55 protein-coding genes and 1 pseudogene (1 of these 56 running past the window's edge) are annotated in these 56,126 nt (G+C 70.6%); 36 read left to right on the top strand and 20 right to left on the bottom strand.

Translation table 11 applies throughout. The features are described from left to right. Positions 1-330: 330 nt before the first annotated feature. Positions 331-1,530: a PucR family transcriptional regulator gene (locus ACWD3H_RS10080; protein ID WP_451954685.1), complete on the top strand. Its 1,200-nt coding sequence runs from the start codon at positions 331-333 to the stop codon at positions 1,528-1,530. 342 nt (positions 1,531-1,872) lie between these two features. Then, entirely contained in the window at positions 1,873-3,018 is a 1,146-nt protein-coding gene (locus ACWD3H_RS10085) for an AI-2E family transporter (protein WP_451954686.1), read from the top strand. A 32-nt stretch (positions 3,019-3,050) separates the two neighbouring features. Here the strand turns inward: ACWD3H_RS10085 and ACWD3H_RS10090 are convergent, their stop codons facing one another. After that, on the bottom strand, positions 3,051-3,197 hold the full coding sequence (locus ACWD3H_RS10090; protein WP_451954687.1) for a hypothetical protein: 147 nt from the start codon (positions 3,195-3,197) through the stop codon (positions 3,051-3,053). Between the two features lie 87 nt (positions 3,198-3,284). Continuing rightward, entirely contained in the window at positions 3,285-4,073 is a 789-nt protein-coding gene (locus tag ACWD3H_RS10095) for a TetR/AcrR family transcriptional regulator (RefSeq protein WP_350915044.1), read from the bottom strand. A 132-nt stretch (positions 4,074-4,205) separates the two neighbouring features. Between ACWD3H_RS10095 and ACWD3H_RS10100 the strand changes: the two genes are divergently transcribed. The 4 genes from ACWD3H_RS10100 to ACWD3H_RS10115 all read left to right on the top strand — a co-directional run bounded on the left by ACWD3H_RS10100 (position 4,206) and on the right by ACWD3H_RS10115 (position 7,689). After that, the gene (locus ACWD3H_RS10100) at positions 4,206-5,192 is read left to right on the top strand and encodes an ATP-binding cassette domain-containing protein (protein ID WP_451954688.1); all 987 of its coding nucleotides are present in this window, start codon (positions 4,206-4,208) and stop codon (positions 5,190-5,192) included. A gap of 151 nt (positions 5,193-5,343) precedes the next feature. Continuing rightward, on the top strand, positions 5,344-6,174 hold the full coding sequence (locus ACWD3H_RS10105; protein ID WP_451954689.1) for an ABC transporter permease: 831 nt from the start codon (positions 5,344-5,346) through the stop codon (positions 6,172-6,174). 178 nt (positions 6,175-6,352) lie between these two features. After that, positions 6,353-6,625 (top strand): hypothetical protein, encoded by a 273-nt coding sequence (locus ACWD3H_RS10110; RefSeq protein WP_355555407.1) that lies wholly within the window; start codon positions 6,353-6,355, stop codon positions 6,623-6,625. Positions 6,626-6,741: 116 nt separating this feature from the next. Next, the gene (locus tag ACWD3H_RS10115; RefSeq protein WP_355555405.1) at positions 6,742-7,689 is read left to right on the top strand and encodes a TolB-like translocation protein; all 948 of its coding nucleotides are present in this window, start codon (positions 6,742-6,744) and stop codon (positions 7,687-7,689) included. Between the two features lie 142 nt (positions 7,690-7,831). Here the strand turns inward: ACWD3H_RS10115 and ACWD3H_RS10120 are convergent, their stop codons facing one another. Then, on the bottom strand, positions 7,832-8,152 hold the full coding sequence (locus ACWD3H_RS10120) for a GroES family chaperonin (protein ID WP_343964067.1): 321 nt from the start codon (positions 8,150-8,152) through the stop codon (positions 7,832-7,834). 119 nt (positions 8,153-8,271) lie between these two features. On the opposite strand from ACWD3H_RS10120, the gene ACWD3H_RS10125 reads away from it, so the two are divergent. Beyond that, on the top strand, positions 8,272-9,897 hold the full coding sequence (locus tag ACWD3H_RS10125; RefSeq protein WP_451954690.1) for a DUF885 domain-containing protein: 1,626 nt from the start codon (positions 8,272-8,274) through the stop codon (positions 9,895-9,897). Between the two features lie 81 nt (positions 9,898-9,978). Here the strand turns inward: ACWD3H_RS10125 and ACWD3H_RS10130 are convergent, their stop codons facing one another. Further along, on the bottom strand, positions 9,979-10,332 hold the full coding sequence (locus tag ACWD3H_RS10130) for an FCD domain-containing protein (RefSeq protein WP_451954859.1): 354 nt from the start codon (positions 10,330-10,332) through the stop codon (positions 9,979-9,981). A gap of 12 nt (positions 10,333-10,344) precedes the next feature. After that, positions 10,345-10,593: pseudogene (locus tag ACWD3H_RS10135) on the bottom strand (zinc ribbon domain-containing protein); the annotation flags it as partial. On the opposite strand from ACWD3H_RS10135, the gene ACWD3H_RS10140 reads away from it, so the two are divergent. After that, complete coding sequence (locus ACWD3H_RS10140; protein WP_451954691.1) at positions 10,516-10,767, top strand: hypothetical protein; 252 nt, start codon at positions 10,516-10,518, stop codon at positions 10,765-10,767. The pseudogene ACWD3H_RS10135 and the gene ACWD3H_RS10140 sit on opposite strands and share 78 nt — an antisense overlap. A 10-nt stretch (positions 10,768-10,777) precedes the next feature. Here the strand turns inward: ACWD3H_RS10140 and ACWD3H_RS10145 are convergent, their stop codons facing one another. The 3 genes from ACWD3H_RS10145 to ACWD3H_RS10155 all read right to left on the bottom strand — a co-directional run bounded on the left by ACWD3H_RS10145 (position 10,778) and on the right by ACWD3H_RS10155 (position 13,828). Beyond that, positions 10,778-11,581 carry an ABC transporter ATP-binding protein gene (locus tag ACWD3H_RS10145; protein WP_355616301.1) on the bottom strand — a complete coding sequence of 268 codons (804 nt, stop codon included), beginning with the start codon at positions 11,579-11,581 and terminating at the stop codon, positions 10,778-10,780. Then, positions 11,578-12,645: a FecCD family ABC transporter permease gene (locus tag ACWD3H_RS10150; protein ID WP_451954692.1), complete on the bottom strand. Its 1,068-nt coding sequence runs from the start codon at positions 12,643-12,645 to the stop codon at positions 11,578-11,580. The genes ACWD3H_RS10145 and ACWD3H_RS10150 overlap by 4 nt, the downstream gene beginning before the upstream one ends. Positions 12,646-12,751: 106 nt before the next feature. After that, complete coding sequence (locus tag ACWD3H_RS10155) at positions 12,752-13,828, bottom strand: FecCD family ABC transporter permease (protein ID WP_451954693.1); 1,077 nt, start codon at positions 13,826-13,828, stop codon at positions 12,752-12,754. A gap of 117 nt (positions 13,829-13,945) precedes the next feature. Between ACWD3H_RS10155 and ACWD3H_RS10160 the strand changes: the two genes are divergently transcribed. Continuing rightward, a complete protein-coding gene (locus tag ACWD3H_RS10160; RefSeq protein WP_451954694.1) occupies positions 13,946-14,926 on the top strand; it encodes an ABC transporter substrate-binding protein in 981 nt (326 codons plus the stop codon). A 176-nt stretch (positions 14,927-15,102) separates the two neighbouring features. Here the strand turns inward: ACWD3H_RS10160 and ACWD3H_RS10165 are convergent, their stop codons facing one another. Together ACWD3H_RS10165 and ACWD3H_RS10170 are read right to left on the bottom strand one after the other, a co-directional pair. Then, the gene (locus ACWD3H_RS10165) at positions 15,103-17,499 is read right to left on the bottom strand and encodes a helicase-associated domain-containing protein (RefSeq protein WP_451954695.1); all 2,397 of its coding nucleotides are present in this window, start codon (positions 17,497-17,499) and stop codon (positions 15,103-15,105) included. A gap of 282 nt (positions 17,500-17,781) precedes the next feature. Next, complete coding sequence (locus tag ACWD3H_RS10170; RefSeq protein WP_350915019.1) at positions 17,782-18,213, bottom strand: ATP-binding protein; 432 nt, start codon at positions 18,211-18,213, stop codon at positions 17,782-17,784. Positions 18,214-18,529: 316 nt separating this feature from the next. On the opposite strand from ACWD3H_RS10170, the gene ACWD3H_RS10175 reads away from it, so the two are divergent. The 4 genes from ACWD3H_RS10175 to ACWD3H_RS10190 all read left to right on the top strand — a co-directional run bounded on the left by ACWD3H_RS10175 (position 18,530) and on the right by ACWD3H_RS10190 (position 20,864). Continuing rightward, positions 18,530-19,390 (top strand): Scr1 family TA system antitoxin-like transcriptional regulator, encoded by an 861-nt coding sequence (locus ACWD3H_RS10175; protein ID WP_433381878.1) that lies wholly within the window; start codon positions 18,530-18,532, stop codon positions 19,388-19,390. Next, positions 19,391-19,627: a DUF397 domain-containing protein gene (locus ACWD3H_RS10180; RefSeq protein WP_355555381.1), complete on the top strand. Its 237-nt coding sequence runs from the start codon at positions 19,391-19,393 to the stop codon at positions 19,625-19,627. It begins immediately after the preceding gene. A 123-nt stretch (positions 19,628-19,750) separates the two neighbouring features. Further along, entirely contained in the window at positions 19,751-20,008 is a 258-nt protein-coding gene (locus ACWD3H_RS10185; protein WP_245651823.1) for a hypothetical protein, read from the top strand. Between the two features lie 82 nt (positions 20,009-20,090). Continuing rightward, positions 20,091-20,864, top strand: a complete 774-nt coding sequence (locus ACWD3H_RS10190; RefSeq protein ID WP_451954696.1) for a hypothetical protein — start codon at positions 20,091-20,093, stop codon at positions 20,862-20,864. A 63-nt stretch (positions 20,865-20,927) separates the two neighbouring features. Here ACWD3H_RS10190 and ACWD3H_RS10195 read toward each other — a convergent pair whose 3' ends face one another. After that, positions 20,928-21,509 carry a histidine phosphatase family protein gene (locus ACWD3H_RS10195; RefSeq protein WP_451954697.1) on the bottom strand — a complete coding sequence of 194 codons (582 nt, stop codon included), beginning with the start codon at positions 21,507-21,509 and terminating at the stop codon, positions 20,928-20,930. Positions 21,510-21,579: 70 nt separating this feature from the next. Further along, on the bottom strand, positions 21,580-22,494 hold the full coding sequence (locus ACWD3H_RS10200; protein WP_451954698.1) for a TIGR03621 family F420-dependent LLM class oxidoreductase: 915 nt from the start codon (positions 22,492-22,494) through the stop codon (positions 21,580-21,582). A 119-nt stretch (positions 22,495-22,613) separates the two neighbouring features. Between ACWD3H_RS10200 and ACWD3H_RS10205 the strand changes: the two genes are divergently transcribed. The 10 genes from ACWD3H_RS10205 to ACWD3H_RS10250 all read left to right on the top strand — a co-directional run bounded on the left by ACWD3H_RS10205 (position 22,614) and on the right by ACWD3H_RS10250 (position 32,331). Then, positions 22,614-23,393: a phytanoyl-CoA dioxygenase family protein gene (locus ACWD3H_RS10205; protein WP_355555374.1), complete on the top strand. Its 780-nt coding sequence runs from the start codon at positions 22,614-22,616 to the stop codon at positions 23,391-23,393. 35 nt (positions 23,394-23,428) lie between these two features. Further along, complete coding sequence (locus tag ACWD3H_RS10210) at positions 23,429-24,445, top strand: phosphotriesterase family protein (protein ID WP_451954699.1); 1,017 nt, start codon at positions 23,429-23,431, stop codon at positions 24,443-24,445. Continuing rightward, the gene (locus ACWD3H_RS10215) at positions 24,432-25,634 is read left to right on the top strand and encodes a cytochrome P450 (protein ID WP_451954700.1); all 1,203 of its coding nucleotides are present in this window, start codon (positions 24,432-24,434) and stop codon (positions 25,632-25,634) included. The genes ACWD3H_RS10210 and ACWD3H_RS10215 overlap by 14 nt, the downstream gene beginning before the upstream one ends. Next, positions 25,628-26,440 carry an SDR family NAD(P)-dependent oxidoreductase gene (locus tag ACWD3H_RS10220; protein ID WP_451954701.1) on the top strand — a complete coding sequence of 271 codons (813 nt, stop codon included), beginning with the start codon at positions 25,628-25,630 and terminating at the stop codon, positions 26,438-26,440. Before ACWD3H_RS10215 ends, ACWD3H_RS10220 begins: the two co-directional genes overlap by 7 nt. Next, positions 26,437-27,291, top strand: a complete 855-nt coding sequence (locus ACWD3H_RS10225) for a Gfo/Idh/MocA family protein (RefSeq protein ID WP_451954702.1) — start codon at positions 26,437-26,439, stop codon at positions 27,289-27,291. The genes ACWD3H_RS10220 and ACWD3H_RS10225 overlap by 4 nt, the downstream gene beginning before the upstream one ends. A 442-nt stretch (positions 27,292-27,733) precedes the next feature. Beyond that, positions 27,734-28,687 carry an ABC transporter substrate-binding protein gene (locus tag ACWD3H_RS10230; RefSeq protein ID WP_451954703.1) on the top strand — a complete coding sequence of 318 codons (954 nt, stop codon included), beginning with the start codon at positions 27,734-27,736 and terminating at the stop codon, positions 28,685-28,687. A 186-nt stretch (positions 28,688-28,873) separates the two neighbouring features. Further along, positions 28,874-30,043 carry a FecCD family ABC transporter permease gene (locus ACWD3H_RS10235; RefSeq protein WP_451954860.1) on the top strand — a complete coding sequence of 390 codons (1,170 nt, stop codon included), beginning with the start codon at positions 28,874-28,876 and terminating at the stop codon, positions 30,041-30,043. Between the two features lie 100 nt (positions 30,044-30,143). Further along, a complete protein-coding gene (locus ACWD3H_RS10240; RefSeq protein ID WP_451954704.1) occupies positions 30,144-30,917 on the top strand; it encodes an ABC transporter ATP-binding protein in 774 nt (257 codons plus the stop codon). Between the two features lie 113 nt (positions 30,918-31,030). Then, positions 31,031-31,678, top strand: coding sequence for an adenosylcobinamide amidohydrolase (locus tag ACWD3H_RS10245; protein WP_350958270.1), 648 nt, complete (start codon positions 31,031-31,033; stop codon positions 31,676-31,678). A 68-nt stretch (positions 31,679-31,746) separates the two neighbouring features. Further along, positions 31,747-32,331 carry a Uma2 family endonuclease gene (locus tag ACWD3H_RS10250; RefSeq protein ID WP_451954705.1) on the top strand — a complete coding sequence of 195 codons (585 nt, stop codon included), beginning with the start codon at positions 31,747-31,749 and terminating at the stop codon, positions 32,329-32,331. 67 nt (positions 32,332-32,398) lie between these two features. Here ACWD3H_RS10250 and ACWD3H_RS10255 read toward each other — a convergent pair whose 3' ends face one another. Further along, positions 32,399-34,099, bottom strand: a complete 1,701-nt coding sequence (locus ACWD3H_RS10255) for a hydantoinase B/oxoprolinase family protein (protein ID WP_451954706.1) — start codon at positions 34,097-34,099, stop codon at positions 32,399-32,401. Between the two features lie 77 nt (positions 34,100-34,176). Next, on the bottom strand, positions 34,177-36,255 hold the full coding sequence (locus ACWD3H_RS10260) for a hydantoinase/oxoprolinase family protein (RefSeq protein WP_451954707.1): 2,079 nt from the start codon (positions 36,253-36,255) through the stop codon (positions 34,177-34,179). Between the two features lie 641 nt (positions 36,256-36,896). Between ACWD3H_RS10260 and ACWD3H_RS10265 the strand changes: the two genes are divergently transcribed. The 4 genes from ACWD3H_RS10265 (at position 36,897) to ACWD3H_RS10280 (ending at position 42,007) form a co-directional block, all read left to right on the top strand. Next, on the top strand, positions 36,897-38,471 hold the full coding sequence (locus ACWD3H_RS10265; RefSeq protein WP_451954708.1) for a hypothetical protein: 1,575 nt from the start codon (positions 36,897-36,899) through the stop codon (positions 38,469-38,471). Continuing rightward, entirely contained in the window at positions 38,471-40,021 is a 1,551-nt protein-coding gene (locus ACWD3H_RS10270) for a serine/threonine-protein kinase (RefSeq protein ID WP_451954709.1), read from the top strand. Before ACWD3H_RS10265 ends, ACWD3H_RS10270 begins: the two co-directional genes overlap by 1 nt. An 87-nt stretch (positions 40,022-40,108) precedes the next feature. Then, a complete protein-coding gene (locus ACWD3H_RS10275) occupies positions 40,109-41,284 on the top strand; it encodes a sensor histidine kinase (protein ID WP_451954710.1) in 1,176 nt (391 codons plus the stop codon). Between the two features lie 60 nt (positions 41,285-41,344). Then, positions 41,345-42,007: a response regulator transcription factor gene (locus ACWD3H_RS10280; RefSeq protein ID WP_355555350.1), complete on the top strand. Its 663-nt coding sequence runs from the start codon at positions 41,345-41,347 to the stop codon at positions 42,005-42,007. On the opposite strand, the gene ACWD3H_RS10285 is transcribed toward ACWD3H_RS10280, so the two are convergent. Continuing rightward, a complete protein-coding gene (locus tag ACWD3H_RS10285) occupies positions 41,947-42,651 on the bottom strand; it encodes a hypothetical protein (protein ID WP_451954711.1) in 705 nt (234 codons plus the stop codon). The genes ACWD3H_RS10280 and ACWD3H_RS10285 overlap by 61 nt on opposite strands. Positions 42,652-42,857: 206 nt before the next feature. Here ACWD3H_RS10285 and gdhA point away from each other — a divergent pair, with 206 nt between their 5' ends. After that, positions 42,858-44,201 (top strand): NADP-specific glutamate dehydrogenase, encoded by a 1,344-nt coding sequence (gdhA, locus tag ACWD3H_RS10290; RefSeq protein ID WP_355555346.1) that lies wholly within the window; start codon positions 42,858-42,860, stop codon positions 44,199-44,201. Between the two features lie 172 nt (positions 44,202-44,373). On the opposite strand, the gene ACWD3H_RS10295 is transcribed toward gdhA, so the two are convergent. From ACWD3H_RS10295 to ACWD3H_RS10310, 4 genes are all read right to left on the bottom strand, one after another. Then, positions 44,374-45,267, bottom strand: a complete 894-nt coding sequence (locus ACWD3H_RS10295; RefSeq protein WP_451954712.1) for a phosphotransferase family protein — start codon at positions 45,265-45,267, stop codon at positions 44,374-44,376. 110 nt (positions 45,268-45,377) lie between these two features. Continuing rightward, positions 45,378-45,995, bottom strand: coding sequence for a hypothetical protein (locus ACWD3H_RS10300; RefSeq protein WP_451954713.1), 618 nt, complete (start codon positions 45,993-45,995; stop codon positions 45,378-45,380). 176 nt (positions 45,996-46,171) lie between these two features. Continuing rightward, positions 46,172-46,345: a hypothetical protein gene (locus ACWD3H_RS10305; protein WP_451954714.1), complete on the bottom strand. Its 174-nt coding sequence runs from the start codon at positions 46,343-46,345 to the stop codon at positions 46,172-46,174. 271 nt (positions 46,346-46,616) lie between these two features. Further along, a complete protein-coding gene (locus tag ACWD3H_RS10310; protein ID WP_451954715.1) occupies positions 46,617-46,862 on the bottom strand; it encodes a hypothetical protein in 246 nt (81 codons plus the stop codon). A gap of 330 nt (positions 46,863-47,192) precedes the next feature. On the opposite strand from ACWD3H_RS10310, the gene ACWD3H_RS10315 reads away from it, so the two are divergent. After that, a complete protein-coding gene (locus tag ACWD3H_RS10315) occupies positions 47,193-47,387 on the top strand; it encodes a DUF5999 family protein (RefSeq protein ID WP_451954716.1) in 195 nt (64 codons plus the stop codon). 212 nt (positions 47,388-47,599) lie between these two features. Here the strand turns inward: ACWD3H_RS10315 and ACWD3H_RS10320 are convergent, their stop codons facing one another. Next, positions 47,600-48,280: a hemerythrin domain-containing protein gene (locus ACWD3H_RS10320; protein WP_451954717.1), complete on the bottom strand. Its 681-nt coding sequence runs from the start codon at positions 48,278-48,280 to the stop codon at positions 47,600-47,602. Between the two features lie 111 nt (positions 48,281-48,391). On the opposite strand from ACWD3H_RS10320, the gene ACWD3H_RS10325 reads away from it, so the two are divergent. The 7 genes from ACWD3H_RS10325 to trpS form a co-directional block, all read left to right on the top strand. Then, entirely contained in the window at positions 48,392-49,486 is a 1,095-nt protein-coding gene (locus ACWD3H_RS10325; RefSeq protein ID WP_451954718.1) for a helix-turn-helix transcriptional regulator, read from the top strand. Positions 49,487-49,514: 28 nt separating this feature from the next. After that, entirely contained in the window at positions 49,515-49,718 is a 204-nt protein-coding gene (locus ACWD3H_RS10330) for a DUF397 domain-containing protein (protein ID WP_451954719.1), read from the top strand. A gap of 395 nt (positions 49,719-50,113) precedes the next feature. Next, positions 50,114-51,040, top strand: coding sequence for a hypothetical protein (locus ACWD3H_RS10335; protein WP_451954720.1), 927 nt, complete (start codon positions 50,114-50,116; stop codon positions 51,038-51,040). A gap of 116 nt (positions 51,041-51,156) precedes the next feature. Further along, positions 51,157-53,229 (top strand): DUF6421 family protein, encoded by a 2,073-nt coding sequence (locus ACWD3H_RS10340; RefSeq protein ID WP_451954721.1) that lies wholly within the window; start codon positions 51,157-51,159, stop codon positions 53,227-53,229. Further along, positions 53,226-53,867: an SDR family NAD(P)-dependent oxidoreductase gene (locus ACWD3H_RS10345; RefSeq protein ID WP_451954722.1), complete on the top strand. Its 642-nt coding sequence runs from the start codon at positions 53,226-53,228 to the stop codon at positions 53,865-53,867. Before ACWD3H_RS10340 ends, ACWD3H_RS10345 begins: the two co-directional genes overlap by 4 nt. Positions 53,868-53,929: 62 nt before the next feature. Beyond that, a complete protein-coding gene (locus ACWD3H_RS10350; RefSeq protein WP_451954723.1) occupies positions 53,930-54,991 on the top strand; it encodes a threonine aldolase family protein in 1,062 nt (353 codons plus the stop codon). 199 nt (positions 54,992-55,190) lie between these two features. Further along, positions 55,191-56,126 carry the 5' portion of a tryptophan--tRNA ligase gene (gene trpS, locus ACWD3H_RS10355; protein ID WP_355564598.1) on the top strand. The gene runs 30 nt beyond the window's last position, so the window shows 936 of its 966 coding nt (coding positions 1-936); it begins with the start codon at positions 55,191-55,193; its stop codon lies off the right edge, out of view.

Below are 56,126 nucleotides of genomic sequence, written 5' to 3' on the forward strand. Positions count from 1 at the left end.
TTATCCGGCTCCTTCCCTCGTCGAGCGGGGCCGCTCGTTCCTCGCGACCCCGCTCTCCTCAGTCCAGTCGCCGGCGCGGCCTCACGGGTAGTCCCTCTAGGCAGAGAGCGTGGAACACGTCCCCAGGGCGGTTCTTGGGGCGGCTCGTCGGCTTGGTTCGAGGGGATGTGGCCAGGTGCTGGGGGGATGTGGGGGCAGCCTCACGGGAGGCGGTCGCGGGGGGTGATTTCTTGTTACGGGGGTGAGTGGGGGCGCCGGGGAAAATGTGCGCTCCGGTCAGAAGACGGTTTCCTGACATCGGAGTAGCGTCCGAGACCAGGAGGAGCCCCCGTGAGCCTTGCCCGTGTCGTCGAACAGCCGCAGGCGGACATCCCCCGGGAGTTCGCCGAGGCCCTCCGCCCCTATCTGGACGTCCTGGCCGAGGAGATGATCGGCGAGATCCGGGCCAGCGTGCCGGAGTACTCCCGGCAGAGCGGCGCCTACGCCCGTATCGTCAGGCACGCCGTCGAGGAGGCACTCGCCGGATTCGTGAACCGGGTCGGTGACCGGGGGGCGAGCCGGTCCCGGCTGCTGGAGGTCTTCCGCGCCGTCGGTAGCGGGGAGGCCGCGGAGGGGCGCCCCCTCGACTCACTCCAGTCCGCGCTGCGGATCTGCGCCAGGGTGGCGTGGCGACGGCTGGCCGAGGAGTCCGAGCGGCTCGACCTGTCCCGGCAGCGCATGTGCGACATCGGGGAGGCGATCCTGGTCTACCTCGACGAGATCGCCGCCGCGGCGGCCGACGGCTACTCCGAGGCCCAGGTCCGGGTGGCGGGCGAGCTCGAACTTCGGCGCCGCAGGCTGCTCGACCTGCTCGTCGCCCACCCGGCCGCCGACTCCCGCGCGGTGGCCGATCTGGCCAGGTCGGTGCGCTGGACCATGCCGCGCACCCTGGCCTGCGTCGCCCTGGCCGCCCGCGCCCAGGGCGATCTGCCCAGGCCGGGTCTCCCGCCCGACGTGCTCGTCGACCTCGACCGCTCCGACCCCTGCATGGTCGTGCCCGACCCCGAAGGCCCGGGGCGGCACGGCCTGCTGAACGCCATGGCGGCCGACTGGACCGTGGCCATCGGCCCCGCGGTCGCGGTGGGGGAGGCCGGTCTCTCGCTCAGGCTCGCCAGGGACGCGCTGGCCCTGGCCAGGCGCGGGGTGCTGGACGGCCGCCGGATCATCCGGGTGTCCGACCACCTCGCCACCCTGATGATCTTCCAGGACGAGTCGCTGATCCAGATCATGGGCCGGGCACGGCTGGAACCCCTGCTCGCCCTGCGCCCCGCCCAGCGCGACCGGCTGGCCGAGACCCTGCTGGCCTGGTTGCAGAGCGGCAACGCCACCGAGGTCGCGGCCAGGCTGCACATCCACCCGCAGACCGTCCGCTACCGCCTCCGCCAGGCCACCGAACTCTTCGCCGACCAGCTCGGCACCTCCGGCGACCGCTTCGAACTGGAGGTGGTCCTCCGCGCCCGCGCCGCCGGTCTCACCCCCGCGTCGAGCTGACCCGGCTTCACACTCACCCGGCACCCGGGGCGGATGCCCCGTCCTTCAGGACTTCGCCGCCCGATTCGGCGTCTCTCCTTACGATGATCGTTCTCAGCTGCAGGGTGCCTGGGATGAGGAGGGTGTGATGTCGGCGCGGTCGCGTCCGTGGCCTGAGATCCCGGAGAATGACGGCGTGGATGCCCCCTCTGCCGGACTTCCGTGAGAAACGGACATATAACTCCTTTTACTATGAAGCAGGGCGCCGCTTCAACAGGGCAGCACAGCGCCAAACCAACATGAATTAGCCCGAATCCTGCGCGTCGACGCGGGCCCGATCATGAGGATGCATAAGGTGATCACATGCCTGCCACGCTGAGTGCCACGAAGACCCGGGCCGCGCTGCGCTCCTCGGCGCGCATCTCCGCGGAGATGCTGCTGGTCCTGCTGATGAGCGCGGTGACCCTGTGGGTCGTGGGCCAAATGTGGTCCGTGGTCTGGCCGCTCATGGTCGCCCTGCTGCTCACCACGCTGACCTGGCCGGTAACCCGTCTCCTGCGCCGGTACGGCTGGCCTCCCGCTCTGGCCGCGTCGGCCGTGACCCTGCTGTTCCTCCTGGTCGCCGCGGGCATCGTGGTCCTGATCGTCGTGCCCGTCGTGTCACAGTCCGGAGAGCTGGCCACCGGCGTGGTCAACGGCATCAAGCAGGTGCGCGAATGGGCCGCCGGGCCGCCGCTGAACATCGGCAACGACCAGGTCACCAGCGTGCTCGACACCGCGATCGCCCGTATCCAGGACAGCGTCGGCGGCATCGTCACCGCCACCGTGACCGGGGTGGGCACCGTCGTCAACGGCCTGGTCACCACCGTCCTCGCGCTCTTCCTGATGTTCTTCTTCCTCAAGGACGGCCCGCGCTTCCTGCCGTGGCTGACCCGTCAGCTCCCCGGCCGCCTCGCCGTGGACGTGCCGGCCGTGGCCGAACGCGGCTGGGACACCCTCGGCGCGTTCGTCCGCTCCCAGGCGTTCGTCGGCCTGCTCGATGCCGTCTTCATCGGCCTCGGCCTGTGGATCGTGGGCGTGCCGCTGGTGCTCCCACTGGCGGTCCTGACCTTCGTGACGGCGTTCATCCCCATCGTCGGCGCCCTGTTCGCCGGCCTCGTCGCCGTGCTCATCACGCTGGTGTCGAACGGCCCGACGGACGCGCTGATCGTGCTGGCCATCATCGTCGCGGTCCAGCAGTTGGAGGGCAACGTGCTCCAGCCGATGGTGCAGAGCCACGGCCTGGGCCTGCACGCGGCGGTGGTCCTGCTCGCGGTGACGCTGGGCGGCAGCCTGGCCGGCATCGTGGGCAGCCTGCTCGCCGTACCGGTCGCCGCCCTGATCGCCGTGGTCTGGAACTACGTGCGCGAGCAGCTCAGCGACCCGCCCCGGGAGCTCGAAGCCGCCGCAGCCGTACCGGCGCCGGAGCCCGAAACCGCCGCGGCCGTACCGGCGGAGGAGCCCACCTGATTCACCAGGGCCGTCTCACTCCCTCGCGTCCGTCACAGCGTGACCATGCGCCTGCCGATCCTCTCGGTCAACGCATCGCGGTCACTCGCCGGCGCCACGAGATCCGGTACATCCGCCCGCGGGCCGTCCGCCACCGCCTCCGCCAGGCCGTCGGACTCCTCGCCGACCAGGCTCGGCACCTCCGGTGACCGCTTCGAACCGGAGGTGGTCCTCCGCGCCCGCGCCGCCGGTCTCACCCCCGGCCGCGGGCTGACCCGGCTTCCCGTTCAGCGGTCCTGTCTCCCGTTCGCCGGGTTCCGGCTCGCGATCAGGTCGGCGACGCCGTCCAGGATGCGGTCCAGGCCGAAGGCCAGGGCGTGTGCGGGGTCGGAGATCGCATGATGGGCCTGGCCCGCGGCCTGGCCGACGCGGGAGGCGACCGGGAAGCGGGTGTCGTCCATGATCTTGTCGAGCAGCGGGGCGTTGGACAGCCACCACTCGACGTCGGTCATCCCGCTCTCCTGCTGGACCCGTGCCTGGTTGGCCGCGGCCCTGGCGGTGCTCTGCACGTGGCTGAGGACCAGGGCCAGCACGGAGTCCATCTCGACGTCCGTCAGGCCGACGCCGTCCAGCGGGCGTAGCTCGGCCTCGTACTTGAGCGACGCGTTCGGCCCCAGCGTGGAGCGGGCGTCGATGACCTGCAGCAGCCACGGGTTGCGCCGGTAAAGATCCCAGTTGCGGGCGGCGACGAACTCCATCGCGCCCCGCCAGCCGCCTGTCTGCCGGGACGGGGCGTCCACGTCGGCGTACAGCTCCCCGTACGCGGTGTCGACCATGAGGTCGGTCAGCTCGCCCTTGCCGGGGACGTGGGTGTAGAGGGACATGGTCCCGACCCCCAGCCGCTCGGCGACCTGGCGCATCGAGACCGCTTCGAGCCCCTCGGCGTTGGCCAGCTCGATGGCCGCCAGGACGATCGAGCGCACGGTCAGCCCGGAGCGCCCCGGCCTGCTGTGCGAGCCCCACAGGAGCGCCAGGCTGCGTGCCGGGTCGGCGTCGGAAGCTTTCTTCGCACTCACGGGAACCGTCTCCAGATTTTCGTCGTTGGGACCACCGTAGCTGAGTCGTACGATGTACGGTACGGTCTACGCCACGGAGGCGCGACGGCGCCGGGTGGGAAGACAGGCGAAACAGGGGTGAAGCAGGTGGCTGTGAGAGCGACGGAGTTCGCGATCGCCGCGCACGACGTGCGCAAGAACTACGCGGGTGCCGCCGAGGGGACGGGTCTCAACGGGTTCGACCTGGAGGTGGCGGCCGGCACGGTCTGCGGCCTGCTCGGACCCAACGGCGCGGGCAAGACCACGGCGATCAGGATCCTGTCCACGCTGCTGCGCCCGGACTCGGGCCGGGCGAGCGTCGCGGGGTTCGACGTCCGCACGCAGGCGCGGCAGGTACGCGAGCGGATCGGGCTGGTCGGCCAGTACGCGGCGGTCGACGAGATCCTCAGCGGGCGGCAGAACCTGGTGATGTTCGGCAGGCTGAACCACCTGTCGGCGGCCGGGGCGCGGAGGCGGGCCGGCGAGCTGCTGGAGCGCTTCTCGCTGGCGGACGCCGGGGCCAAGCCGGTCGGCGAGTACTCCGGCGGCATGCGCAGGCGGCTCGACCTGGCGGCGAGCCTCATCGTCGCACCCCGGGTGCTCTTCGTGGACGAGCCCACCACCGGCCTCGACCCGGCCGCCCGCCAGGAGGTGTGGTCGGCCATCCGCGACCTGGTCGGCTCCGGCACGACCGTGCTGCTCACCACCCAGTATCTGGAGGAGGCGGACCGGCTGGCCGACCGGATCACCATGCTCGGGGCGGGCCGGGTCGTCACCGAGGGCACTCCCGAGGAGCTGAAGTCGGCCATCGGCGGCGACTGGCTCGATCTCGTCCTCGCCGATCCGGCGGACGTGGCCAGGGCGGAGGCGCTCGCGGCGCGGGTCGCCTCCGGCGGGATCCTGGTGGACGCCGAGTCGCGCCGGGTCAGCATCCCGGTCGCCGAGCGCACCCGGGCGCTCGTCACCATGGCCACCGCGCTCGGCGACGCCGGGATCGAGCCGGTCGACGTCACGCTGCGCCGCCCCACGCTCGACGAGGTCTTCCTGCACCTGACGGGCGGTGCCGAGAACACGGCCGCCCGTACCGGGGCGTCCGCGTGAACGCCGCGACCGGGCTCTCCGGCCGGGGGTCCGTATGGGCACCTCCGGCATGGACATCGCCGCCGTGCGCCCTGGTGCGGGCGGTCACCGTCTCCGACAGGGGCGCCCCGGTGAGTACGACGATCCCAACCCCCGATACGGAGGCATCCGCGTGAGTACGACGACCTCGACCCTGCCCACCCCCTCCCCGCTCTCCAGGTTCGGCTGGGCGCTGGCCGACTCCTGGACCATCACCCTGCGCGACCTGGGCCACTGGGCCCGCCGCCCGGGAACGGTCGCCGTCGGATGGCTCTTCCCGGTCATGATGGTGCTGATGTTCGGCGGCCTGTTCGGCGGCGCCATCGGCGTCCCCGGCGGGGGCGGCTACTTCGAATTCCTGATCCCCGGCATGTTCGCGATGACCATGCTCTTCGGCCTGGAGAGCACGATGATGGCGGTCACCACCGACGCGGCCAAGGGGGTGACCGACAGGTTCCGCTCGATGCCGATGAGCGCCTCGGCGGTCGTCATGGGCCGCGGGATCGCCGACATGCTCAACTCGGTGGTCGGGCTGGCCGTCATGATCGGGGCCGGGCTGCTGCTCGGCTGGCGTGCCGAGGGCGGCCTGCCCGAGGCGCTGGCCGCGGTGGGCCTGCTCCTGCTGCTGCGCTTCGCCCTGCTCTGGGTGGGGATCTACATCGGCCTCGTATCGGGAGGGCCGGAGGTGGTGACGTCGGTGCAGATCCTGGTCTGGCCGGTCGGCTTCCTGTCCAGTGTGTTCGTCGATCCCGCCACCATGCCCGGCTGGCTCGGTGCGATCGCGCAGTGGAACCCGATCTCGGCCACCGCCACGGCCACCAGGAGGCTCTTCGACAACCCCGGCTGGGCGGGAGAGTCGTGGATCGTGCAGAACGCCACCCTCATGGCGGTCCTCTGGCCGCTGCTGCTGATCGCAGTCTTCCTGCCGTTGTCGGCGCACAGGTTCCGCCGGCTCGGCGGCTGACGGAGCCGGCCTCCCGGCCGTCGGCTCTTTGGGCGGGCGGGGAAGTCCTGTTTCCCGATGGATCACAACGTTTGCCGCCACGAGAAGATGCTCCGCGTTTTACATCGCCGCTCCGTGTTTTACATCGCGGTGACGGAATCCGTCGGGGCCTGTAACTGACCGTAGTGAATCTGGGGGCATGAGTGAGACGGAACGGGAACGATCCGCCTCGGGGTGGACGCTCAACAGGGAACTGCTCAACGTCGGCGCGATCATCGTCGCCGCCGGTATAGCCCATCTCGTCATGGGCCTGATCGGACATGAGAAGTACGGGCCGTTCATGCTCCTGCTGCTCGGCGGGGTGCTCGTCGCGGCGGCGCTCGGTCACCGGTTCTACGAACACCGGCGCCATCGCCTCCCCGTGGTCAGGGAGTGTCTGAGGTGCGGGGCCGCGTCGGGTGAGGGGGCATGACGCGGCATGGCCCGAGGGGAGGGCGACCCTTCACCACCGCCGGCCTCTCTTACACCTGTTCTAACCGATTCGGTCTAGATCGGGATCTTGAGAGCTTTCCGGCTTAGGATTCCGGCGTGTCCGTGACTCCTGGGATTTACCGGTTCCTCGGCTGCCTTGTCGTTCTGGCCTCGGCGATCGTGCCGCTCCCCGCGCACGCCGCGGCCGCGCCCATCGATACCGTGCTGCCCGGCACCAGGGTCACCGTACGGGAGGACGCCACGGACCCGCTCAGGGTGACCTCGTACTCCTCCGGAAAGATGACCTACCTGCGCAGGGGTGACGGGTTCACCCGGCAGGCCGCCTACCAGGAGATCACGGTCGCGCCGAAGGGGGGCAGCGCGCTGGCGGTGCCCACCTCCTACAAGAGCGGCTACGACTCGGTCGTCCTGCTCGACCTGGCGACCTCCAAGGGCACCAGGATCCGTACGGTGCGGAAGCCGCTCGTCGCGCACTACGTGCACTGGAGCCGCGACGGCGGCAAGGCGGTGCTGACCACCGAGCGAAAGAGCGGCTCGGCGTGGGTGACCTCCGGGTTCGTGGTCGTCGACGTGTCCGCGAAGAGCGCCAAGACGGTGACCGTGGCCGATGTCGACAAGGCCGCGCGGTTCCGCTGGAGCTCCGACGGCACCGAGGTGGTGGCCGAGTACCAGGGCGGTGCCCGCTTCTACGGGCAGGACGGCACGATCCGCCGCACCCTGGCCAAGACCGGCAGGCCCGCCGGTGGTGAGGACGCCTTCACCCCCTCGGGCAAGGGCCTGATGACCTGGTGCCCGTCCAGCTACACCGAGCACGTCTGTGTCTGGGATCGCACCTCGGGCAGGCTCGCGGCCAAGGTGCCCGGCATCCGGCCGAAGGCCCTGTGGGGATGGTGGGACGAGAAGCACTTCATCGCGGTCATCCCCTCCGGGAACCACTACCAGGTGGTCCTGTCGACCCTCAAGGGCAAGACCACGCGGGTGCTGGCCGCCTTCTCCGCCGAGGATTGGAACAACAAGCTCTATCTCGGATACACCCGGAAATGACCGGCGCGGCCCGAGGGCGGGCCGGTGATCGGGCGTCCTGCGCCAGGAGGCGATCCGCGCGGTAGGGACGTCTCATGGGCCTTCGGGGTGGCGCGGCGGAGACCGGGCGGTGGTGACGTCCCCCCGTGGAGCTCAGTGGAGCTCAGAGGTAGAGGCCGGTGCCGTTGTCGGTCTGCGGGGTGGCGATGGCGTGCAGGTCGCGCTCGCGCATGACCAGATAGATCTGGCCGTGGACCTCGACCTCGTACTGGTCCTCGGGGTTGAACAGGACCTTGTCGCCGACCTTGACCGCCCGGACGTTCTGGCCCGCGCCGCAGACCTCACCCCAGACGAGGCGGTTGGCCATCTTCACCGTCGCCGGGATGACGATGCCAGCCGTGCTGCGCCGTTCCTCTGACTCCTGCTCGACCTTGACCATGACGCGGTCGTGGAGCATCTGGATCTCGAACTTCGGGTCACCCACGTCATGAAGTTTATGGGAACGGCGGAGCCGCGCCTGCTTGTCCGCGGACTCGGAGGCGGCGAAAGCCGGCCGGTGACCACATCGGTGGTGAAATCGCCTGCGAAGTAGGATCTCGCGGTATGACGTCCCCCCAGCTGGTAAGCGAATTTCTCGACTGGTACCTGGCGGAGAATCCCATCTATGCCGCCCTCGCGGGCGCGCCGGGGTACGACAGGACCCTCGGTGACTTCACCGAGGCCGGCATCCTGGCCAGGGAGCGGGAGTCGCGCCGCCGACTGGAACGACTCCAGGGGGCCCAGGACGCCGGGGACGCCGGGGACGCCGGGGACTTCGAGGACGAGATCGACCGGGAACTCGTCATGTCCACGCTGCGCGGCGGGATCGCGTACGAGTCGTGGCCGCTCTGGCGGCGTGACCCGGCCGCCTACGTGGGCCCGATCTTCTCCTCGATGTTCAGCCCGTTCCTGCAGCGGCTCTCCGGTGAGGCCGAGCTGGTGGACGCGGCCGTCGCGCGGCTGGCCGAGGTGCCGGACGTCCTCGCCGCCTGCCGGGCCAACCTCGACCCCGCGCTGGCGGCCCCGCTGCTGGTCGAGCGGGGGCTGGGCCAGGCGCGGACCGCTCGCCGCTTCCTCACCGGGACGGTCCCCGGCCAGGTGTCCGACGAGGCGCTGCGGGCCCGGCTGGCCGCGGCGGCCGAGCCCGCGGCGACGGCCTTCGACGAGCTGGTGGAGTTCCTCGAAGGGTTCCGGGCGGAGGGCACCTGGCGGATGGGGGAGGAGCTCTACTCCACGCTGCTGCGCGAGCGGGAGATGCTCGGCTACGGCGCCGACGAGCTGCTCAGGCGGGGACAGGCCGCCTACGACGAGCTGGACGCGCGGATGCGCGAGGTCGCCGCCCGGCTGGACGGTGGCTCGGGCGACTGGCACGCGGTCATCACCGGGCTTCAGGACGACCACGCGCCGACGCTGGAGGACATGCGGGCCGAGTACGAGGCCGAGACGGAGCGGGCCAGGAGGTTCGTCCGCGAGCGCGGCCTGGTGACCTTCGCCGAGGGCGAGGAGTGCCTGGTCGTCCCGTCGCCCGAGTTCCAGCGGCCCATTCTCGCGGTCGCCTCCTACATGCCGCCGCCGCCCCTGTCGACCTCCAGGATCGGGCACTTCTTCGTGCCCTTCACCCCGTCCTCCTTCACCGAGGAGCAGGTCCGCCAGCGGCTGCGCACCAACGCCAGGGCACAGATGCCCTCCATCGCCGTCCACGAGGCGTACCCCGGTCACCACTGGCACCTGTCCTGGATGGCGGGCAACCCACGCCGGGCCCGCAGGCTGTTCCGCACCCCGTACTTCGCCGAGGGCTGGGGCCTGTACGTCGAGAAGCTCATGCACGAGCAGGGCTACTTCACCACTCCGGCCCAGGAGCTCGCCCACCTGGACTTCCGGCTCTTCCGGGCGGCCCGCATCGTCGTGGACACCTCGCTGCACTGCGGTGACATGACGATCGAGCAGGCCGAGGAGTTCATGACCACGAGGTCCTCGCTCACCCCCGGCACGGCCAAGGGGGAGGTCAACCGCTACTGCGCGTGGCCCACCCAGGCGCCCTCCTACCTGACGGGGGCACTGGAGATCGACCGCATCCGCGACGACTACCTGGCCGCGGGCCGCGGTGACCTGCGCACCTTCCACGACACGCTGGCGGGTTCCGGCGGTCTCCCGCTGGGCCTGGCCCGCCGGGTCGCGCTGGAGGGCTGACGAACCCGGCCCCCGCGCTCCACGGGCCGGGTTCCGTCGTCCGCGGCGCCCGGCCCTTCTCCCGAGCCAGGAGGGAGCCGTTCAGGCCGGTGGGTGCAGGGTGGCGTAGGCGAAGTCGACCAGATAGTCGTTGAGCCTGGTCGAGGCGTTCACCGCCTCGGTCTCGTCGCCGTGGCAGATGGCGCGGAGGATGTCGCCGTGCAGCCGTGACGCCGTGCGCAGTTCCTCGGCGGAATCCTTCAGGTGCGCGAACCAGAACCTGCGGGAGAGCCCCTGGAGGGGCGCCATGGCCACCGAGATGTACTCGTTGTGAGCGGCGGCGACGATCAGGTCGTGGGTGCGCTTGAGGATCGTCGCGAAGGAGCGTACGTCCGGCGCGCAGTCTGTCAGCTTCTCGGCCGTAAACGACCGAGCTTGCAGCTCCTCGCCGTCGATGGGTTCGACGGTTCAGGCCGCGTCGTCGGCAGCGTGACTCACTGCCCAGCCCGCCACACCGCGCGAGGCGATGTTGCGGGCCGCGTTGACGTCGGCGTGCTCAGCGAAGCCGCACGACGTGCAGGAGAAGGTTGCCTGGTCGGGCCGGTTCTTCTTGTCCACGTGCCCGCAGGCCGAGCAGGCTTGCGAGGTGTAGGCCGGGTCCACGTACACCACGGCGACACCGGCACGGGCCGCCTTGTAGGCGATGAACCGGCCGAGATCGCCACCGCGCTGCTGGCCTGGACCGGCCGCTGGTGGGCCGTCGCGGTCTACCTGGCGGTGCTGACCACCATCACCCTCATCGCCCTCGCCTTCGGACCGGAGACGCGCGGGCAGGACATCGTCACGGTGTCGGCCGCCGAGAACGAGCCCGCGGGGCGGGTCACGGGCTGACCCTCCTGACCTAGCCTCGCCCCAGCGGTGCGGGAGCGCGGCGGCGGGTCTCGGGGACGATCAGCGGGGTGCCGCTCTGCGGGTCCTCGATGATCTCGCAGCGTAGCTCGAAGACCTCCCTTACCAGGTCGGCCGTGACGATCGTGGAGGGGTCGCCCTCGGCGACGATCCGGCCGTCGCGCATCACGATCAGGTGGGTGGCGTAGCGGCAGGCCTGATTCAGGTCGTGCAGCACGGCGACCAGGGTCCTGCCCTGCTCGTGCAGGTCGGCGCAGAGGTCGAGCACCTCGATCTGGTGGGCGATGTCCAGGAAGGTGGTCGGCTCGTCGAGCAACAGGATCGGGGTCTCCTGGGCCAGCGCCATGGCCAGCCAGACGCGCTGGCGCTGGCCGCCGGAGAGTTCGTCCACGCAGCGGTCGGCCAGCTCGGTCACGTCCGTCGACTCCATGGCCGCCGCCACCGCGGCCTCGTCCTCGCGGGACCACTGGCGCATCATCCGCTGGTGCGGGTAGCGGCCCCGGCCCACCAGGTCGGCGACCGTGATGCCGTCGGGCACGATCGAGCTCTGCGGCAGCAGGCCCAGCCTGCGCGCCACCTCCTTGGACGGCAGCGAGGTGATCACGGATCCGTCCAGGTGGACCGCCCCCGCGCGGGGCTTGAGCATCCGGGCCAGGGCGCGCAGCATCGTGGACTTGCCGCACGCGTTGGGGCCGATGATCACGGTGAACGACCCGTCGGGGATCGTGACGTCCAGGTCCCTGGCCACCACGCGCTTGTCGTAGGAGAGGGTCAGGCCGGTGCCGTACAGTCTCAACGTCGTTCCCTCCGCAGGAGAAACACCAGGTATACGCCGCCGATCGCGGCGGTCATGATTCCCACCGGCAGCTGGACCGGCGCGAAGAGGCGCTGCGCGGCCAGGTCGGCGCAGACCAGCAGGGTGGCGCCGGTCAGCGCCGAGGTGACCAGGGTGACGCCGGGGGAACGGCTGATCCGCCGGGCCAGCTGGGGAGCGGCCATCGCCACGAAGATCACGGGTCCGGTGGCGGCGGTGGCGACACCGCACAGCAGCACGCCGACGGCGATCGCCGCCGCGCGCACCGGCTCGACGCGGATGCCCATGGCCCTGGCCGCGTCGTCGCCCATCTCCATCATCCGCAGCGGGCGTGACAGCCAGGCGCAGGCGGGCAGGAGCACGGCCACCGCGCACGCGACCGGGATCGCGTGCTCCCAGCCGCGTCCGCCGAGGCTGCCGGTGATCCAGGCCCCGGCGGTGGCCGCGTCGCCGATGTCGGCGCGGGTCAGCATGTACCAGTCGGCGGAGACCAGCAGTGCGTTGACCCCGATGCCGACCAGGATCAGCCGGTAGCCCTGCACTCCGCGCTGGAAGGCCAGGGCGTACACGATCAGCGCGCTGGCGACGCACCCGGCGAGCGAGGCCCCCGCGATCTGCCAGGCGCCGCCGCCCAGCACCACGGCGGCGATGCCCCCGGTGGCCGCCCCCGAGGTGAGGCCGACGAAGTCGGGGCTGCCGAGCGGGTTGCGGGTGAGGCTCTGGAAGATCGCCCCGCTCAGCCCGAACGCGGCACCGACCAGCAGGCCGGTCACGATCCGCGGTGCCCGCAGGCGGTTCACGATGAGCTCGGCGACCGGCGGCCCCTCACCGAACAGAGCGGCCACGATGTCGCGGATGGGGACCGTGAACTCGCCGACGGACAGCGCGACCAGGCTGACGGCCAGGCCGAGTACGGCGATGGCGGTGCCGGTGACGAGGCCGCGCGGGGAGAGCCGCAGAGACCAGGAACGCAGGCGCAGGGCGGTCAGCAGGGGCCCGGTGGGGCGGGCACTCTTCCCGGCGGTGGCCGGCGGTGGAGCGATCACGAGAGGTCCGTGCGGCGGGCCTCTAAGGCTCGTGCCGGGAGGGTGTTCTTCTTCATACATGGGTTCGTGCGGCGGGCCTCTGAGGCCTGTGCCGGGAGGGTGTTCTTCATAGGGCGGCGAGCCTCCGGCGGCGGGCGAGCAGGATGAACACCGGGGCGCCGACGAACGCGCACATGATGCCCACCTGCACCTCGGCGGGGGCGGCGACCACCCGGCCGAGGATGTCGGAGCCGAGCAGCACCACGGGGGCGAGCACGACGGTGTACGGCAGGACCCAGCGCTGGTCGGGTCCGGTGAAGGCGCGCACCGCGTGCGGCACGGCCAGGCCCACGAACCACAACGGCCCGGCGGCGGCGGTGGCGGCCCCGCACAGCAGGGTGACCGTGAGCGCGGTCAGCCCGCGGGTGCGGGCCATGTTCACGCCCAGCGCGCGTCCCGCCTCGTCGCCCAGTGCCATGGCGTTGAGCGGCCTGGCCAGCAGCAGCCCGAGCACCAGGCTGGCCGCGAGGAACGGAGCGAGCCGGGCCGCCACGTCGGCGCTGATCCCGGCCAGCGACCCGGTGAGCCAGAACCGCATCCGGTCGAAGGTCACCGTGTCGGCCCGCAGGATCGCCGAGGCCGCGGCGTTGAACACCATGCCCAGCGCGACACCGGCGAGCGTGAGCCGTACCGGGCCGCCACCCGAGCGTCCGGCGGAGCCGAGCGCGTAGGCCAGCGTCGCGGCGGCGGCCGCACCGGCGAACGCGAACCAGACGTAGGCGGTGGGGTCGCTCAGGCCCAGCAGCCCGATGGCGACCGTCACGCCGAGGGCCGCGCCCTGGTTGACGCCCAGTAGCCCGGGATCGGCGAGCGGGTTGCGGGTGAGGCTCTGCATCAGCGCGCCGGCCAGGCCGAGTGCCGCGCCCACGCCGATACCGATCAGCGTCCGCGGTACGCGCAGGTCCCTGATGACCGTGTGATCGGTGGACCCGTCGGGTGCGAGCAGCGCGTCCAGCACCGTGGAGAGCGGGACCGAGCGCGATCCCACCGCGATACTGACCAGCGCCAGCAGCACCAGTATCGCCAGCGCGGCCGGCAGTCCGGCCGCCAGCGCGGCCGCACGCCGTTTCGCCGACGGCGGTGGCGTGCCGTCCGGTTCCCCGGCCGTCTCGGACGCGGCCGTGGCCACACCGGCCCTGCTCACCGAGCCCCTCCCTGTTGGTATAGCTAAGGTAAGGCTAATCTAATGAAATAGCCATTTAGGTAAGCCTATCCTTTGGAGAGTGAAATGTCCCTACCTGTCCTTCCGCGGCGGGGATTCATGGCTGCCGGCCTCGTGTTCGCCCTGGCCGCGTGCGGGAGCGGCACCGAGACGGCACCCGCGGCCGGTGGCTCTCCGGCTGCCTCCTCGTCGGCGGCGGGTCCGTGGGCCTTCACCGACGACCGCGGAAAGAAGATCGAGCGGCCCGAGCGCCCTGCCCGCGTCGTCGCCCAGGTCGGCGCCGCCGCCGCGCTCTGGGACTTCGGGGTCCGCCCGGTCGCGGTCTTCGGTCCGCACAAGCTCAAGGACGGGACCAGGGACCCCCAGGTCGGCAACGTCGACATCACCAAGGTCGAGTCCATCGGCAACGTGTGGGACGAGTTCAACATCGAGAAGTACATCTCGCTCCAGCCCGACCTGCTGGTCAGCGGCATGTACACCGGAGACACCCTCTGGTACGTGCCGGAGAAGTCCACCTCCACCATCGAGCAGGTAGCGCCCACCCTCGGCGTCCGCCTGGTCGGCAGGTCGCTGCCCGAGATCATCGGGAAGTACGGCGAGGTGGCCGCCGCCCTCGGCGCGGACCTCAACGCCTCCGAGGTGACCGCGGCCAAGGCGAGGTTCGACGCCGCGGCCAAGGCGCTCGTCACCCCCGGGACCAGGAACCTGAGGATCCTGATCATGTCGGGCAGTCCGGAGACGATGTGGGTGGTCAATCCCGATGACCACGCGGACGTGCGCTACTTCAAGGAACTGGGCCTGGACGTCGTGGTGCCGGGCAAGGTCGACGAGGCGGGCTTCTGGGAGACGCTGAGCTGGGAGAACGCCGACACCTACGAGTCGGACGTGATCCTGGTGGACGCCCGCACCCAGTCGATGCGGGTCGACGAGATGAAGGGGAAGCCGACCTTCGCCAAGCTGCCCGCGGTCAAGGCCGGGCAGGTCTACGCCTGGCACGCCGAGGAGCGCTACAGCTACCAGGGCTACGCCGACGTGCTGGAGAAGCTCCTGGCCGACCTGGTCAAGGCCAAGAAGCTCTAGTCCGGTGACCGGGCACGTCCGCCAGGCTCGGTGGCTCGGGGTCTTCGACGGTGGCTTCGGCAAGACGACGACCGGAAACCCGGCCACCCTTCATGTTCACCGCATCAGCCGGACCGCGGTCGCGGATCCTGGAGGCACCGGTCCACGCGCTCGGCTCCACGGGGCGGCCGGTGGGGTCAGGCGTAGGCGCCGCGGACCTCGATGATGTCGGCCAGCGGGAACTCCAGATAGTCGCCCGCCTCCTCGCACCACGCGTCGAGCACGCCGCTGCGCAGCTCGCCGTGGCTGATGGTGGCGGTCAGGCCGTCGGTCAGTGTGATCGCCGCCCGCACGCCCCGATCGACGACGAAGCCGAGCAGCGACTGCTGGGCGGTCGGCAGGCGGGAGGCCATGCGGCCGATGACCGCCCACGTCCTGCCGCCGGACTGGGTGGCCTGGCCCTCGGCGACGAGCAGGCGCTGGGCGTGCTCGCGGGGGTCCGGCGGTGGCTCCATCAGCGGGTACGGGGGCTGTTCGAACTCGGCCACCCTGCCCCCGGGCAGCAGGATCAGCCGCCCGTTCCGCGGTTCCTCGACCCGGGCCCTGCGGATGGTGATCTCCCCGGTGTCCTCGATGGGCACCGGCGCGTAGCCGTTCTCCCGCAGCGCCGCCAGGGTCCTGTCGGCGGGCATCGCGCTGGCCAGCACGGTCGGGGCGAGCAGCCGCAGGCCCAGCCTGCCCAGCCGCCGGTGCCCGGCGATCTCGGCCAGCAGCACCGGGTCGGAGGCCTGCACGATGCAGGCGACGGTGGTCACCGTGACCTCGCCGTGCCGCCTGGCCACGTCGTGAATCAGGTACTCGAGGGGCTGCGGCACCCTGCCCACCTCAGCGAGGTCCGTCAGCAGACCCTCGGCGGTGTAGCCGGTGTCCATGGCCCGGCGCACGCTGGCCGGGGTGAACCGCCAGACCGAGGCCGCGCCGCGCGACTCGCGCTCGGCGGCCCGGTCGAGCAGCTCGGCGAGCTCGCCGGCGGGCGGGCCGGTCACCACCGCGGTGAGGTCGGCGCCGAAGAGCGCGCTCCGCCGCACGCTGGCCAGCGCCCTGGTGGAGCATTCGACCAGCACGGGGTCGTTCTCCACCAGGGGCGCGGAGTCGTCGATCTCGTCGCCGGGGAAGGCGTCCAGCCCGGCCATCGCGCGGCCGAGGTCGGTGATCGTGTCGAGGGCGACCAGCCCGAGCATCCGGGCCTCCTCCAGCACGGCGGGAGCGCACTCGGCCAGCAGCGACCGGTCCAGCAGCGGGGCGTGCCAGTACGCGGACTCGACCAGCCCGGCCAGGTCGACGCACGCGGTGCTGGCGGGCAGGCGGGCCAGCACGCCGAGCACCGCCCGCCGGGCGCGGGCGACCATGGCCCCGGCGGGATCGTCACCGAGCACCGTGCCGTACTTGCCGTCGACCTTCCGGAGCGACGAGCGCTCCATCCGCCACCACGCCGACAGCAGCACCCTGAGCCTGGCGGCCGCGTCGTCCAGCCGCCAGCGGTCGAACTTCTCGGTGGGCACCAGCCCTCCGGCGGAGTCGTCCCAGGCCAGCAGCCGGGCCACCGCGCAGACCTCCAGCAGCAGCCGGGTCTCGTCCTCGTCGCAGCCGGTGTCCTTGGCCACCCGCCGGACCTCGCGCACACCCACCCCGCCCGCCTTGAGCAGCGGTAGCGGGAACTTCGCGGTGTTCTCCAGCATGGCGGCGCAGCGCTCCACCACGTGTGGCGCGGCCAGGGTCATCAGGTGGTCGACGGCCTCGGGGTCGACGGGGAGCGTGGCGAGGTCGGGCGGGACGGGGGTGAAGGGCGGGTGGTAGTCGGGGCCGCGCAGCGCGAGCGCCACCTCACGGGGCATCTCGGCCACATTCCAGCTGGGGCGGAAGAGCAGCCCGTGATCGGCGGCCCACTTCTCGGGAGACCCCGGCACCACGAACTCGCCGCCGTCCACGTCGCGGACAGGACCGTCCCAGGCGAACTCCTCAAGCAGCCGCCCCGCGCCCTCGGGAGCCTTCTCCAGCAGCGCGGTCACCCGGTGGGGGTCGGAGAGGATCTCGGTGACCCTGGCGACCGTACGCCGCTTCGGGCCGTGCGGCAGGCCCAGGGTCCTGGCCAGCGCGCGCAGCGCGTCGGCGCTGACCGTCCAGGAGTTCAGGTAGTTGGGGAGCGGTTCACCGAGCCCGCAGGGGGCGGTCCACCACCGGGCGAGCCCCTCGGCCACCCGGATGCGGCCCTCACTGTCCGGCCACGCCAGGGCGTGGTCGAACAGCAGGTCGAGCCAGGGCGCCACCTCGGCCTCGGGCACGCCCATGAACCGGGCCACCGTCTCCGGCCCGGCCTGCTCGCCGAGGGTCAGTGCGGCCTGCGCCACCTCCAGGGAGGGCAGCGGCAGGCCGCGCATGACCTCCATCACCGCGAACCCGTTGCCCAGTCGCTGCGCCAGGGTGTCCAGGCGGCGCGGCCACGGCGGGGCGATGGCGTCCGGCCGGTTGGCCAGAACTCGGGCGAGCCGTTCTTCGTCGAGGGTTTTCAACCAGCCGAGCAGGTGATCGTCCATCTCGCAGCTCTCTCAGGAATCTCGCGCGGGGACTCTCCGTGAGCCATAAACATCCACGGTAATGCAGAGGGCATCTCTGACGGCATCTACCGCGCAGAATGCGACGCGTTATATGAGGTCTCCATCCGGTTCTAACCGGTCCCGGGGCCACCGGGAGGGAGGAGCGGCGGCCCCGGGACCGATCGGCGCCCTTGAGGGGAAGAGGCGGCGCCGTCCGGAAGAGGTCGGTGGAGGTGGTGAAGGAGCGGGGCGGGGAACGGCACGCGGCGGGCGTTCGTGGGTCTACGGGCGGTCGAGGGGGGCGGGATCCTCACGAAGGCCGGTCCGCAGGACGGCCCAGACAATCTTGCCGTACGGGGCCAGCGGTGCCCAGCCCCAGCGAAGGCTCAGTGACTCGACGATGTGCAGTCCGAGGCCGCCGATGTCGAGTGGCGAAGGATCGCGGAGCGCGGGGAAGCCGGCTCCCGGGTCGTTGAGCGTGCAGGTGACCAGATTGCCCCGCCGGATCAGGGAGAGCCGGATCGGCTCCCTGGCGCGCGACTCGGCGAGCCGGAGGCCGTGTCTGAGGGCGTTGGTCGCCAGTTCCGAGACGACCAGCTCCATGTTCTCGCCCAGCTCGCCGAGGTTCCAGCCGGTGAGGGTGCCCGTCGCGAAGCTGCGGGCGGAGTGGACGGACTCGGCGTGTGGCGGGAGCACGAAGGTGGCGCTGGCCATGACTGCCGGGGATCCGAGGAGAAGATCGCGCGCGGAGTCGGGCCACCAGCCTGCGGGGGGCCACCAGTCGAGCGCCGTCCATGACGTTGACGCTCGGGGGGGCGCGGTTTGGGCGGACTGCACAGCCGCAATCATGGTGCAAACTCCCGTGCAGGTGCAAGAGCGAATGCACGTGCATAAGGTGTGTGCAACCGCTACCGTTACCGGTGATTGGGTAATTTCGTACGAAAGGGGATCTTGATCGTGGCCAGGGATTCTTCGGCCGCGAAGTGACAGACTGTCGATCAGGAAAGCGAGCGAGGAGCATCACGTGTCCATGGATCCGCCCGGTACCGGTTCCACTGTCCGGCGCATCATGCTCGGCGCGAGTCTGCGCCGGCTGCGTGAGGAGAAGGGGCTCGCCCGTGAGGTAGCGGGATTCCACATCCGTGCCTCAGAGTCCAAGATCAGCCGTATGGAACTCGGCCGCGTCGGTTTCAAGACGCGTGACGTGGAAGACCTGCTCACCCTGTACGGCGTGCTCGACGACGCAGAACGGCGCGGCCTGCTGGAGATGGTCCGCGAGGCGAACACCCCCGGCTGGTGGCACAAGTACGGCGACCTGTTGCCGAACTGGTTCACCACCTACGTGGGGCTGGAGGAGGCGACGAACATGATCCGCACCTACGAGGTGCAGTTCATTCCCGGCCTGCTGCAGACATCCGCCTACGCGCGCACCGTGATCCGGTTGGGCTACCCGGACGTGCCGGAGGCGGAGATCGAGCGTCGTGTGCATATGCGCATGCAGCGGCAGGATCGCTTAACGAAGAAGGACGGCCCCCGATTGTGGGCGGTCATCGACGAGGCGGCCCTGAGGCGTCCCATCGGAGGTAAGGAGACGATGCGTGAGCAGATCCAGCACCTGCTGGAAGTGGCCACGCTTCCCAACATCACCCTCCAGGTGATGCCCTTCCGATTCGGCATGCACGCGGCCGAGGGTGGTGCGTTCAGCATCTTGCGGTTTCCCGAGTCCGACCTGTCGGACGTCGTCTATGTCGAGCAGCTCTGGGGTGCCCTCTACCTGGACAAACGTGAGGACATCGATCCATACCTCACGGCCATGGAGCAGTTGTGCGTGGAAAGCACCACGCCCGGGGGCACCGCCGAGATCCTCGGCGACCTTCTCAGAGAGATGTAAATGGAGCAGACCTACAACGGCATGCCGGCCACTGACCTTGCCGGGGCCAGCTGGCGCAAGAGCCGCCACAGCAACTCGACGGGTAACTGCGTCGAGCTTGCCGAACTTTCGGATGGCAGCATCGCGGTCCGGAACTCGCGTTTTCCAGAGGGGCCTGCCCTGATCTACACCAGGGATGAGATCCGTGCCCTGGTGCTCGGGGTGAAGGATGGGGAGTTCGACGGTTTAACGGTGTAACACCGTTTTTACTTCAGGGCCGCCGGGTTAACCGGGCCGCGCCGGTCGTGTAACCGGGGGAGTGGAACGGCACGGAAGAGTTTGAGATCACAGTGATTGGGGGCTCAAGCCGTGCTCGACCAGATGACCTTGTACCCGGTGGCCGACGACGTGCTGTTCGCACCAGGCGGGCGCGTCGTGATCCGCACTTACGGCGTCGCCTCGGCGGCAACGGGGGAGGGTGCGCCCACTCCGGTGTCCTACCGCACATGGGTCACCGGAGTGCGCGACCAGCCACGTTACTGGCGCTGGGGTCACTTCGAGGACGCCTGCCACGGTCACCGCCGGGTCCTCGAATGGCTGACGGGGCGAGGTCCGCAGCCCGCCGCGGCGGCCGCCTGAACGAGATCTCCACGCTGTACGGCGTGATCCTTCTCAACTAGTGTTCAACCAAGCATTCGCTTGGGTTGAGGAGGCGCTTACCGTGCGGCGAGGCATCTACCTGATCGAAGAGGTCGACTTCCGGCCGATGAACTCCCGCAGGCCGCTGGAGTACCTCACCTGGCTCACCCGCTACAAGAAGGAAGACGAGGCCCTCGACACCCCGGAACTGACCCGGGGACTGTCGATCAGGTCCAGGGACATCGACCTGGTGGGCGCCTTCTACGCCGTCGGCATCACCGGCCACCCCCAGTTCAAGGCGGTCACGCTCTGGGACTGCCACGGTGGCTGGGACGGCGGCTGGCGGCAGATGATGAACATCTACGACGGCGTCGACGGCAGGCTTTTCCTCTCCGACATCGACGACCTGCGTTTTTCCGCCTTCTCCCGGCCGCTGGGCGCCGTGCACGGCAGCCCGGCCCTCGCCGACATCACCGCCGAGGGCTACGCGGCCCCGTTCTACCTGTTCGAGAGCGCCCAGGTGCGACCCGGGGCCGCGCTGGACTACCTCGACGCCGTCCGCGAGGAGCGCGCGCCCGTCCTCGCCGACCACGGCCACCGCCCGATCGGTCTGTACGAGGTCCTGTTCTGCGACACCGAGGTCGTCACCGTCTGGGGCATGACGCTGGACGACCACCTGGCGCTCCAGCGGTCCAGGGACGCGGCGCTCGGCCTGGACGACGAGGTGGAGCCGGACGGCCGGCTGCTCGACTGGAGCAGGCGGGCCAGGGAGTTTTTGGCGGGCCCGTGGCGGGAGACCCTGCTGGCGCCCTTCCCCGGCTCCCGCCTTGCCCCGATCCAGGCCGATCTCCGGTGAGGAGGAGGGCCTGTCGCGGCGGAAAGGGGGATCCGGGGGAGGGCTCCGATCGCGGGTCAGGGGTCAGACGGGCGCGTTCCAGGTGAGGACGACCGGCTCGTCGCGCTCGAAGCCGAGCCGGGAGTAGGTGCCGGTGTTCAGGCGGAACAGGCGGCCGTCGGTCGGTGGCAGGCCGAGCCAGCGGGCGCACAGCACCCGCAGGTAGTGTCCGTGGGCGACCAGGACCACGTCGCCGTCCGCGGCCAGGGCTCGGGCGATCACCCGGTCGGCGCGGGCGCCGACCTGCTCCGCGCTCTCGCCGGGGTGCTCGGCGTCGCCGAGGACGACGCCGTCGCGCCACAGGTACCAGCCGGGGCGCCTCTCGCGGATCTCCAGGGTGGTGATGCCCTCGTAGCCGCCGTAGTCCCATTCCCACAGGTCGGGATCTGTCTCGTAGTCCTTGATTCCGGCGAGTTCGGCGGTGTCCCTCGCGCGCCGGGCCGGACTGACCAGGACGAGGCCGAACGTCCGGTCCGAGATCAGCGGGGCCAGTGCCCGTGCCTGATCCTCGCCTCCGGCGGTCAGCCGTAGATCGGTGCGCCCGGTGTGCCGGCCGTCCCGGCTCCATTCGGTCTCGCCGTGCCGAAGCAGAATCATCTGGTCCATGATGCCCAATCATGCCGTCGGCGGTCCGTCGCGCACGCCCCGGGGCCCCGGGACCCCGAAGCGTCGCGGGTCAGCGCCCCGCGAGCTCCTCGGCGACCGGGATGAAGGCGTCCAGGTCGCGCTCGTGGTGGAGTACGAAATAGGACAGGTCGTGGGTGTCGCGCCAGTGGCGGAGCTTGTCGACGATGTCCTGGCGGGTGCCGAGCAGCACCTGCGGAGTCTCGTCCTGCCGGGAGGAGTCGGCGGCGCTCCACGGCTCGTCCCGCTTGCGGACGCCGAGCTGCTGCACGCTGGTGCCGAGCTCGATCCGGTGGTAGCGGCCGGCCGCGGCCCGCCGTACCAGGTCGATCTTGGCGAGGAAGGCGTCCAGACCGCCGTCCGTGCCGTCGGGGCCGGTGCCGTCGGCGCGTACCCGCATGCCGAGGTTGATCACGTCGGCCTCGCGGGCGGCCAGCCCGAGCATGCGCGGGCCGCCGCCGCCGAGCAGCAGCCGAGGGTGGGGGCGGCTCAGGGGCTTGGGGGTCTGGTCCAGGGCGGTGATTCGGTAGTGCCTGCCGTGGAAGGTGAAGGGGCCGTCCGCCCACAGGCCCTTGAGCACGGTGATCGCCTCGGCCAGCCGGTCCACCCTGACCCCCGGTGGCTCGAACGCCAGCCCGGCACCGGCGTAGTCGGCGGCCATCCAGCCGGTGCCGAGGCCCAGCTCCAGGCGGCCCTCGGAGAGCAGGTCGACGGTGGCGGCCTCCTTGGCGAGCACCGCGGGGTGGCGGAAGTCGTTGGCGAACACCAGCGTGCCGACCCGCAGGCGGCTGGTGGCGCACGCCGCCGCGGTCATCGCCGCGACCGGCGCGAAGCGGGGACCGACCAGATGGTCGGGGACGAGCAGCACGTCGAAGCCCGAGCCCTCCAGGCGGCGTGCCGCCTCGGCCCAGGCCCTGGCCGAGCCGGCCTCGCGGATCACGGCGGCGAACCGGAACGGGCGATCCATCGGCATCCCCTCTGTTCTACCAAGCGCTTGCTAAGCATAGATGCGCCGTCCGGGCACGGAAAGACGACTGTTATTACCAAGCGCTTGCTTTAGCGGGTGTGAGGTTCGACACTGAGCCAATGGCTGACGACAACCTGGTCCGCGAGGTGACCGACGACGAGGTCGCCTTCTTTGCGGACAACGGCTGGGTAAGGCTGCCACGCCTGGTCGAAGGCGGCTACGTGGCCCTGCTCCGCGACCGTGCCCGGGAACACCTCGCCGAACGCTCGCGGGCGGTCATCTCCAAGGTCGACCAGGCGTTCGGCCAGTCCAGGGACATCGCCGAGACCGACGAGCACTTCCGGGACCTGGCCTTCGCCCCGGCTCTCGGCCGCGGCGCCACCCGGCTGCTGCACGGGGTGGCCGGGGTACGGATCCAGGTGACCAACCTGCTGATCAAGGAGCCGGACGGCGGGCACGGCGCCACCGAGTTCCACCAGGACTTCCCGTGGATGCCGATGGACCGCTCGGCCATGCTCACCGTCTGGCTGGCCCTGGTGGACGTGCCCGCGGACATGGGCTCGCTCCGGTTCCTGTGCGGTTCCCACCGCTACGGCCTGCTGGGCCGCTCCTTCGCCAGGGACGGTGACGACCAGCTCAGCCAGCACCCGTGGCTGAAGGAGCTGGAGATCTCACCGCCGCTGGACCTCGCGGCCGGGGACGCGACGGTGCACCACGCGCTGACCGTCCACGGGGCGGCGGCCAACCGCAGGGACAGCGCCAGGCTGTCGTTCACGGTCACCTACTTCGACGCGGACGCGCTCTACACCGGGACGCCGTACAGGCAGACGGACGGTCTGGGACTGACGGTCAACCAGCCGTTCGAACACCCGAGGTTCCCCGTCGTCGCGCACGCGTGACCGGGCCGGCGACGAGCGAGGAGTGGTGACCGGACATGAGTGACAACCCCGCCCCGAGCATCGAGACGATCACCGGCCCCATCGGGGACCCGGGCGCGACGCTCATGCACGAGCACATCTTCGGGCTCAGCCCGGAGATCCTGTGGAACTGGCCGGACATCCCCGAGGGCTGGGACCTCGAAATCCGCGCCCGCGAGGCGGCGGCCAAGCTGAACGACCTGAAACGGCACGGCATCGACACGGTGGTCGACCTGACCGTGGTCGGCCTGGGCCGCTACGTGCCCGCGGTGCAACGGGTGGCCGAGCTGACCGAGGTCAACATCGTGGTCGCCACCGGCCTCTACACCTACGACGCGCTCCCGCCCTACTTCGGCAACCGCGGGCCGGGCTCGCTGTTCGGCGGCGCCGACCGGCTGGCCGAGTTCTTCGTCAGGGACATCACCGAGGGGATCGGCCGTACCGGTGTGAAGGCCGGCATCCTCAAGTGCGCCACCGACCACCTCGGCATGACCGCCAACTGTGAGCGGGTCTTCCGCGCGGTCGCCGAGGCGCACCTGGAGACCGGGGTGCCGATCTCCACCCACTCGCACAGCGCCTCGGGCGGCGGCCTGGAGCAGCAGAAGCTGCTGGCACGGCTGGGCGTGGACCTCTCCAGGGTCGTCATCGGGCACGCCGGAGACGCAACAGATGTCACCTACCTGGAAGAACTCATCGCGAACGGCTCCTACCTGGGCATGGACAGGTTCGGTATCGAGACGATCAGCTCGTTCGAGAACCGGGTGGCGATCGTCGCCGAACTCGCCGCGCGCGGCCACGCGGACCGGATGGTCCTGTCCCACGACTCCTACTGCTTCAACGATCGCTTCGACGCCGACGTCGTACGGCAACGACACCCCAACTACCACCTGCTCCACATCTCCAGGGACGTACTGCCCGAGCTCCGCAGGCGAGGCGTCACCTCCGAGCAGATCGACCTGATGCTCATCGCCAACCCCCGCCAGATCCTCGCCCGGCGCGAGCCGTACCGAGAGGCAGGTCATGATTACCGCTGAGGACTTCGACGTCAGCGCGGCCTGGCACGTCGCCGCGCCCTACGACTTCCTGCGCAGGCTCCGCGACGAGCGTCCGGTGTTCTACAGCGAGCACCTGGGCGCCTATGTCATCAGCCGGCACGAGGACGTGCGCGCCGCCTACGGCGACCCCAGGCGCTTCTCCTCCGAGGGCTCGCTGACGATCTCCCGCAGCCTCGCCGACGAGACCAGGCGGGTGCTGGGCGAGCACGGCTCGTTCCTGTCCAGCTTCGTGGCCAACGTCGACCCGCCCACCCACACCCGGCTGCGCCGTTCGGTCTCGCGCGCCTTCACCCCGCGCGCCGTCGCCGCGATGGAACAGCGCTTCCGCGACCTGAACGAGGAGGTGCTCGACCGGGTGATCCCGAGTGGCGGGGGAGACCTGGTCGCGGAGATCGCGCACGTGCCCTCGGTCAAGCTCACCGCCCGCTTCATCGGCGTCCCCGAGGAGGACGAGGCCTTCGTCAAGGAGCACGTGAAGGACTGGTTCCAGCTCTTCCTGTCGCCGCAGCCGCCCGAGCGCCAGCTGGTGCTGGCCGAGAGCTTCCTGACCTACCTCGACTACGTCGACAAGCTGGTCGCCTCCCGCGCCGCCGAGCCGCGCGACGACTTCGTCTCGCTGATGACCTCGCTGATCGGCACCGAGCTGTCGCACCGCGAGGTCGTCGAGCTGATCTCCACGATCCTGCTCGGTGGCAACGACACCGTGCCCAACCAGCTTGGCAACAGCGTGTTCAGGCTGCTGCGCGAGGAGATCTGGCCGGTGCCGCCCGAGCTGGTGCAGAACGCGGTGGAGGAGTGCATGCGCATCGACGGCGCCAGCCTCGGCTCCTTCAGGTACGCCGCCGTCGATGTGGAGATGCACGGCGTGACCATCCCGAAGGGCTCGCTCTGCCTGCTCTCCACCGACTCCGCGGCCCACGACGAGCGCGTCTTCGACGAGCCGGACGAGTTCCGGATCGACCGCGGCAACGCCGACGCGCACATGACGCTCGGCTACGGCATCCATTTCTGCGTGGGAGCCGCGCTCGGCCGCCTGCAGCTCCGTACCGCGCTGGAGGTGCTGGGCCGCCGCCTGCCGGGGCTCCGCCTGGCATCCGGCGGACCGCCCGTCACCTACCGCACGTCGCTGGTCGGGCGGGGCCTGACCGCGCTGAACGTGGAATGGTGACGCGCTTCGACGGCCGGGTGGCGCTGGTCACCGGCGCCGCCTCGGGAATCGGCGCGGCGACCGCGCGCCGGCTGGCCGCCGAGGGCGCCTGCGTCGGGGTCGCCGACCTGTGGGCCGCGGGCGCGCGCTCGGTGGCCTCGGGAATCAGGGCCCGCGGCGGTACGGCGTGCGCGCTGCACTGCGACGTGTCGAACGAGGAGGAGGTGAAGGCGGCCGTGGCGCAGCTGATCGGCTCGTTCGGCGGGCTGGACGTGCTGCACTCCAACGCCGCCTGTCTGGACCGCGACGTCTACGGCCGCGACCAGGACCTGCTCGACCTGGACGTCGAGGTCTGGGACCGCACCATGGCCGTCAACCTGCGAGGGGCGATGCTCATGGTCAAGCACGCGGTCCCCGCGATGCGTGACGGCGGCGCGATCGTGCTGACCTCGTCGGTGTCCGGGCTGGTGGGCGACGCCGACCACGCGGCCTACGGGGCGTCCAAGGCGGCCCTGACCGGATTCACCCGCTACGTCGCCACCATGTACGGCTCGCGCGGCATCCGCTGCAACGCGGTCGCCCCCGGCCTCGTCATGACCGACGTGGCGCGCGCGGCGATGTCCCCGCGGCGGCTGGCGGAGAAGGCGGCCGAACGCCTGCTGCCCTGGGCGGCGGAGCCGGACGACGTGGCGGCGCTGGTCGCGTTCCTCGCCTCGGACGAGGCGCGGTGCGTGACCGGCCAGACGATCGTGGTCGACAGCGGGACGACGGCGCACCGTCCGGAGCACGCGATCAGGGCCTGGGAGCGTGCGAAACTGGATCCGTGACGTTATCTGTGGGTCTGGTAGGTGCCGGACCGTGGGCCGAGATGGTGCACGCGCCGATGCTGGCGGCTGGTCCGAACACACGTCTGGCGGGGGTGTGGGCCCGTCGCCCCGAGGCCGCGGCCAGGTTCGGTGCTCCGGTCTTCGAGCGGATCGAGGAGCTCTTCGACAACTGCGAGGCGGTCGCGTTCTCGGTGCCGCCCGCCGTCCAGGCGGAGCTCGGCGTGCTCGCCGCCAAGGCGGGCAAGGCACTGCTGCTGGAGAAACCGCTCGCCGCCGATCTGGACGGCGCACGGCGGCTGGCCGAGGCGGTCGCCGAGGCGGGCGTGGCCTCGCAGATGGTCCTCACCTGGCGTTACTCGCCCGCCACCCGGGCCTTCCTGGCCAGGGTCTCGGCCATCGAGCCGTTCGGCGGCCGGGCGGCCAACATCTCGGGGGCGATGCTCGGCGGGGCCTTCGCCACCTCCTGGCGACTGGAGCGCGGCGCGATCCTCGACGTCGGCCCGCACATGATCGACATGTTGGACGCCGCGCTCGGCAGGGTCGTCGGGGTCCGCGCCCACGGCAACCCGCTGGGCTGGGTCGGCCTGCTGCTGGAGCACGAGACCGGCGCGGTCAGCGAGGCGTCGCTGTGCATGAGCGTGCCGGGTGAGAGCCCGCCCTCCGATGTCGAGATCTACGGCCGCCTCGGCCGGGAGACCATGGACGACACCCGGCTGGGCTCCGACGTCTTCTCCCTCATGCTCATGGAGTTCGAGCGGACCGTGCGGCGCGGTGGCGGCCACCCCCTGGACGCCGCGCACGGCCTGCGCCTGCAGGAGATCATCGCCGCCGCCGAGGAGCAACTCGGCTGAGAGGCGCCCCTGCTGAACGACGGCCCGCCGGACGAGCGGCTCCGTACGCGCGCGGCCGGCCAGAGGGACGGCGCCTGGAGGCTTGGCGGACGGTCCCTCCGGAGCCGCGGCCTGCCGGCGGGACGGCTCGTCGGTGGCGATGTGCCTGGAGGGCGGGTCCGGATGTTCGGCGGGCGGTCCCTCCGGGGCGGCCTACCCGGGGAGCCACAGAGCGGTCCGTCCGGAACCTCGGCATAGAGGCTGTTCGGGGGAGTTGATAGCGTTCGTCCAACGCGTGGTGTGAGCGAAGTCCGGTGTGAGTCCGGCGCTGTCCCGCAACTGTCATGGCCCCTCGTGGGTCGAGCCAGGTCGCCTCCGCCGCGTCGTCGACGCCGACCCTCGTGGAAAAGGGTGACCCGTCCTTGCCTGGGTCCCTCGGTTCCGGTAACTGAAAGGACCTCCCTTGAGGCCCGTACGCAGCGCCCTCGCCGGCGCCCTGCTCGCCGCACTGACCCTCGCCGGATGCGGCCAGACCTCCCCCGCGACCTCGCCTTCCACCGCCTCCGCAAGTGCCGCCGCGACTCCCTCGGCGGCGGGCTTCCCGGTCACCGTCGAGGCGGGCAACGGCTCCGTCACCATCGAGAGCAGGCCCGAGCGGATCGTCTCGCTCTCGCCCGCCGCCACCGAGAGCCTGTTCGCGATCGGCGCGGGATCACAGGTCGTCGCGGTGGACGACCAGTCCAACCACCCCGCGGAAGCGCCGAAGAGCGAGCTGTCCGGTTTCAAGCCGAACGTTGAGGCGATCATCGCCCAGAAGCCGGACCTGGTCGTGCTCTCCGATGACATCGACGGCATCGTGGCCGCGCTGGGCAAGGTCGGCGTACCGGTGCTGCTGGAGCCCGCCGCCACCAAACTCGACGAGACCTACGACCAGATCACCGACCTCGGTGCCGCCACCGGAAACGGCGAGCGGGCCACCGAACTCGCCGCGCAGATGAAAAAGCAGATCGGCGAACTCGCCGCCGCCGCACCGAAGGACGCGAAGCTCACCTACTACCACGAGCTGGACGTCACCCCCTACGCGGCGACCTCCACCACCTTCATCGGCCAGATCTACGGGCTGTTCGGCCTGACCAACATCGCCGACAAGGCCCCCGACGCGGCGGGTGGCTACCCCAAGCTCTCCGCCGAGTTCGTCGCGCAGGCCGACCCCGACCTCGTCTTCCTGGCCGACACCAAGTGCTGCGGCCAGTCGAAGGACACCCTCGCCAAGCGCCCGGGCTGGTCCAAGCTGTCGGCCATCAAGAACGACCAGGTCATCCTCCTCGACGACGACATCGCCTCCCGCTGGGGGCCGCGCGTCGTGGACCTCGCCAAGCAGGTCGGCGAGGCCGTGCAGAAGGCCGCGGCCAGCTAGTTGACAGATCTCCCCCGCTCCTCCGGCGTCCCCGGCGGCGGCACGGACGGGCCGCTCCGCGACTCCGGCACCCCGAAGGCGGGCAACGTCACCTCAGCACCGTCCCGTACCCGGCCGGAACCGTCTCCTCCTGACACGGCCACTCCCGCCACCGGTACGTCGGGGCTGCTCGGCCTGGGCACCGACATGCCGGAATCGTCTCCTGCCGGTGCCGTGCGGGAGCCGTTCCCCTCCGGTACCGGCACCTCGGAGCCGTCCCGCCCGGGCGCCGGGAAGGAGCCGTTCCCGCCCGGCGCCGGTGCGGCTCGGAAGGCCGGTGTCGCGGGCGGGCAGGCGGCCCGGCTCAGCCCGGCGGTGACGGTCGCGGCCGTGGCCCTGCTCCTGGCGAGCATGCTCGCCGGGCTGCTGGTCGGCGCCGCGGACATCGCGCCGCGCAGTGTGCTGATCCAACTGCTCGACTGGCTGCCGTTCGTCTCGGCCGACTCCGGGCTGGCCCCGGTCGAACTGAGCCTGCTGGCCGAGATACGGCTGCCCAGGGTCCTGCTCGCCGCGATCGTCGGCGGCCTGCTGGCCGTCGCGGGAGCCGGCTACCAGGGAGTCTTCCGCAACCCGCTGGCCGACCCCTACCTGCTGGGAGCCGCGGCGGGCGCCGGTCTGGCGACCACGGCGGCGATCGTCTTCACCAAGGGCGACGGCGAGGCGATCGGCATCCCCGCTGCGGCCTTCGTCGGCGCCGTCGGCGGGGTCCTGCTCGCCTACGCGCTGGGCAACGCGGCGGGCCGGGGCGGCGGCACCGCCACGCTGGTCCTCGCGGGCGTGGCGGTCACCTCCTTCCTCACCGCGATCCAGACGTTCCTGCAGCAGCTCAGGGTGGAGGAGCTCCAGCGCATCTACGCCTGGATCCTCGGCAACGTCGGCGGCGGCTGGAGTCAGGTCACGCTGGTGGCCCCGTACGCGGTCGTCTCGGTGACGGTCATGCTGCTGCACGGCAGGCTGCTCGACGTGCTCTCGGTCGGTGACGACGAGGCGGTCACCCTCGGCCTGAACGCCGCCAGGGTCCGCCTCGTCGTGCTGTTCGCCGCCTCCCTGGCCACCGCGGCGGCCGTCGCGGTCAGCGGGCTGATCGGCTTCGTCGGCATCGTCGTGCCGCACGTGGTCCGCCGCCTGACCGGTTCCTCGTACCGGGTCGTGCTGCCGATCTCGCTGATCGGCGGGGCCGCCTTCCTGGTCCTCGCCGACCTCATCGCCAGGACCGTGCTCGCCCCCGCCGAGCTGCCCATCGGGGTGGTGACCGCCTTCTTCGGCGCGCCGTTCTTCGTCGCCGTACTGCGCATGACCCGCCGGGTGGAGACATGAGCGTCCGGGCCCGTCCCTACGAGGAGCACACGACCGTTCCGGCAGGTGTGTACGGGGAGCGGGCGGCCGTGGCCCGTGCGCCGCGCGGAGGGGAGATCCGGTGAGCCGCCTCGCGGTGAGTGACCTGTCGGTGGTGCTGGACCGGCGGACCGTGCTGTCCGGCGTCGGGCTCGACGTCAGGGGCGGCGGCTGGCTGGCCGTCATCGGCGCCAACGGCGCGGGCAAGTCCACGCTGCTGCGCGCCCTGGCCGGGGTGCTGCCCTGCGAGGGCGAGGTGCTCGTCGACGACGTGCCGATCAGACGGCTGCGGCCCAGGGACCGGGCCAGGCTGCTGGCCTACGCCCCGCAGTCCCCGGCGCTGCCGGTCGACATGACGGTGTTCGACTACGCCCTGCTCGGGCGTACCCCGTACATCCCCTACCTGGGCCGCGAGGGCCGCCGCGACCGGGAGGTGACCGCGTCGGTGCTGGAGCGGCTGGACCTGTCGCCCCTCGCCGGCCGGCGGCTCGGCCATCTGTCCGGAGGCGAGCGCCAGCGCGTGGTGCTCGCCAGGGCGCTGACCCAGCAGGCCCCGGTGCTCCTGCTCGACGAGCCCACCACCGCCCTCGACCTGGGACATCAGCAGCAGGTGCTGGAGCTCGTGGACCGGCTCCGGCTGGCCGACGGACTAACCGTCGTCACGACATTGCATGATTTGAGCCTGGCCGGCCAGTACGCTGACTCGATGATGTTGCTCTCGGGCGGCCGGGTGGCCGCCTCCGGCACCCCGGCCGAGGTGCTGACCGGAGAGCTGATCGGCGAGCACTTCGAGGCCCGCGTCCGCGTCGCCACCGGCCCCGGTGGCAGGCCTGAGGTCCACCTGGAGCGTCCTTGACCGGGTCCGAGATTCCCCCGAGCCTTCCCGAGCGGGTGCGAGGTTCGTCCGGAGGCCTACTGGGCGGGCCCGAGATCCAGCCGGACGTCCGAGACGGTTCGCGCGAGGTCTCTTTGCGGCTGAGCCATCGTGAGGAGGACGGGGCCCGGCTGGCCTCGCTGCTCTGGGAGTTCGGCCCCGGGTGGCGGGCGATCTCCTCGGCCATGGTCGGCGGCGGCATCGGCCCGGCCGCCTGGGCGCTCAACGCGCAGGTGGTCGGTGGATACTCGCGGATGGACCCGGTGGAGCACCTGCTGGAACTCGCCCCGCCCGGCTCCGGTGTCGGCATGCTCACCGCCGCCTCCGTCGACCACTTCACCCGGGCCGCCGACGGGGGAGTGGAGGTCATGGCGACCGTCGGCCTGCGCGTCCCCACCTGGGCCGCCGCCCCCGAGGGTGTCCCGGACCCCGAACTGGCCCCCGCGTACCTGCCGGGAACGATCAACATCGTCGTCGCCGTACCGGTCGCGATGAGCGACGCCGCCCTGGTCAACACGGTCATGACGGTGACCGAGGCCAAGACCCAGGCCCTGCTGGAGGTCGGTTTCCCCGGTACCGGGACCGCCTCCGACGCCGTCTGCGTGGCGGTCCCCGAGCACGGCCCGGAGGAACTCTTCGGCGGCCCCCGCTCCACCTGGGGCGCCCGCATCGCCCGTGCCGTCCACACCGCCGTCCGCCAGGGCGCCCAGCAGTGGGTGAACCGTGATGTGTTGACTACTTAAAGTAAGAGAATTGCGGGAAGTAGCATGTGGGCGAGGGGCAAACTCCCGACACTGAGCAGGTGACCGCGATGGCAACGACGGAGCCGACGACCAGGCGGACGGTTCTCCAAGGAGAGCCGCCGTTCACTGTCGACGACCTGCTCAAGTTTCCCGATGACGGGAACCGCTATGAGCTCTTCAACGGGAGCCTGTTGGTGAGTCCCTCTCCTGTCCCCCTGCATCAGCGTGCGATCGCTCGACTTCTCGTAATTCTCGAAGGCGTCGCACCACCTGAGTTCGAGCCACTGCCGGATGTCAACCTCCGGGCGAGCGACCGCGACTTCTTCATCCCCGACCTCGTCGTGGTACCGGCGAAGGCCGTCGACGAGACACAGCTGATGTTCGCGCCACGCGACCTCCTCCTCGCCGTCGAGATGGTCAGCCCGAGCACCCAGGCGCGCGACCGTCACCTCAAGAGAGCCGCCTACGCCGCGGCGGGCATTCCCGCCTACTGGCGGATCGAGCTGTCCGAAGGCCCGTCCGTCCACGTCCATGAGCTCGCCGGCGACGAGTACAAACCCGCCGACAGGCACGACGCGGGAGAGGTCGCGACCCTCTTCGCCCCCTTCGAGGTCTCCTTCGATCCCGCCGTGCTGCTGCAGCCTCGGGGCTGAGCGAGGCAAGCCCTCCGCGGGGCCGGGCGGCGCCTTAACCGGGGACGCCCGTCCGGACCCGCGCATGTCAGTTCTCCGCACGCAGGGCCGTGCCGTCGTCCCTGACGGTGACGCCGTAGTCGGCGAGGGCGCCGTGCGGGGTGACGCGGCCGGTGTCGAGGTCGGCGAGGACCTCCTCGACGGGACGATCGCAGGGGGAGCCGATGCCGCCGCCGCCGGTCGTCTCGATCACGAACGCCTCGCCCGCGCTGAACCGGACGTTGTTCACCTTGGAGTCGAGGCGTTCCAGCGAGCCGTCCGCGCGCCGCAGGTAGAAGCCGCCGAGCCGGCCGGGCAGGCCGCCGGAGCGTCCGGGCGGGGCGTTGCGCAGCCGGTCGCCCCGGGTGGTGACGTGGGCGTCGGCCAGGAAGCGGATCACCGTGCGGGAGCCGAGGCCGCCCCGGTGCCTGCCGGGGCCGCCGGAGTCGGGGACGGTCTCCACCGACTCCACGACGAGCGGGCAGCGGGTCTCGACCGGCTCGACCTGGGGTACCGAGTTGCGGCCGATGCCGAAGTGCACGCCGGTCGCGTCCGGGCCGTCCTTGCCCTGCCGGGCGCCGACCCCGCCGAAGTCGTACGACAGGTGGATCCAGTACGGCGCTCCGACGGCCGCGATGGAGAAGGGCTGCAGGATGCCGCTCGCCGCGATGGCGCGTTCGGGCATCGCGTCCGACAGCGCCTGGAAGACGGCCTCCATCGCCGCGTAGATGGGCACGAACCGGCCACCGCACGGATAGGGCGAGCGGGCGTTGAGTAGCGAGCCGGGTGGCAGCCGCACCTCGATCGCCCGCAGGCAGCCGTCGTTCATCGCGATGGACGGGTCCAGGAAGCAGCGCATCGCGAACACGGCGGCGGCCAGCGACTGCGACGAGGAGGAGTTGATCGCCGCGGGGACCTGGGGGTCGGTGCCGTCGAAGTCGAGTACGGCTCCCGCACCGGGGGCCAGGGTGACCGCGACCCTGACGGTGTGCGAGGTGGTGAGGTCGATGCCGTCGTCGTCGATCGGGTAGGACGCCTCGTAGCGCCCGGCGGGCAGGGCGAGGAGGGCCGCGCGGGTCAGCGTCTCGGTGTGGTCGAGATAGTCGTCGATCCCCCGGGCGAGCCCGGCAGGGCCGTACTCGCCGGCCAGCGCCTCGATCCTGGCCGCGGCGACCGCGGTGCCCGCGACGAGCGCGCGCACATCGCCCATGACCTTGTCAGGGGTGCGGCTGTTGGCCCGCAGGATCGCCTCGATCGCCGGTTCCACGCCGCGCGCGGTGGCCAGCAGGACCGGGGGGAGCTGCAGGCCCTCAAGGAAGATGTCGGTGGCGAGCGGGGCCATGCCGCCCGCGGACAGGCCGCCGAGGTCCGAGACGTGGATCATCGTCGCGGTGAAGTAGGCGGGCTCGCCGGCGACGAAGACCGGCCGGTAGACGAGCAGGTCGTTGGTGTGCACCCCGCCCCGGTAGGCGTCGTTGAGCACGAACACGTCACCGGGCCGCATGGTGGGGGCAGGGATGTCCTTCAGTAGTTCGGGCAGCGCGACCTTAAGCGCCATGCTGTTCATGAGCGTGGTCGCCATCGACTGCGCGACCAGACGCCCACTCGCGTCGAGGATCGCCGCCGAGGCGTCGGACCCCTCGACGATGAACGTCGAGTAGGCCGAGCGCACCACCACGATGCTCGCCTCCTCGGCCGCCACCACCAGCGCGTTCCGCAGCACCTCCGCGGTCAGCGTCTCCGCCGTCAACCGGCTCGCCCCCTCGTGAGGACCCTTCGTGAGGCCTCCTCGTGCGGACCGCGCGTGCGCCGTCGAGGGTTCCGGTGTCATGCTGTTCCGCCCTCGGTGAGGATTACCGCCATGTCGTCCGCGAGCCTGGCCGTCCAGCCCGGTGGCACCACGATCGTCGCCTCGGCGTCCTCGACGATCGCCGGCCCCTCCGTCTCGCGCAGGGTCGCCCTGGTGAGCACCGGCACCTGTACGTACCCGCCCAGCTCGGGGAAGTACGCGGCCCGCCGCACCTCGGAGACATCGGAAGCACCGTGAGCCTCCGGGCGCGGCCCACCCGGCTCCCGGGCTCCGGGCGAGGCGCGGGGAGGGGGAGGCGCGGGCACGGCGTCGGCAAGGGGGTGCCGGGCGGTCTGGGTGACGCGGACGCGGTAGCTGACGACCTCGGTGGGGCCCCGCTGTTCGATGCCGTACACCTGCCGGTATCTCGCGAAGAAGCGGTCGGCCAGCTCGGCGGGGGAGTCGCTCCACCGCACGGTCAGGTCGTGGGCCTGTCCGGTGAAGCGGACGTCGGCCGAGCGGGTGACCGAGACACCGGGGGAGCCGAGGGTCACGTTCAGGTCGGCGGCGGCGGCCTCGGCCAGGATGGCGAAGACCCGCACCGGATCGGCACCCGGGGCGGACAGGACACGGTCGGTGGACAGGTCGCCGGCCAGCAGGCCGGCCGCGGAGCCGACCCCGCAGTGCGCGGGGACGACCACCGTGGAGATGCCGAAGCGGGAGGCGACCCTGGCCGCGTGCATCGGGCCCGCGCCGCCGAAGGCGACCATGACGAACCCTCGGGGATCGATGCCCCGCTGTACCGTCACCACGTGGACCGCCGACCCCATCGAGGCGTTGGCGATCTCGTGGACGGCGTGCGCCGCCTCGGCGCGGGAGACCCCGAGCGGACCGGCCAGGCGGCGGTCGACCGCCTTCTCCGCGAGGTCGAGGGAGAGCGACATCGTCCCGGCGGCGAACGAGGCGGCGTCGAGGTAACCGAGTACCAGGTTGGCGTCCGTCACCGTCGGCTCGTCGCCGCCCAGGCCGTAGCAGGCCGGGCCGGGTTCCGAACCGGCCGAGCGCGGGCCTGCCCGCAGGGTGCCGGCCGGGTCCACCCACGCGATGCTGCCTCCTCCGGCCCCCACCTCCGCCAGGTCGATGGCCGGGGTCTTGACCGGCACCCCGGTCCCGGCCCTGCGCCCGCCGAAGCTGCCCTTGCCACCCACGTGGAACTCGTGGGTGATCTCCGGCTCGCCGTTCCTGATCACGCAGGTCTTGGCGGTGGTCCCGCCCATGTCGAAGGAGATGACGTCCGGATGGCCGGACGCGGCGGCGGCCAGCACCCCGGCCGCGGGCCCGGACTCGATGGTGGCCACGGCCCGCCGGGCTGCCAGCTCGGCGGACATCACGCCGCCGCCCGAGTCCATGACGTGCACCGGCGCGGTGATTCCGATGCCGGCCAGCCGAGCGGTCAGCCGCCGCAGGTATCCCGCCATGACGGGCCCGACGTACGCGGACATGATCGTGGTGGTCGCCCGCTCGTACTCGCGCAGTTCCGGCCAGACCTCCGAGGAGATCACCACGGTCGGCACGACGCGCCGGAGGATCTCGGCGACCCGCCGCTCGTGCGAGGGGTTCGCGTACGAGTGCAGCAGGCAGACGGCGGCCGCGGTGACACCCCGCCGCGCGATCTCCTCACCGACGCGGGCCACGGCCGCCTCGTCGAGCGGTTCGAGCACCTCGCCCCGGTCGTTCACCCGCTCGGGCACCTCGAAGCAGTCACCGGCGGCGACCGGCGGCGCGGGAGGGTCGAAGCGGAGGTCGTAGCGGTCCTCCTCGACCCGCGCGTAGCGGCCCAGAGGGATCGCCGAGCGGAAACCCCTGGTCGTGACATAGGCGACGCGGACGCCTCTGCGTTCGAGTACGGCGTTGGTGGCCAGCGTGGTCGCGTGCACGACCCTGGTCACCAGGGAGGGGTCCCTGTGGCCAAGCGCGGTGGTGATGCCCGTGACGATGCCGTCGGCCGGGTCGTCGTGGGTGCTCAGGCACTTGGCGACGCTGATCTCACCATCCGGCCCGCGGAGCACCACGTCCGTGAACGTCCCTCCGACGTCGACCCCGATCGAGTGGCTCAACGGCTCTCCCCGTCTGATCGTCCGGTGCTCCGGGCGGGTGGCCCGTCGCGGCGCGGGGGCAGGCCCCACGTCCGCTCGCCCGCCCACGAAGGGCAGGCTATTTCCCTAGCAAGCGCTTGTCCATGGGGGGTCTGCCGGGGGCCCGCCTCCGGGTGATCGGCTCGCCCGTGGCCCGGTGACCCTCGTCTTCCGTGTGGCGCCCGCTCTTCTCGCGTTTTCGAATTCGCGGGCCGTCTGCCCGCGTACGGGAGGGGCCTCCTCGGGCGCATGAGAAGCCACGAGACCTTTATCCCCTTTATCGCGTATTAGATGGAAATATCGAATTGTGGGGCTTCCGTCCCATTGGATTCGGTGCGACCGCGGGCCATTGGGCGAGATGAGGGAACCGGTCCTCGCGCGGTATACATTGTCGCGCCGGGGCCCGGTCAGGATTAGACTTTGCGTAACTGTCCGCAACGGGGGGTGGGCATGGTGAAAGGCATGGTCGGTGCCTGAGTGGTGATGGTGAAGACGGGGTGGAGATATCCGTCTCGTGATCAGGTGCAGGTAACGGCGGAAAGAAAGTCAAGCCCTCGGGCCTGAGCGGTTCACTTATTCACTCTGGTTTGCGACCCTTGTCCTATCCCCTGTAGGGAGTGGCGATGCGGCGGTTCGGTTCGGCGGTGGCGGTGTTCGGAGGCCTCCTGTTGGCGGTCGCCGGGGTGGCGCCCGCTCTTGCTCACGAGCACCCCAGCGGGATCACCGATCTGGTGACCCCCGCGGTGGTCAGGATCGAGGCCACGGCACGCGTGGACATCACGCTCCTTGACCACATCGGCGAGCTGGTCCACGTGGAGCGTTCCTACGAGGTGCCGATCGGCAGCGGCACCGGCACGGTGATCAACCCCGACGGGGGCATGGTCACCCTCACCCGGGTGGTCAAGAACGACCTGGACGTCCGGATCTACGCCGCCAACAAGATCTTCGCCGAGCACCACAAGGTCAAGATCCCCGCGGACTTCGAGCGGCACAAGCTCAAGGACGACCTGCTCAACCACCACCTGCAGGAGTGCTACCCGCCCAAGCAGCCCACCGCCACCTGCATCATCGACGTCACCACGGAGATCAAGGTCTTCCCCAACATCTCCCCCGCCGACACGGAGGGGTTCAGGGCCGAGATCGTCCGCCCCGGTGACAAGCCCGACAGCCCGGCGGTGCTGAAGCCCGTCGGCCGCGCCGACGGGAGCGCGGGCCTGCCCACCGCCCCGCTCGCCGCCGAGGTGCCCGCCAAGGACAACTCACCGGTGGCGGTCGCCGGGTTCACCGGGCGGCCCGCCGCGAACCTGCCGGAGACCGTCGACATCGCCCACCTCCGGGCGGGCGGCGCCGGTGAGGGCGGCCGGCAGTTCAAGGACCCGGAGAACAAGGTCAACGAGCCGGAGAAGCTGGGCGCGCTCGTCGACAAGGGGCTGCTCGGCGGCCCGGTGATCGAGGACAAGAAGGGCGAGGTCGTCGGCCTGCTGCTCGGCGGTGGCAAGGACGCCCGGATGATCGGCATCCGCGAGGTCACCAAGGCCCTGGCCGAGGCGGACGTCGCGCCCGCCCGCGGCCCGATCGACGCCGCCTTCGAGCAGGCGCTGACCCGTTTCCACACCCACTACTACGGTGACGCCGTCCCCGCCTTCCAGCGGGTGCTGGACCTCTACCCGGGCCACACCGTGGCCGCCGCGCACCTGAAGACGTCCCAGGCCAAGCGCGGCACCGCAGAGGACGAGGGCACCAAGAGGGCGGCCGCCTCCACCGACGCGCCCGGCGGCGCGCCGCTGTGGCCGTTCCTGGTCGGAGGCGGCCTGCTGGTGCTGGTGGTGCTGGTCGTCGCGATCCTGCTCTGGCGCCGCAGACGCTCCGAACCGGAACCGGAACCGGAGCCGGAGCCGAGCCTGCCCGCGGACCCCCTGCCTCCCACCCTGAACCCGCCGCCCGTGCAGGCGAGATCGGCCTTCGACGAGCAGGTCGACTCCACGATCGTGGTCGGCCGCTCCTTCCCCGCACTGCCCAAGATCTCCTCGACCTCGCCCGGCCAGCCGGTGCTGGTGGCGCGCGATCCGGGTTCCAGCACCGCTCCGGGCCCCAGACCCGCCGAGACGACAGTGCAGAAGTACTGCACGGGCTGCGGGATGCGGCTGGGCCCCGCGCACAGCTTCTGCGGCTACTGCGGCCAGCCGGCCAAGACGTGATGGCAGTGAACGACAGGGCGCTGATCGGCCGGGAAGTGGCCGGCTACCAGATCGAGGACATCATCGGCAAGGGCGGCATGGCCGTGGTCTACCTCGCGGTCGACCCCAGGCTCAACCGCCGGGTGGCACTGAAGATCCTCAACCCGCTCCTCGGTGAGGACGAGCGGTTCCGTCAGCGTTTCGTGCTGGAGTCGCGCACCGTCGCGAGCATCGACCACCCCAACATCATCCCGATCTACGAGGCCGACACCGCCGCCGACGGCACCCTCTACATCGCGATGCGCTACGTCAACGGCCCCGACCTGCGCAAACTCTTCTACGACCGGGGCCCGATGCCGGTCAGCCAGGTCAACCGGACCTTCGCCCAGGTGGCCGCCGCGCTCGACACCGCGCACGCCCACGACCTGGTTCACCGCGATGTCAAGCCGGCCAACATCCTGATCGCCGCCCACACCGAGGGCGACCACGCCTACCTCACCGACTTCGGCATCACCAAGCACCGCACCTCGATCTCCGGGCTGACCCAGACCAACCAGTTCATCGGCACCCCCCGCTACATGTCGCCCGAGCAGATCAACAAGGAGCACATCGACGGCCGCTGCGACCAGTACGGCCTGGCCTGCGTGGTCTACGAGGCGCTGGCCGGGAGGTTGCCCTTCCAGCGCGACAACGAGATCGCCCTGCTCTGGGCACACCTCGCCGAGACCCCCACCCCGCTCACCACGCTCCGCCCCGAGCTGCCGCTCGAGGTCGACGGCGTCATGATGCGGGCCCTGGCCAAGTCGCCCGAGCAGCGCTACGAGACCTGCGGCCAGTTCGTCGCCGAGCTGCGTGACGCGATCAGCGGTGCCGGCCAGCCGTACCAGCTCACCCAGGCTTCCCCCACCGCACCGACGACGGTGCCCACGAGGCGTCAGGAGCCGAGCAGGCCCAGATCCGGCGGGAAGGGCATCCTCATCGGCGCCGCAGTGGCGATCACGGCGATCGTCGCGCTGGTGGCGATGCTCGCGACGTTCCTGCGCGGTGGCGACACCTGGGTGGCGTACGAAGGTTCGGCCGCGGTGCCGGTCGCCTTCCAGCATCCCGGCACCTGGACCCTCCAACCGCACGCCGACGTGTTCGTGGTGGCCTCGCCGAGGGTGGAGCAGTTCCGGGCGCTGTTCGCCACGCCCGTCACCGCCGACTGGGCGACCGTGAACGAGGTCATCAAGGACGATCCCCAGGACGCCGGCGGCCTTTACGTGCAGACGCTCGACACCCTCGACCCGCGCAGCGGCGCCAAGCAGCTGCAGGAGACGATGCAGTCCTCGCTTCCCGGCACGGTCAACGTCTTCCCCCAGGTCGTCCAGGTGAGCGTGGGCGGGCAGCCGGCCATCCGGTTGCAGGGGACGATCGCCGACCCGCAGCGCGGTGGCCAGCTCGAATTCACCGGCTGGGTCGTCGAGCGGCCGGACGAACCGGCCCTCATCATTTACTTCTGCGCGTCCGGCAGGTGTGACAACGCGACCGCCAATCGATTCGTGCGGAGCGTCTCATTCCCGGTGTTCTGATCCGTTGACTTGTGTTCCACTTGCGATCGACTTGTCCGGGTGTTTTGTCCTATGGGCAAGACGGTCACCAAGCTTTAGTCTCCCCGCATGGCGGTTCTCCTCTTCCCCCTTCGGTACCTGCGCGCGGTGCCGAAGTCCGACTTGCTGATCGGCGCCGTGATCGTCGCCCTCGGCATGCTGGAGGCGTTCACCGTCGCCACCGAGTACGGCGCGACCGAGACGCCCGAGCTGTGGTGGGTCGGCCAGGCGCTCGTCGCCGGCGTGCTCGTGTGGTTCCGGCGCCGGTCGCCGGTCGCCGTGTTCATCCTGATGATCCTTGCCCAGTACGTCTGGCACCGGCAGGGGTACGAACACTGTCAGACCTGGCAGCTCGCCTCCCTGATGATCGTCTTCCACACAGTCGGTGCCGAGCTCCCCTTCAGGCCCGGGCTCGCCTGGGCCGTCACCGGCATCCTGGCGTTCGGCTCCGGTGCCGTCGACCACCGCCGGCTCCCCTTGGAGGAGGTCATCTTCCTGCCCGTCCTCTTCGGCGCCGCCTACCTCACCGGCCTCGCCCTGCACGCCTATGTCGCCCGGGTACGCCGCCTGGCCGAGCAGGCCGTCCGCCTGGAACGTGACAGGGAACGCGAGGCCGTCGCGCGGGAGAAAGCCCGCATCGCTCGCGAGCTGCACGACGTGGTCGCCCACAGCGTCAGCATGATGGTCATGCAGGCCGGGGTGCTCCGCCGCTCGCGAGGCGGGGACGACGAGGCACTGCTGGGCATCGAACGGATGGGGCGCGAGGCGGTCGAGGAGCTGCGCGTCATGCTCGGCGCGCTGCGTATGCCCCTGGACGAGAGCATCCCGCAGCCCGGACTGGACCTGTTGTCCGGCACCGTGGACTCGCTCGTCTCCTCCGGGCTGCGGGTCACCCTCGACGTACGGGGGGAGGTGGTGCGGCTGGCACCCGGGCTGGATCTGTCGATCTATCGCATCGCCCAGGAGGCCCTCACCAACGCGGTCAAGCACGCCGGAGAGTCCGAGATCCGGATCACGGTCTCCTATCACCGGGACTCCGTGGAGGTGGAGGTCACGAACGGGAGTGGGAACGGCGGGACGTCGTCCTCCGCGCTGTCGACGGGCAACGGCCTCATCGGCATGCGTGAGCGCGCCGAGCTCTTCGGCGGCACCTTCGAGGCCGGCCCGCGTCCAGAAGGTGGCTTCCGGGTCCACGCGTCCCTGCCGGCCTCGCTGGAGGTGTCGGCCGGTGAGCCGATCGGATGAGCCGGTTGACGGACGAAACCATAAACGAGGCGCCGAGCCGCCTGGCAAGAAGGAGGAGAAGTGAGTATCCGTATCGTGATCGTCGACGACCAGGCGATGGTCCGCGCCGGGCTGAAGCTCGTCGTGGAGAGTGAACCCGGCATGGAGGTGGTCGGCGAGGCCCCCGACGGGGTCGAGGCCATCGCCGTGGTCCGCCGCACCAAGCCCGACATCGTGCTGATGGACATCTCGATGCCCCGTATGGACGGCCTCACCGCCGCCAGGCAGCTCCTGGGGCAGCCGGAACCGCCGAAGATCGTCATGTTGACCACCTTCGACACCGACGAGAACCTCTACGCCGCGCTCCGTGCGGGGACCAGCGGGTTCCTGCTCAAGGTCTCGCCGCCTGAGCAACTGGTGGACGCCATTCGTGTCGTCGTCGCCGGGGACGCCCTGCTCGACCCGGCCGTCACCACTCGCGTCATCGCCTCCTTCGCGGGCCGTCATGATCCCGCGCCCCCGCCGCAGCTGGCCGACCTCACCCCGCGCGAGCTGGAGGTGTTGCGCTCCCTGGCCCGTGGCCTGACCAACTCCGAGATCGCGGGGAAGCTCTTTGTCGGTGAGGCCACGGTCAAGACCCATGTGGCACGGGTACTGATGAAGCTCCGTCTGCGGGACCGGGCTCAGGCGGTGGTGTTCGCGTACGAGTCGGGAGTGGTGCGGCCGGGGGCGGCGGTCGGGTAGTAGGAGATCCACTCCTCGCGGCTCATCCGGATCATCTTGACGCCGAGCCAGCCCAGCGCGACCGCGGGGGCGGTCCACAGCGGGACGGTCACCGGGCCGTACGGGACCAGCATCGAGCCGCCGTAGCCGATGCCGACGACGAGCGGCACCCACCAGTGCGCGAATCCCGCCCGCCAGACGCCGATCACCAGGACGGGCAGGCCGAAGATGGCGAAGAACAGCCAGGGCATCTGGAACCCGAAGACGACGCCGGGCAGGTTCAGCATCTCGTTGAGGATCTGCTGCGCCTGCTCAGGGGTGTTCCGCTGCCCGAGCCACCACTCCACCGGGTCGGTCATGAGCAGGCCCGACACGCTGATGTAGCCGAGGACGGTGAGCGAGCCGGCGATGTGGCCGAAGACCACCGCGCGGCGGCGCATCACATGCAGCAGGCCGAGGGCCGCGACGGCCATCAGCAGGTAGGCCCAGTGGTACATCACCGACTGGACCTGGGCGAGGGCGGGATTTTCCGCGAAACTGACCGCTTCGCGCTCGTCGCCCCAGGTGCCGGGGTCGAGGATGACAGCGATGGCCTGGAGCAGTGGGGCGACGATCAGCAGCAGGCCTGATGCGATGCGCCGGAAGTCGGCTGAATCCTTGAACATGGTTTTTTCTTCCCGTGCGAGGTCGGGGCGGCCTTTTAACCAGGAAGGTAGGCGGCGGGTCCCCGCCGGGTCGTCCATCGCCGGGCTGATCCGGGGTCCCTCTCGCGGGGTAAGAAGTTCTCACCGTGGGCCGGTTAAAGGTGTGAGAAGTGCGTCTCATAAGGTCTAGACCACAGTGTGTGGGCTGGCGATCAGAAAGATAAGTGATGTTGCACGAAAAACTGGACTCGATCTACGACAGTGTCCTGCGCCGAAACCCGGGTGAGATCGAGTTCCACCAGGCCGTTCGCGAGGTGTTGGAGAGCATCGGACCGGTCCTCGGCAAGCATCCCGAGTATGCCGAATCCAAGATCATTGAGCGGATCTGCGAGCCGGAGCGGCAGATCATCTTCCGGGTGCCGTGGGAGGACGACCAGGGTGAGGTCCACATCAACCGTGGCTTCCGGGTCGAGTTCAACAGCGCGCTCGGGCCCTACAAGGGGGGACTGCGTTTCCACCCCTCGGTGTACCTGGGCATCGTCAAGTTCCTCGGCTTCGAGCAGATCTTCAAGAACGGACTGACCGGCCTGCCGATCGGCGGGGGCAAGGGTGGCTCGGACTTCGACCCGAAGGGCCGCTCCCAGCGCGAGATCATGCGCTTCTGCCAGAGCTTCATGACCGAGCTCTACCGGCACATCGGTGAGTACACCGACGTCCCCGCCGGGGACATCGGCGTCGGCCAGCGCGAGGTCGGCTACCTGTTCGGCCAGTACAAGCGCATCACCAACCGGTACGAGTCCGCGGTGATCACCGGCAAGGGGCTCAGCTACGGCGGCGCCCAGGTCCGCACCGAGGCGACCGGTTACGGCTGCGCGTTCTTCGTCGACGAGATGCTGAAGGCACGCGGCACCTCCTTCGAGGGTAAGCGCGTCATCGTGTCCGGCTCGGGCAACGTCGCCGTCTACACGATCGAGAAGGTGCAGCAGCTCGGCGGCACGGTGATCGCCTGCTCCGACTCCTCGGGGTACGTCGTCGACGAGAAGGGCATCGACCTGGACCTGCTCAAGCAGGTCAAGCAGGTCGAGCACCTCCGGATGGACGCCTACGCCAAGCGTCACGGCGGCAACGTGTCCTTCGTGGCGGGGCGGAGCATCTGGGAGCTGCCGTGCGAGGTGGCGATGCCGTCGGCCACCCAGAACGAGATCACCGGCAAGGACGCCGAGTCGCTGGTGCGCGGCGGGTGCATCGCGGTCGGCGAGGGTGCCAACATGCCCACCACGCCGGAGGGCATCCGGGTGTTCCAGGAGGCGGGTGTCGCCTTCGGGCCCGGCAAGGCCGCCAACGCGGGCGGCGTGGCCACCAGCGCGCTGGAGATGCAGCAGAACGCCAGCCGTGACTCGTGGACCTTCGAGTTCTCCGAGCGCCGCCTCCAGGAGATCATGCAGGACATCCACGGCCGCTGCCTGGAGACCGCCAGGGAGTACGGCATGCCGGGCAACTACGTGGCCGGCGCCAACATCGACGGCTTCAAGCGCGTCGCCGACGCGATGCTCTCCCTCGGCCTGATCTGATCTGAAGTGTTCGCCGTGACCGCCAAAGGCGTCGGTCACCGGCACATCTTTCGCGGTCCCGGACGCCGAGCCCGTTCCCCGTGCACCGGGATGCCGGCGGCGTCCTGAGTGGCCGTTCACCGGCGAAACCGCGAATACGCCGTTCTGATCGCCGGAGCCCCGGTGGGGCGTTCTACGAGTGGAAGAGCCACTCAATCGCGGTGCGGGATTTGCCGACGTAGGCGTCCTGGCCGGTTTCGAGGCCGTACGCCAGATCCTCGAAGAGACCGCATCTGCCGTAGAAGACGGCGCGCTCGCGCAGGGCGGTGACGTCGCCGGGCCGGTAGCCGCCGAGGGCGGCGTCCAGGGCGGTGGGGCCGAGGTCGCGATACAGCAGGCCGAAGTCGTAGGCCGGGTCGACGATCGCGGCGTCGCTCCAGTCGATGACGCCGGTCACCGCACCCGTGGCCGGGTCGACGAGAACGTGCTCGATTCCCAGATCGTTGTGCGAGAAGACCGGGGTGTATCCCCCGTCCGGGGGTGGGGTGTCCAGGAACGCCTGCACCGCCTGCTGGTGGGCCGCCGGGATCTCCCCGGAGATCGTCGGGTAGCTCTCCGCCGCCTCGTCCAGCCATTCGGACGGCGGCGGGTCGTCCACCTCCACCAGGCCGGCCAGCCGATCCACCGGAACGGCGTGCGCGGCGGCGAGCAGGCCGCCGAGCGTGGCGGCGACCGACGGGCCGTGGGCCAGCCGCTCCGATATGGGCAGGCCGAGCAGTGGCCGGCCCGGGAGCTTGAAGTAGGCCAGGCAGCCGTGCTCCGCGACCGTGAACCGCGGTTCGGGGACGGGCACCGGGGAGAAGCGCGCGACGGCGGCCAGGAGACGGGCCTCGCGCTCCACGAGCACGGCCCGCCGCGCCGGATCCGGCTCCTTGCTGAAGCGCACGATCAACTCGCCGTTGACCTCGTACGCGATGTTGTCCTGGCCCTCACCGAGCGGCGTGACGGTCTCGACCCGGTAGCCGGGCAGATGCTCGGCCACCGCGTCGCGGGCATCCTCGGCATGGTCGCGGCTCTGGCTCTCCATGCCGCGACCCTACCGATCACGGCGTGTCGGATGCGGGGCCGTGTTCCGCGAGCCTCCTTGGGTTGATCCTGTCCCTCCGCTGTCTTTCGGTCTCTGGGGCGGTGGTGCTCTCAGCTCGCGCCGGGGACGGTGACGTTCTTCTCCTTGAAGCCGTAGCCGTTCTGTGTCGCCTTCTGCTGCAGGCCGGTGAAGGAGCTCTTGGTGGCGGCGAGGTCGGCCTCGGTGGCGGTGCCGTTCTTCAGCTTGGAGGTCAGCCTGTCGAAGCTGGCGGTGACCGCCGTGACACCCTTGCACAACGTCGGGTTGGCCAGGGCGAAGCGTTTGGCGACCTTCAGCTCGTGAACGGTGAAGAGACCGGCCACGGCCGCCTTCGCGAAGGTCCGCTTCCGCTTCTCCGCCCCCGCCTTGAAGCCCCCGCTCCGCAGTGGTCGGTAGATGTAGCGGTAGAAGGCTCCCAGTGCGAGGCCCGCGTGCAGCGCGAAGCGGGTCTTGGCGAACTTCTTGGCGTTGCCGGCGGCCGGGCACTCCTCGGAGGGGTACTCCTGGTCGGTATCCGCCGCCGGTGGGGCGGTCGTGGCGGCCGGCGGGGCGGCGGGTGCCGAGGTCGTGGCCACCATGGCACCGGGCCTCAGGTCGGCCGGCGTGTTGTCGCCGCAGCCACCCACCAAGGCCACGGTCAGCAGCACCGCCGCCGGGATGGCAAGGGATCGGGTCCCCCGTGCAAGCATTTTCCCCCCTGGAGAACTTCACGGTGCCGTGGTTCGCACCTTCCTCCGCACTCTACTCTCTGTAGTTGCTTCATCACTTTAAGTGAAGAGTGTGGTTCTCCGGGGTGTCCCGAGCCGACGGCGCCGAATCGGCCGGACAGGAGAAGGACCGGGGGTGCCCCTCTCCTGGCTGTCGCTCAGGCCGGGAGTCGGGCCACCGCCGCGCGCACTGCCTTCGACGCCTCGTCGGTGAGCGGGTCACCGTGCCCGAAACAGGCCGTCTCGACGTGGAGTTCGGCGAGCCCGCGAAACGACTCGATGGCGCGAGAACGGTCGGTGTCGAACGCGCCGAGGGTGGGGGAGTTGTCCACGCTCGCGACGGCGTCGCCGGGTAAACGGGGCCATGCCGTTCACCAAGGGCGGAGCCGGGGGTGACGGAGCGGGACGGAATCGGATGCCGTGAAAAACTCCGATCAACGGTGCGAACCTTTCGAAAGGCGGTTCCGGAATCCGTATCCGCCGTGATCCCGCACGCACCGATTCACGTCGCCGTTCCGATGGTTTTTCAGCCCGAAGAACACGGAGGCGACGTCGATGAGTCCGGATATCGTCCCGGTGACCTCTGCTCGGTCGCGGACCGGGTCAGCCGCCCTCTTGTGAAAAAGCGCGGCGAGATGCGCAGCTGATCCGGTCGCCGGGCGTTCTCCTGTCATCCGTTCCCTGGTCGAACCAGCCTTTCCTGACCCGTTGCAGGAACGCGTCCCAGGCGTCGAAGCCGAGCAGGATGCCTGGCTGTCCCGGGGCGCTGAGCCTGACCCCTTCGCGGGTGATGGTGACGATCACTCGCATGTAGCTGGTGTTCTCTCCGGCCGAGTGGGCGGCGTTCACCCGCTGGGTCCGCACCGACGACACCGTCCACTAGGGCCTGGTTCCTTCGACCTGCTCGAAGTGATCGCTGTCGTCGATGACGAGACAACGCACGGTCACGAGTCCAGGGCGGCGGCAGGCCGCGGACGGCGCATTGCAGTTAGCGGGTATGCCGGGACTGCCGTTGGCACGGGGCCCGAATGGGCGCTGCCAGCGCAGACAACGGACGGCGGGCGCGGCATCGTAGGAAGCGAAAGCAGCTCACTGGACCGGAACGCCGGCGATGACCGTCAAGCCGGAGCCGGTGTCCTTCGAAAACTCCTGCGATCGTCAAGGATCGAGGTAACGGTCATGTGTCAGCACAAGCCTCCGTGTCCATCCGCGAACGCCTCGGACCACGACGCGGCCCGCCTGGTGGCGTTTCATCCGGAACAGGGATGGGGGCTGCTCTGCAACGGCGTGGTGCTGTTCGACGACACCGGCGAGCTTCTGCCCGACGGGCGCAGCATCCCCGCTCACCGGGATTGCTATGTGCGGGCGGCCTGACCCCGTGTGCCGCCAGGGTCTCGCGGCGGAGTACGCGACGCCCGGCCGGTCCGCCATCCCCCGGCCGGGAAACGACCTCTCAGGGGACAACCTAGGTGTGGGGCGTTTGGGGGTACGAACGCGGTGGGTCGGCCGCCACGGTTGAGGCGGGCAGCGCCGGCACGGCGCCGGTGGCCACGGCCAGGGCCGCCGCGGTGCTGCGGAATAAGCGGTCACGCATGGAGATCACCGCTCGCCGGGGCCGTGGAGACGAGGGCGTGGAGCGCGGCCGAGTCGGCGGCGCCGAGCACGCGGTCGCCGATCGCGAGCACGCCCTTCACCACCTCCGGCGGAGCCGTGGCGGCCATCCGCCGGACGAGCCCGGTTCGGGTCGGTCGGTCGAGGGACGGCAACATCAGTTCCAGGCTGATCGTCTGGATCTCCGGCGTCGTCTCGGCCATGAACGCCGCCCGTGCCGCCGCGATCTCCTCGTCGGTGCAGCGGGCCCAGATGCGTGGCATCACCACGGTCTCCTCCTCGTGCAGGTGCGGGAGGTAGGCCGCGGTGAATCTGGCCAGGTCGCGGTAGAAGGCGAGGCCGGCCACCGGATCGGGCTTGACGACGAGCGCGTCGAAGCTCTCGGCCAGGTGCTGCTCCAGCTCCTCCAGGTCCGTGTGCTGCTCGGCGATCGCGTCGGTGGTCTGGTGCTCGTACGGGTCCAGGACGCGCAGGATGTGCCGGTCCTCGTGTTCGGTGTGCGAACGCAGCAGCGCCAGCAAGGACTGCCAGCGCGCCGCCAACTGTCCGATGTCGTCGTCATCGGCCCAGTCGGTGGCGCCCGCCAGCATCGTGACCTCGAACAGGCCCCGGCGCAGTGCCTTGTGAATGTGGGTGAACAGGTCGTCCCGTTCCATGTTCGGCTCCTTCAGGTCGAATGCTGAAAAAGCTAGTAAGGGGCCGCCGGGGAGCGGTATCCCATAAACGTGGGGGTGGTGAGGAGGCCACGTACGGGCGATCCTTCGAACATGGACTTGCACGAAGGGCTGCGCCGGATCGCGGTGCGGGGGGGTGACCTCACCGAGGTGCGCACGGAACTCGACCGGCTGTTGCGCCGGGTCATCGGGTACGACATCGCGGCGATCTCCACGGTCGACCCGGCCACCCTGTTGTGGACGAGCTGCTTCGTCACCGGGATCGGGTACGAAGGCGGCGCGGACCGCGAGCGCATCATCTTCGATCTTGAGTTCCGCGACGCCGACCTCAACGGCTACACCCGGCTGGCCAACGCCGCCGTGCCCGTCGCGGGGTTGCACCAGGCCACCGGCGGCCGGATCTCCGAAGCGGCGCGATATGAACCGCTGCTGCGTGAGCTCGGGATTTGCGACGAGGCCCGCGTGATGTTGCGGTCCCGCAACGGCTGCTGGGGGTCGCTGACGCTCTACCGGTGCACGCCGTCGCCGCCGTTCGGGACGGCCGAGCTCGCGGCGTTGACCGGGGCGGTCTCCCCCATCGCGGACCTGTTCCGGCTGACCCTGCTCCGTGCCGCCCTGGACGTCGCCGAGGGCATCGAAGATCCTCCGGGGATGTTGCTCGTACGCTCCGGTGGCGAGGTCGAGACGCTCAGTACCCAGGCGCGCACGTGGCTGGAGGCCATCGACGATCGGGGCCGCATACCGAGTGCGGTCAGGTCCGTCGTGGCCGCCGCCCAGGCTGGGAACGGCCCGGCCACTGCCGCCCTGCCGGCCCGGGGCGGAGGGTGGGTGATGCTGCACGGCTCGCCGATCGAGGGTTCGGCGGACCGGGTGGCCCTCATCATCGAGGGCGCCCGTCCCGCCGTGCTCGGTCAGATCATCGCCAGGGCCTACGACCTGACCTCGCGCGAGCGTGAGGTGACGGCGCTGGCCGCGCAGGGGCGCAGCACCCGCCAGATGGCCGCCGTGCTCGGCATTTCGCCGTTCACGGTGCAGGACCATCTGAAGGCGGTCTTCGCCAAGACGGGAACCCACAGCCGGGGTGAGCTGGTGGCCTCACTGCACACCCGCCACTACGCTCCGCGCGTGGCGGCGGGGGCGGCTCCGAGCCCGTACGGCTGGTACCTCGATGACGAATGTTCCGTCTAGGTGTACTGATCGCAGAGATGAGGGACCGGTGGATCAGGAACTGAGTGAGGCCACGTGGGTGAAGTCGCCGTTCTCGGGTGACAACGGCGGCGAGTGCGTGGAGGTCGCGAAGCTGTCCGGTGGCCGGGTCGGTGTCCGCGACAGTAAGGACCGGTCGGGTCCGGCGCTGGTGTTCACCCCGGCCGAGTGGGCGGCGTTCACCCGCTGGGTCCGCACCGACGACACCGTCTAGTTTTACAACGATCCGCAGCACGGCAGGCCCTCGCATCCAGATGCGGGGGCCTGACTGTCACGTGTCTCTACCAGGGCCTGTGCGGAGTACGGATCTTCATGCGAGTCACCACGAACGCCGATCCGCCGCAAGACCGTGACCATCGACAAAATCGACGCCGGGGTCACCTGTCCCGACCCCACCTGTGTCCAGTCGCCGAGCCTCGGGCTGGAGGTGACGCTGACCCTGGATCGCCCGCCGCACCTCGCCTGCCACGGCACTGATCACGGCGATCGCCGGCCCCGCGATGTCCATCGTCGTCGGCCCCAACCCGGCTCCCAGTGGCTCGCAAGGGCGGGTTCCTAACGTCCGCCCCGTAAGAGTGATCGAGCCTTGCGGGAGCGGGACGCGTGGACATGAGGTTGTTGCTGGGGCTCGACGGGCCGGATCTGTCCGCGTTGGCACGGGCCGTCGTGGGCGTGTTCGGGCCGGGTTGGCCGCCCGACGCGAAGTTCTCCGTGGACTTCGCGGACGAGGTGCCCGGTGTGGACTGGTTGGAGCGCTTCGCCGCCCGCCAGGAGAAAGGGGCGGAGAGCGCCGTCGGGTGGAACGGTGACGGGGAGCCCTTCGCGTTCAACATCGGTAACGCCATCGTGAAGGCGGGCCGCGACGGCGACTGGACCGCCGAGTCGCTGCTGGAGGTTCTGGAGGACCTGCCCTTCGCCGTCGCCTCCACCGGAGGCGTCCATCACTGGACCGGCAACGGGGGCTTCGCCGATCTCCACTACAGCCACGGGTGGGCGTGCGCGTTCAGGGGAGCGGGCCATGACCGCCTGCTGTCGCGGCGGTGGCTGGAGCACGGCCCGTGGCGGCTCCTCACCCGTGGGGACATCACGCTGGTGCAGTTCCACGATCTGGCCGCCGACTCCGAGACCGCGCGGCGGCAGGCCTGGCCGGGACACGAACTCCTCACGGCGGGGGCCGGCTACGTATCGCCCCTGCCCGGCGGAGCGCGGGACCACCCGTGGCCGAAACGCCGGAGCGGGTTGCGCGGCCTGTACGACGCCGACACGCGGACCCTGCGGATCGTCGTGCACGGCCGCGCCGTGCACGACGCCGAGATGCGCGACGCCCGCCTGGCCGTACTCGAAGACTCCGGTGACCCGCCGATCGCCGGAGTCGCGTACGTGTTCATGGAGGAGGTGGTGGCCCGCGCGCACCTGCACAGGCTCTGGCTGCACGAGTTGGAATGCTGGACGGTCAGCCACGGCCGTGAGGTCCGCCTTGACGAGGACTACCGGCCCGCGCGCACCCCACCGCGATGGGCGCTGGCACTGACCTGACCCCGCCCCGCGAGGTGTCGATCTTCCAGAAAGCCCTCCGCGTAAGGGATGCGCCAAAAATGGGATGGATTGTGTATATTTTCCGTTGTTAGCTCTTGCTTGAAGGAGGATTTATCGTGACAGCTCTGCCGCGGGTACTGTTCGATGAGGCTCACAGCGAGTCGTGGACCATCCGGCGGGACGTGGCCGAGACGATGAATCCCGGCCACCCCGACGACAGCAGCTACGCGCGCGCCGCGCAGTTGCTGCGCCGGCTGGGGCACACCGTGGACGCGCACATCGAGGGGCCGCTCACCTCGGCCCTGCTGAGCGCGCGGGACGTGCTGGTGATCGCGCACCCCGCCGACGGGCGCTGGGAGCGGACCACCGGGCTGGGCAGCCCCGTCCTGCCCGTCGAGGAGCTGGACGCGATCGAGGAGTACGTCGCGGGCGGCGGTGGGCTGGTCGTGCTGGCCGAGTACGAGCAGGAGAAGTACGGCAGCAACCTCACCGAGCTGCTCGCGCGCTTCGGCGTCGGGGTCGAGCACACCCTCGTCCACGATCCGCAGAGCGCCCACAACGGCGTGGCCGCCTGGGTCATGGGTGCCCCGCGAAAGATCGACGTCGCGGGCCAGGACCTGCTGGCCGGGGTGCGGAGCGCCTGCTTCTACCGGGCCGGGGTGCTCACCGCACCCGAGGACGCGGCGGTGCTGTTCGAGACCTCGCCCACCGCGACCCCCGCGGGCCGCCCGCTGGCGGTGGCCGTACGGCACGGCGAGGGCCGCGTGGTGGTCGTCGCCGACTCCGACCTGTTCGGCGACGACTCGATCGGCGACCACGACCACGCCGCGCTCTGGGGCAACCTCGTCACCTGGGTCGCCCGCGTCCCCGCCCCGGTCGAGGCCAGGCGGTCCGAGGCCCGCGCCGCCTTCGAGGACCTGAAGCGGGCGATCGAGGAGCTGCGGCCGATGCAGGCCAAGGACGGCTCGGTCGAAGGGGACCACGCCAGGGCCGTCGAACTGGTCACCGAGATCGTCGAGTGCGTCGAGCGGCTCGCGCCGCGCTTCCCGCACGACGCCGGCTACCTGGCCGCCGTGGTCGCCGACCTGCGCAAGTGGGCGGACCAGGGCCTGGGCGTGCCCGACTTCCTCGACTCGCTCGACGCCTTCCACCCCGACACCCAGCGGGTGGACGGCCTGGAGCACCTCGTGCTCTTCCCGATGTACACCCAGAACGGCACCACCTCCCGGCACATCGAGGCCGTGTGGATCCGGACGATCTGGCCGGAGTGGCTGGCCGAGCTGGAGCGGACCCGCTACGACAACCCGATGTTCGTGCCGATCGCCTTCGAGGACTTCACCTCCGGCTACGACACCAACTCCGCGGTGCTCTTCCCCGAGACCGTCGCGGTCCGCCAGACCCCGGCCCGCTTCACCTGGGGCGGCATCTTCGCCGACCGCGAGGCCGCCAGGTTCCGCGCGGTGAGCGGGGCGGCGGCGGACACGCTCAAGCTGGCGCTGCCGCCGGACGCGGCCAGGCTGATCGCCTCGCAGGAGCTGGCCCAGGACACCTTCGTGCTCTGGGACCTGATTCACGACCGCACGCACAGCCACGGCGACCTGCCGTTCGACCCGTTCATGATCAAGCAGCGGATGCCGTACTGGCTGTACTCCCTGGAGGAGCTCCGCTGCGACCTGACCGCGTTCGGCGAGGCGGTGAAGCTGGAGAAGGAAGGGGTGCCGCACGCCCGCTACGTCCAGCTCGCGGTGCTCTTCGACCGGCTGTTCCGCTTCCCGATCACCGGTGACCGCGTCCGCAACTACGACGGCCTGGGCGGGCAGCTGCTCTTCGCGTACCTGCACCGCAACGACATCGTCAGGTGGACCGACAACCGGCTGAGCGTCGACTGGGACCGGCTCGCCGGGGGCGTGGCCGACCTGCGGGGCGAGGTCGAGAAGCTCTACCGGGACGGCATCGACCGCTCCAAGCTGGCCCACTGGCTGGCCGCCCACCAGCTGGTCGCCACCTACGTCGAGCCGCACCCCGCCTCGGTCTGGGCCCGGGGGGTGGAGGCCCTCCCCGTTGAAGGGTTCCCCAAGGCCGTGGTCGACGCGGTGTTGCCCGACGAGTTCCCGCTGAGCATGTTCTACGAGGCCCTGCGTCGTAAGCTCACCGATGTCATCGACTCCACGAAGGGCATCCGAGCATGATCATCCTTGTCACCGGCGCGGCCGGTCCCGCCGGTCAGGCCGTCGTCCGCAGGTTCACCGGCCAGGGGCACACGGTGATCGGCGTCGACAGGAGCGGTGCCGACGGAACCCTGGCGGTCGACCTGCTCGATTTTGACGCGGTGCGGGGGCTCGCGCGGGATGTGGCGGCCGAGCACGGCCACCTGGACGGGATCGTGCACCTGGTCGGCGGCTGGCGCGGGTCCAAGACCTTCGCCGAGACGTCGCTGGATGACTGGGCGCTCCTGCACGACCTGCTGATCCGCACCCTGCAGCACGTCACGCTGGCCTTCGAAGCGCTGCTCAAGGCCAGCGAGCGCGGCCGGTTCGCCATCGTCTCGGCCAAGACGGCCGAGCACCCGGGTCAGGGCGACGCGGTGTACGGCACGGCCAAGGCCGCCGCCGAGGCGTGGACCCTGGCCTTCGCCGACGCGCTGAAGGACACCGCCTCCACCGCGAACATCCTGGTGGTCAAGGCGCTCGTGCACGACGGCATGCGCGCGGCCGCCCCGGAGCGGAGGTTCCCCGGCTTCACGGACGTCGACGACCTCGCCGAGGCGATCGACAGGCTCTGGGAGACCGACGCCAACGGCACCCGGATCGACCTCACCGAGGGCTGACCCGTACGGCGGCCACGAAGAAGTACGACGGCGCCCGGGCGCCGAGCAAGGGGAAACAGCACGTGACGGACGCCATCCGCAGGCACGACCCGCTGGTGAAGGGCTTCGCCAGCGACAACTACGCCGGGGTACACCCGGAGATCCTCCAGGCGATCGCGCTCGCCAACGAGGGACACCAGACCGCGTACGGCGACGACGTCTACACCGAGGCGCTGCAGGGGATCTTCAAGAGGCACTTCGGCCCTGCGGCCGAGGCCTGGCCGATGTTCAACGGCACCGGTGCCAACGTGGTCGCGCTCCGCTCGATGACCGCCCACTGGGAGGCGGTGGTCTGCGCGGAGTCGGCGCACATCCACACCGACGAGGGCGGCGCCCCCGAGCGGTCGGCGGGGCTCAAGCTGCTGCCGGTCGCCACCCCCGACGGCAAGCTCACGCCCGAGCTGATCGACAGGCAGGCGTGGGGCTTCGGCGACGAGCACCGGGCCCAGCCCAGGGTCGTGTCGATCACGCAGACCACCGAGCTGGGCACGCTCTACACGCCGGAGGAGATCAGGGCGATCTGCGACCACGCCCATGATCTCGGCATGGTCGTCCACCTCGACGGCGCCCGCGCCACCAATGCCGCCGCCGCACTGGACGTGCCGCTGCGCGCGTTCACCACCGACGCGGGCGTGGACGTGCTCTCCTTCGGCGGCACCAAGGCCGGCCTGATGTTCGGCGAGGCGGTCGTGGTGCTCAACCCCGACGCCGTCCGCGGCCTGCGCTACCTGCGCAAGAGCGCCATGCAGCTCACCTCCAAGATGCGGTTCGTCTCGGTGCAGTTCGAGGCGCTGCTCGCGGGTGACCTGTGGCTGCGCAACGCCCGCAACGCCAACGCCATGGCCCGGCGGCTCGCCGAGGCGGTGCGGGGGGTGCCCGGCGTGGAGATCCCGCGTCCGGTGCAGGCCAACGCGGTCTTCGCGATCCTGCCCAGGGACGTGACCGAGCGCCTGCAGAAGCGGTTCCGGTTCTACACCTGGAACGAGGCCACCGGCGAGGTCCGCTGGATGACCGCGTTCGACACCACCGAGGCCGACGTGGACGCGTTCGCCGCCGCGGTGGCGCAGGAGATGGGCACCGCCTGACCACGGTGGGCAAGGAGCAAGGGGAGCGCTTATACTCGCGGGTATGAGCAAGCACAGTCTGGGTCTGTGGCGGGCCGCTGAGAGGCGGATCCGCTAGCCAGTCCCGACTGCGCACAGAAACGGCCGCCGTTCACCGGCGGTCGTTCTTGTTTTCCCGTACGGCCGGTGCGCGACGGTCCCCCTTCCACGAGGAGTGACCATGACAAAGCGCGTCTTCACCGCTTTCAAACCGACCGGCCACCTCACGCTGGGCAACCTGCTTGGCGCGATCATGCCCGCGGTACGGCTCCAGGACGAGGCCGACTGCGTCTACGCCGTCGCGGACCTGCACGCTCTAACGATCAAGCACGACCCGGAGCAGCTCCGCGCCCGCACCCGCGAGGCGGCGACCCTGCTGCTCGCCTGCGGCCTTGACCGCTCTCTCGTCTACATCCAGTCCCAGGTGCCCGCGCACACCGAACTGGCCTACCTGCTGGAGAGCACCGCCCACTTCGGCGAGATGCGGCGGATGATCCAGTTCAGGGAGAAGTCGGCCGGGCAGGAGGAGGTCCGGCTCTCGCTGCTCACCTACCCCGCGCTGATGGCCGCCGACATCCTGCTGCACCGGGTGGACATCGTGCCCGTGGGGGAGGACCAGCGCCAGCACGTGGAGCTGACCAGGGACCTGGCCCTGCGGTTCAACCGCCTGTACGGCGAGGTCTTCACGGTGCCCGAGGCGGTGCAGCCGCGGGTCGCCGCCAGGGTCATGGACCTGAGTGATCCCACCTCGAAAATGGGCAAGTCGGATGGCTCGGCCGCGGGAACCGTCTATCTGCTCGACCGGCCCGACGACATCCGGCGCAAGGTCATGCGGGCGGTGACCGACTCCGGCACCGAGGTCCGCCACGATCCGGTGGGCAAGCCCGGCGTCTCCAACCTGCTCGCCCTGCTCGCCGCCTGCTCGGACCGGCCGATCGAGTCGTTGTCGTACGGGTCGTACGGCGCGCTCAAGCGGGATGTGGCCGAGGCGGTGGTGGAGAGGCTGCGGCCCGTCCAGGAGCGCTACACCGAGCTTTCGGCGGACCAGGCCGAGCTGTCGCGGCTCCTGTCGGGCGGGGCGGCGCTGGCCACCCGGCGCACCGCCGGCCTGCTGGCC

The sequence above is a fragment of the Streptosporangium sp. NPDC002607 genome, assembly GCF_053592655.1.

Excerpts from the sequence above, each read along its gene's own strand:
- ACWD3H_RS10085 (WP_451954686.1), top strand. The coding sequence starts at position 1,873 with ATGCCTGCCACGCTGAGTGCCACGAAGACCCGGGCCGCGCTGCGCTCC.
- ACWD3H_RS10110 (WP_355555407.1), top strand. The coding sequence starts at position 6,353 with ATGAGTGAGACGGAACGGGAACGATCCGCCTCGGGGTGGACGCTCAAC.
- ACWD3H_RS10125 (WP_451954690.1), top strand. The coding sequence starts at position 8,272 with ATGACGTCCCCCCAGCTGGTAAGCGAATTTCTCGACTGGTACCTGGCG.
- ACWD3H_RS10160 (WP_451954694.1), top strand. The coding sequence starts at position 13,946 with ATGGCTGCCGGCCTCGTGTTCGCCCTGGCCGCGTGCGGGAGCGGCACC.
- ACWD3H_RS10165 (WP_451954695.1), bottom strand. The coding sequence starts at position 17,499 with ATGGACGATCACCTGCTCGGCTGGTTGAAAACCCTCGACGAAGAACGG.
- ACWD3H_RS10170 (WP_350915019.1), bottom strand. The coding sequence starts at position 18,213 with ATGGCCAGCGCCACCTTCGTGCTCCCGCCACACGCCGAGTCCGTCCAC.
- ACWD3H_RS10175 (WP_433381878.1), top strand. The coding sequence starts at position 18,530 with ATGGATCCGCCCGGTACCGGTTCCACTGTCCGGCGCATCATGCTCGGC.
- ACWD3H_RS10180 (WP_355555381.1), top strand. The coding sequence starts at position 19,391 with ATGGAGCAGACCTACAACGGCATGCCGGCCACTGACCTTGCCGGGGCC.
- ACWD3H_RS10185 (WP_245651823.1), top strand. The coding sequence starts at position 19,751 with ATGACCTTGTACCCGGTGGCCGACGACGTGCTGTTCGCACCAGGCGGG.
- ACWD3H_RS10195 (WP_451954697.1), bottom strand. The coding sequence starts at position 21,509 with ATGGACCAGATGATTCTGCTTCGGCACGGCGAGACCGAATGGAGCCGG.
- ACWD3H_RS10200 (WP_451954698.1), bottom strand. The coding sequence starts at position 22,494 with ATGGATCGCCCGTTCCGGTTCGCCGCCGTGATCCGCGAGGCCGGCTCG.
- ACWD3H_RS10205 (WP_355555374.1), top strand. The coding sequence starts at position 22,614 with ATGGCTGACGACAACCTGGTCCGCGAGGTGACCGACGACGAGGTCGCC.
- ACWD3H_RS10210 (WP_451954699.1), top strand. The coding sequence starts at position 23,429 with ATGAGTGACAACCCCGCCCCGAGCATCGAGACGATCACCGGCCCCATC.
- ACWD3H_RS10215 (WP_451954700.1), top strand. The coding sequence starts at position 24,432 with ATGATTACCGCTGAGGACTTCGACGTCAGCGCGGCCTGGCACGTCGCC.
- ACWD3H_RS10220 (WP_451954701.1), top strand. The coding sequence starts at position 25,628 with ATGGTGACGCGCTTCGACGGCCGGGTGGCGCTGGTCACCGGCGCCGCC.
- ACWD3H_RS10235 (WP_451954860.1), top strand. The coding sequence starts at position 28,874 with ATGCCGGAATCGTCTCCTGCCGGTGCCGTGCGGGAGCCGTTCCCCTCC.
- ACWD3H_RS10250 (WP_451954705.1), top strand. The coding sequence starts at position 31,747 with ATGGCAACGACGGAGCCGACGACCAGGCGGACGGTTCTCCAAGGAGAG.
- ACWD3H_RS10265 (WP_451954708.1), top strand. The coding sequence starts at position 36,897 with ATGCGGCGGTTCGGTTCGGCGGTGGCGGTGTTCGGAGGCCTCCTGTTG.
- ACWD3H_RS10270 (WP_451954709.1), top strand. The coding sequence starts at position 38,471 with ATGGCAGTGAACGACAGGGCGCTGATCGGCCGGGAAGTGGCCGGCTAC.
- ACWD3H_RS10275 (WP_451954710.1), top strand. The coding sequence starts at position 40,109 with ATGGCGGTTCTCCTCTTCCCCCTTCGGTACCTGCGCGCGGTGCCGAAG.
- ACWD3H_RS10285 (WP_451954711.1), bottom strand. The coding sequence starts at position 42,651 with ATGTTCAAGGATTCAGCCGACTTCCGGCGCATCGCATCAGGCCTGCTG.
- gdhA (WP_355555346.1), top strand. The coding sequence starts at position 42,858 with ATGTTGCACGAAAAACTGGACTCGATCTACGACAGTGTCCTGCGCCGA.
- ACWD3H_RS10295 (WP_451954712.1), bottom strand. The coding sequence starts at position 45,267 with ATGGAGAGCCAGAGCCGCGACCATGCCGAGGATGCCCGCGACGCGGTG.
- ACWD3H_RS10300 (WP_451954713.1), bottom strand. The coding sequence starts at position 45,995 with ATGCTTGCACGGGGGACCCGATCCCTTGCCATCCCGGCGGCGGTGCTG.
- ACWD3H_RS10315 (WP_451954716.1), top strand. The coding sequence starts at position 47,193 with ATGTGTCAGCACAAGCCTCCGTGTCCATCCGCGAACGCCTCGGACCAC.
- ACWD3H_RS10320 (WP_451954717.1), bottom strand. The coding sequence starts at position 48,280 with ATGGAACGGGACGACCTGTTCACCCACATTCACAAGGCACTGCGCCGG.
- ACWD3H_RS10325 (WP_451954718.1), top strand. The coding sequence starts at position 48,392 with ATGGACTTGCACGAAGGGCTGCGCCGGATCGCGGTGCGGGGGGGTGAC.
- ACWD3H_RS10335 (WP_451954720.1), top strand. The coding sequence starts at position 50,114 with ATGAGGTTGTTGCTGGGGCTCGACGGGCCGGATCTGTCCGCGTTGGCA.
- ACWD3H_RS10345 (WP_451954722.1), top strand. The coding sequence starts at position 53,226 with ATGATCATCCTTGTCACCGGCGCGGCCGGTCCCGCCGGTCAGGCCGTC.